This window comes from Acidobacteriota bacterium, assembly GCA_016195325.1.
Classification (GTDB): domain Bacteria; phylum Acidobacteriota; class Polarisedimenticolia; order JACPZX01; family JACPZX01; genus JACPZX01.
Genome location: JACPZX010000062.1, coordinates 1 through 57,671, shown reverse-complemented (window position 1 = coordinate 57,671; position 57,671 = coordinate 1). Strand labels below are relative to the sequence as shown.

At 69.7% G+C, this 57,671-nt stretch carries 44 protein-coding genes, 1 pseudogene and 1 riboswitch (1 of these 46 running past the window's edge); of the genes and pseudogenes, 17 read left to right on the top strand and 28 right to left on the bottom strand.

Features of this window, described 5'->3' with window-relative positions; translation table 11 throughout:
• The 3 genes in view from HY049_11930 to HY049_11920 are tightly spaced (at most 31 nt apart) and all read right to left on the bottom strand, a layout consistent with a single transcriptional unit that may run on beyond the window.
• Window positions 1-467, bottom strand: partial view of an SMP-30/gluconolactonase/LRE family protein gene (locus HY049_11930; protein ID MBI3449609.1) — the 5' portion only. The gene continues 859 nt to the left of window position 1, outside the view; 467 of the gene's 1,326 nt are visible here — the first part of the coding sequence; its start codon is at window positions 465-467; its stop codon lies beyond the left edge, outside the window.
• Window positions 468-490: 23 nt separating this feature from the next.
• Window positions 491-1,816, bottom strand: a complete 1,326-nt coding sequence (locus tag HY049_11925; protein MBI3449608.1) for a bifunctional folylpolyglutamate synthase/dihydrofolate synthase — start codon at window positions 1,814-1,816, stop codon at window positions 491-493.
• 31 nt (window positions 1,817-1,847) lie between these two features.
• Window positions 1,848-2,723: an acetyl-CoA carboxylase carboxyltransferase subunit beta gene (locus tag HY049_11920; protein MBI3449607.1), complete on the bottom strand. Its 876-nt coding sequence runs from the start codon at window positions 2,721-2,723 to the stop codon at window positions 1,848-1,850.
• Between the two features lie 398 nt (window positions 2,724-3,121).
• Between HY049_11920 and HY049_11915 the strand changes: the two genes are divergently transcribed.
• Together HY049_11915 and HY049_11910 are read left to right on the top strand one after the other, a co-directional pair.
• Complete coding sequence (locus HY049_11915; protein ID MBI3449606.1) at window positions 3,122-5,293, top strand: multicopper oxidase domain-containing protein; 2,172 nt, start codon at window positions 3,122-3,124, stop codon at window positions 5,291-5,293.
• A gap of 77 nt (window positions 5,294-5,370) precedes the next feature.
• Complete coding sequence (locus HY049_11910) at window positions 5,371-8,394, top strand: hypothetical protein (GenBank protein ID MBI3449605.1); 3,024 nt, start codon at window positions 5,371-5,373, stop codon at window positions 8,392-8,394.
• 1 nt (window position 8,395) lies between these two features.
• Here the strand turns inward: HY049_11910 and HY049_11905 are convergent, their stop codons facing one another.
• From HY049_11905 to HY049_11885, 5 genes are all read right to left on the bottom strand, one after another.
• On the bottom strand, window positions 8,396-10,186 hold the full coding sequence (locus HY049_11905; protein ID MBI3449604.1) for a DUF885 domain-containing protein: 1,791 nt from the start codon (window positions 10,184-10,186) through the stop codon (window positions 8,396-8,398).
• Window positions 10,187-10,233: 47 nt separating this feature from the next.
• A complete protein-coding gene (locus HY049_11900) occupies window positions 10,234-12,717 on the bottom strand; it encodes a class I SAM-dependent methyltransferase (protein MBI3449603.1) in 2,484 nt (827 codons plus the stop codon).
• Between the two features lie 52 nt (window positions 12,718-12,769).
• Window positions 12,770-13,072 carry a DUF2442 domain-containing protein gene (locus tag HY049_11895; protein ID MBI3449602.1) on the bottom strand — a complete coding sequence of 101 codons (303 nt, stop codon included), beginning with the start codon at window positions 13,070-13,072 and terminating at the stop codon, window positions 12,770-12,772.
• Window positions 13,032-13,271 (bottom strand): DUF4160 domain-containing protein, encoded by a 240-nt coding sequence (locus HY049_11890; GenBank protein MBI3449601.1) that lies wholly within the window; start codon window positions 13,269-13,271, stop codon window positions 13,032-13,034. The genes HY049_11895 and HY049_11890 overlap by 41 nt, the downstream gene beginning before the upstream one ends.
• A gap of 132 nt (window positions 13,272-13,403) precedes the next feature.
• Entirely contained in the window at window positions 13,404-13,568 is a 165-nt protein-coding gene (locus HY049_11885; protein ID MBI3449600.1) for a hypothetical protein, read from the bottom strand.
• Between the two features lie 181 nt (window positions 13,569-13,749).
• On the opposite strand from HY049_11885, the gene HY049_11880 reads away from it, so the two are divergent.
• Genes HY049_11880 through HY049_11870 form a run of 3 tightly spaced genes read left to right on the top strand, consistent with a single transcriptional unit; the run spans window position 13,750 to window position 17,612 of the window.
• Window positions 13,750-14,454 (top strand): response regulator transcription factor, encoded by a 705-nt coding sequence (locus tag HY049_11880; protein ID MBI3449599.1) that lies wholly within the window; start codon window positions 13,750-13,752, stop codon window positions 14,452-14,454.
• Window positions 14,444-15,865 (top strand): HAMP domain-containing histidine kinase, encoded by a 1,422-nt coding sequence (locus HY049_11875; GenBank protein MBI3449598.1) that lies wholly within the window; start codon window positions 14,444-14,446, stop codon window positions 15,863-15,865. Before HY049_11880 ends, HY049_11875 begins: the two co-directional genes overlap by 11 nt.
• Window positions 15,866-15,899: 34 nt before the next feature.
• On the top strand, window positions 15,900-17,612 hold the full coding sequence (locus tag HY049_11870; GenBank protein MBI3449597.1) for a beta-lactamase family protein: 1,713 nt from the start codon (window positions 15,900-15,902) through the stop codon (window positions 17,610-17,612).
• 119 nt (window positions 17,613-17,731) lie between these two features.
• Here the strand turns inward: HY049_11870 and HY049_11865 are convergent, their stop codons facing one another.
• Window positions 17,732-17,992 (bottom strand): hypothetical protein, encoded by a 261-nt coding sequence (locus tag HY049_11865; GenBank protein MBI3449596.1) that lies wholly within the window; start codon window positions 17,990-17,992, stop codon window positions 17,732-17,734.
• Between the two features lie 735 nt (window positions 17,993-18,727).
• On the opposite strand from HY049_11865, the gene HY049_11860 reads away from it, so the two are divergent.
• From HY049_11860 to HY049_11825, 8 genes and pseudogenes are all read left to right on the top strand, one after another.
• Window positions 18,728-19,255 (top strand): sigma-70 family RNA polymerase sigma factor, encoded by a 528-nt coding sequence (locus HY049_11860; protein ID MBI3449595.1) that lies wholly within the window; start codon window positions 18,728-18,730, stop codon window positions 19,253-19,255.
• The gene (locus tag HY049_11855; protein MBI3449594.1) at window positions 19,252-19,905 is read left to right on the top strand and encodes a hypothetical protein; all 654 of its coding nucleotides are present in this window, start codon (window positions 19,252-19,254) and stop codon (window positions 19,903-19,905) included. The genes HY049_11860 and HY049_11855 overlap by 4 nt, the downstream gene beginning before the upstream one ends.
• Window positions 19,906-19,911: 6 nt before the next feature.
• A complete protein-coding gene (locus HY049_11850; GenBank protein ID MBI3449593.1) occupies window positions 19,912-22,725 on the top strand; it encodes a CHAT domain-containing protein in 2,814 nt (937 codons plus the stop codon).
• A 298-nt stretch (window positions 22,726-23,023) separates the two neighbouring features.
• Window positions 23,024-23,198, top strand: a riboswitch (cobalamin riboswitch).
• Between the two features lie 94 nt (window positions 23,199-23,292).
• Window positions 23,293-24,219 carry a hypothetical protein gene (locus HY049_11845; GenBank protein ID MBI3449592.1) on the top strand — a complete coding sequence of 309 codons (927 nt, stop codon included), beginning with the start codon at window positions 23,293-23,295 and terminating at the stop codon, window positions 24,217-24,219.
• Window positions 24,220-24,955: 736 nt separating this feature from the next.
• Window positions 24,956-25,060: pseudogene (locus HY049_11840) on the top strand (OmpA family protein).
• Between the two features lie 362 nt (window positions 25,061-25,422).
• Entirely contained in the window at window positions 25,423-27,474 is a 2,052-nt protein-coding gene (locus HY049_11835; protein MBI3449591.1) for a TonB-dependent receptor, read from the top strand.
• Window positions 27,474-29,012: a hypothetical protein gene (locus HY049_11830; protein MBI3449590.1), complete on the top strand. Its 1,539-nt coding sequence runs from the start codon at window positions 27,474-27,476 to the stop codon at window positions 29,010-29,012. Before HY049_11835 ends, HY049_11830 begins: the two co-directional genes overlap by 1 nt.
• Before the next feature lie 14 nt (window positions 29,013-29,026).
• A complete protein-coding gene (locus HY049_11825; protein MBI3449589.1) occupies window positions 29,027-29,617 on the top strand; it encodes a hypothetical protein in 591 nt (196 codons plus the stop codon).
• Here HY049_11825 and HY049_11820 read toward each other — a convergent pair.
• The 3 genes from HY049_11820 to HY049_11810 form a co-directional block, all read right to left on the bottom strand.
• On the bottom strand, window positions 29,586-30,950 hold the full coding sequence (locus HY049_11820; GenBank protein ID MBI3449588.1) for a thrombospondin type 3 repeat-containing protein: 1,365 nt from the start codon (window positions 30,948-30,950) through the stop codon (window positions 29,586-29,588). The genes HY049_11825 and HY049_11820 overlap by 32 nt on opposite strands.
• Window positions 30,951-31,723: 773 nt before the next feature.
• Window positions 31,724-32,512: an ABC transporter ATP-binding protein gene (locus HY049_11815; protein MBI3449587.1), complete on the bottom strand. Its 789-nt coding sequence runs from the start codon at window positions 32,510-32,512 to the stop codon at window positions 31,724-31,726.
• Complete coding sequence (locus HY049_11810) at window positions 32,509-33,570, bottom strand: iron ABC transporter permease (GenBank protein ID MBI3449586.1); 1,062 nt, start codon at window positions 33,568-33,570, stop codon at window positions 32,509-32,511. The genes HY049_11815 and HY049_11810 overlap by 4 nt, the downstream gene beginning before the upstream one ends.
• Before the next feature lie 129 nt (window positions 33,571-33,699).
• Here HY049_11810 and HY049_11805 point away from each other — a divergent pair, with 129 nt between their 5' ends.
• The 3 genes from HY049_11805 to HY049_11795 are packed head-to-tail and all read left to right on the top strand — an operon-like array spanning window position 33,700 to window position 37,903.
• Complete coding sequence (locus HY049_11805; GenBank protein MBI3449585.1) at window positions 33,700-35,091, top strand: TldD/PmbA family protein; 1,392 nt, start codon at window positions 33,700-33,702, stop codon at window positions 35,089-35,091.
• Window positions 35,088-36,461 (top strand): hypothetical protein, encoded by a 1,374-nt coding sequence (locus HY049_11800; GenBank protein ID MBI3449584.1) that lies wholly within the window; start codon window positions 35,088-35,090, stop codon window positions 36,459-36,461. The genes HY049_11805 and HY049_11800 overlap by 4 nt, the downstream gene beginning before the upstream one ends.
• Window positions 36,458-37,903, top strand: coding sequence for an aspartyl protease family protein (locus tag HY049_11795; protein ID MBI3449583.1), 1,446 nt, complete (start codon window positions 36,458-36,460; stop codon window positions 37,901-37,903). The genes HY049_11800 and HY049_11795 overlap by 4 nt, the downstream gene beginning before the upstream one ends.
• Window positions 37,904-37,927: 24 nt before the next feature.
• On the opposite strand, the gene HY049_11790 is transcribed toward HY049_11795, so the two are convergent.
• From HY049_11790 to HY049_11770, 5 genes are all read right to left on the bottom strand, one after another.
• Window positions 37,928-40,387, bottom strand: a complete 2,460-nt coding sequence (locus tag HY049_11790) for an ABC transporter permease (protein MBI3449582.1) — start codon at window positions 40,385-40,387, stop codon at window positions 37,928-37,930.
• A 106-nt stretch (window positions 40,388-40,493) separates the two neighbouring features.
• Window positions 40,494-41,054 (bottom strand): DUF1003 domain-containing protein, encoded by a 561-nt coding sequence (locus tag HY049_11785; GenBank protein MBI3449581.1) that lies wholly within the window; start codon window positions 41,052-41,054, stop codon window positions 40,494-40,496.
• Window positions 41,055-41,092: 38 nt separating this feature from the next.
• Window positions 41,093-42,118, bottom strand: a complete 1,026-nt coding sequence (locus HY049_11780; GenBank protein MBI3449580.1) for a phosphotransferase — start codon at window positions 42,116-42,118, stop codon at window positions 41,093-41,095.
• The gene (locus HY049_11775; GenBank protein MBI3449579.1) at window positions 42,115-43,179 is read right to left on the bottom strand and encodes an NDP-sugar synthase; all 1,065 of its coding nucleotides are present in this window, start codon (window positions 43,177-43,179) and stop codon (window positions 42,115-42,117) included. The genes HY049_11780 and HY049_11775 overlap by 4 nt, the downstream gene beginning before the upstream one ends.
• Window positions 43,176-43,754 (bottom strand): class IV adenylate cyclase, encoded by a 579-nt coding sequence (locus HY049_11770; GenBank protein MBI3449578.1) that lies wholly within the window; start codon window positions 43,752-43,754, stop codon window positions 43,176-43,178. The genes HY049_11775 and HY049_11770 overlap by 4 nt, the downstream gene beginning before the upstream one ends.
• A 164-nt stretch (window positions 43,755-43,918) precedes the next feature.
• Here HY049_11770 and HY049_11765 point away from each other — a divergent pair, with 164 nt between their 5' ends.
• The gene (locus tag HY049_11765; protein ID MBI3449577.1) at window positions 43,919-44,539 is read left to right on the top strand and encodes an isoprenylcysteine carboxylmethyltransferase family protein; all 621 of its coding nucleotides are present in this window, start codon (window positions 43,919-43,921) and stop codon (window positions 44,537-44,539) included.
• Here the strand turns inward: HY049_11765 and HY049_11760 are convergent.
• From HY049_11760 to mraY, 11 genes are all read right to left on the bottom strand, one after another.
• Window positions 44,536-46,722, bottom strand: a complete 2,187-nt coding sequence (locus tag HY049_11760; GenBank protein MBI3449576.1) for a VWA domain-containing protein — start codon at window positions 46,720-46,722, stop codon at window positions 44,536-44,538. The two genes, HY049_11765 and HY049_11760, sit on opposite strands and share 4 nt — an antisense overlap.
• 574 nt (window positions 46,723-47,296) lie before the next feature.
• Window positions 47,297-47,665: a hypothetical protein gene (locus HY049_11755; GenBank protein MBI3449575.1), complete on the bottom strand. Its 369-nt coding sequence runs from the start codon at window positions 47,663-47,665 to the stop codon at window positions 47,297-47,299.
• 71 nt (window positions 47,666-47,736) lie between these two features.
• Entirely contained in the window at window positions 47,737-48,918 is a 1,182-nt protein-coding gene (gene ftsZ / locus HY049_11750) for a cell division protein FtsZ (GenBank protein MBI3449574.1), read from the bottom strand.
• Between the two features lie 65 nt (window positions 48,919-48,983).
• Window positions 48,984-50,231, bottom strand: coding sequence for a cell division protein FtsA (gene ftsA / locus HY049_11745; GenBank protein MBI3449573.1), 1,248 nt, complete (start codon window positions 50,229-50,231; stop codon window positions 48,984-48,986).
• On the bottom strand, window positions 50,221-51,081 hold the full coding sequence (locus tag HY049_11740) for an FtsQ-type POTRA domain-containing protein (GenBank protein ID MBI3449572.1): 861 nt from the start codon (window positions 51,079-51,081) through the stop codon (window positions 50,221-50,223). Before HY049_11740 ends, ftsA begins: the two co-directional genes overlap by 11 nt.
• 1 nt (window position 51,082) lies before the next feature.
• Window positions 51,083-51,991, bottom strand: coding sequence for a UDP-N-acetylmuramate dehydrogenase (gene murB / locus HY049_11735; GenBank protein ID MBI3449571.1), 909 nt, complete (start codon window positions 51,989-51,991; stop codon window positions 51,083-51,085).
• 15 nt (window positions 51,992-52,006) lie between these two features.
• Window positions 52,007-53,371 (bottom strand): UDP-N-acetylmuramate--L-alanine ligase, encoded by a 1,365-nt coding sequence (locus HY049_11730; protein MBI3449570.1) that lies wholly within the window; start codon window positions 53,369-53,371, stop codon window positions 52,007-52,009.
• Window positions 53,372-53,478: 107 nt separating this feature from the next.
• Window positions 53,479-54,579, bottom strand: coding sequence for an undecaprenyldiphospho-muramoylpentapeptide beta-N-acetylglucosaminyltransferase (gene murG / locus HY049_11725; GenBank protein ID MBI3449569.1), 1,101 nt, complete (start codon window positions 54,577-54,579; stop codon window positions 53,479-53,481).
• A 16-nt stretch (window positions 54,580-54,595) separates the two neighbouring features.
• On the bottom strand, window positions 54,596-55,687 hold the full coding sequence (ftsW, locus tag HY049_11720; protein MBI3449568.1) for a putative lipid II flippase FtsW: 1,092 nt from the start codon (window positions 55,685-55,687) through the stop codon (window positions 54,596-54,598).
• The gene (murD, locus tag HY049_11715; GenBank protein MBI3449567.1) at window positions 55,687-57,126 is read right to left on the bottom strand and encodes a UDP-N-acetylmuramoyl-L-alanine--D-glutamate ligase; all 1,440 of its coding nucleotides are present in this window, start codon (window positions 57,124-57,126) and stop codon (window positions 55,687-55,689) included. The genes ftsW and murD overlap by 1 nt, the downstream gene beginning before the upstream one ends.
• The coding region (mraY, locus tag HY049_11710) for a phospho-N-acetylmuramoyl-pentapeptide-transferase (protein MBI3449566.1) at window positions 57,123-57,671 on the bottom strand (549 nt) is incomplete at its 5' end. The genes murD and mraY, both read right to left, overlap by 4 nt.

The window sequence follows — 57,671 nt, the reverse complement described above, 5'->3', positions numbered from 1 at the left end:
ATCCCCTCCGGGATCTGATCCCTCTCGACCAGCGTGAAGCCGGGCTGGGCCTTGCCGAGCGGTGTCCGAAGCTCGTCGAGCCGGCGCTTGAGCGGCTCGTAGTCCTTCGACGCGCGCAGCGCGACGAACTCGTCGGCGTCCGCGATCCCGAAGTCGAGCCCGCGATCGGCCAGATCGATCAGGTGCTTCGACGCCGACGCGGTGTCGCCCGTCTTCGTCTCGGCCAGCGCGACGTTGAAGATCTGCTTCGGGTTTCCCGGATCGAGCGCCAGGATCTTCAGCGAGACGCTCAGCATCAGCGGGTAGTCCTTCGCCTGGTAGGCGGCCAGCATCTGCTGGCGCAGCTGCTTCACGTCGTCGCCCGCGGCGCGGGCCGGGGCAACGAGGCTGGCGAGGCCGGCCGCCGCGAGCAGCGAACAGGCGAGCCATGCGGTGAGCGCCGCAGATCCGGATCGCCCCCTCGACATCGAGTCCCTCGCTGAATGTGAGCTCATTCCCACGGCTCGATGCCGAGGAGTTCCATCGCCTCGCCGACGAGATAGAGGCTTCCGGCCACGCAGACGATTCCGGAGGCAGGGGTCTCACCCCTCGCCTCCCGGAGCGCCTCTCCTATTGACTCGGCAGCGCTGACGATGGTTGACCGATCGGCGTGGAATTCCGCCGCGATGCGGCGGGCCTCCGGGAGGAGGCCGTGGGGGTCACGGAATCTCGGAGCCCGGCCGCGCGTGAGGACGACGCGGGCGGCCCGGGGGAAGAGCGCCCGCATCATCGGCACGTGCTCCTTGTCCCTGAGGACCCCGAAGACGAGCGTCGTCGCGCGCGGCGACGCGCCCGGGAGCGCCGCGAGCGCCGTCGCGAGCGCCTCGCACGCCGCAGGGTTGTGCGCCCCGTCGAGGACGACGCGCGGCGACCCCTCGACGATCTGGAATCGCCCGGGCCAGCGCGCCTCCGCCAGCCCGCGCCCGATCGCCTCCGCGGGGACGGTGAACCCCATCTCGTCCAGGAGATCGCACGCCGCGACGGCCAGCGCCGCGTTCCCCGCCTGGTGCGGGCCGCGAAGCGCCACCTCGAGCCCGAGGTGCTCCCGCCGCCGCGTGCGGATCGCGAGAGGGCCCCCGGGCTCACCCTCCACGGTCGCGTACGACGCCAGCTCCACGAACCGTCCGCCGGTTTCCTCCGCGCGGCGCCGGAAGGCGTCGAGCGCCTCGGGAGCGCGCTCGCCGGACAACAGGACTCCCCCTTCGAGGAGCACGCCGGCCTTCTCGGCGGCGATCTTCGCGATCGTGTCCCCGAGGTAGGCGGTGTGCTCGAGAGCGACGTTCGTCGCGAGGGCGAGGCGGGGGCGCGCGAGGACCGTCGCGTCGAGCCGCCCACCCATCCCCACCTCGAGCACCGCGAGTTCGATCTTCGCGCGCGCGAAGTGGAGGAAGGCCGCCGCCGTGATTGTCTCGAAGTGCGTCGGGGGGGCCTGGAGCGCGCCGCTCCCGACCAGCCGCTCGATCGTCCCCCGAACGTCCGTCACCACCGCGTCGAAGTCGGCGGCGGCGATCGGCCGTCCGTCCACGACGATCCTCTCCTCGTGCCGGATCAGATGAGGCGACGTGTAGAGCCCGATCCGGTGGCCGGCGCGATGCAGGATCGACGCGAGCATCGCGGCGACCGATCCCTTCCCGTTCGTCCCGGTCACGAGAACGCTGGGAAAAGCCGATTGAGGGTTGCCGAGGGCTTCGAGGAGTCCCGAGACGTTCTTCAGCGCGAGCTTGATGCCGAGCGCTTCGAGCGAGTGGAGGTAGGCGAGAACCTCTTCGTGAGTCATCGCTCCTCGCGCGCTCGCGGCGGGCGGAGCGTCAGGCGGACCTTGCGCCGTCCACCCCGGCGCCCGCCACCATGAAGCGCAGGCACCTCTCGAGCGTGGCCTTGAGGTTGGCGCGATCGACGACCATGTCGATCATCCCCTTCTCGAGCTGGAACTCGGAGCGCTGGAACCCCTCGGGGAGCGTCTCGCGGATCGTCTGCTCGATGACGCGGGGGCCGGCGAAGCCGATGAGCGCCTTCGGCTCGGCGATGTTCAGATCCCCGAGCATCGCGAACGACGCCGTGACGCCGCCGGTCGTCGGGTCGGTGAGAATCGAGATGAAGGGGATCCCTTCGTCGTCGAGCTTCGCGAGGACGGACGAGATCTTCGCCATCTGCATCAGCGAGAGGATCCCCTCCTGCATCCGCGCGCCTCCCGACGCCGACACCACGATGAGCGGCCTGCGATCGGCGAGGGCGCGCTCGCCGGCGCGGGCGATCTTCTCCCCTACGACCGATCCCATGCTCCCGCCCATGAAGCCGTACTCCATCGCCGAGATGACGGACGGGATGCCGCCGATGAGGCCGACGGCGTTGACGATCGCGTCCTTCAGTCCGGTCGACTCCTGGTACGCCTTCAGGCGATCCTTGTACGGCTTCGAGTCCTTCCACGACAACGGGTCGGTGGGCGAGATGTCGCGATCGAACTCCTCGTAGAGGCCGTTGTCGAAGAGGATCTGCAAGCGCTCGCGCGACGAGATCCGGAAGTGGTAGTTGCACTTCGGGCAGACGTTCGCGTTCCTGAGGACTTCCTTCTTGTAGATGATCTCGCGGCAGTTGTCGCACTTGACCCACAGCCCGCCGGGGATCCGGACGCGCTTTTCCTCGACCGGCTGCTTGGGGGTCTTCTCTTTCTTGAACCAGGCCACGGGCATCATCTCCTTCGTGAGTGGGGAAGCCTAACAGACGGGGCGGGCGGGGTCCAAGATCTTCCGTGCCGGCCCCGCGGGACGAAGTGCGTTCCTTCACGACGTCCCGCGCGAGACGGCGCTCTCTCGACGGCCGTTGCGATTCTCCGCACTCCCCTCCGGGCCACGCAAACGCTTGACCCGACGCGATCATCCTCGCTGAAGACCGCCACGCTCGGGAGACGCGGACCGCGGCGGGCGGGCGGAACGCTTCTTGCGATGACGAGGCAAGTACCCGGCCCGCACGAACCCGAGCTTCGCCCCCCGCCCGCAGACGGCGAACCTCCGGGGCTCTTCCAGCCCTCAACCGTCCGACACCGGCCTCGATTGAGGCCCAGCATGCTCAAGGGAGGTCCCGCATGAAGAGACGTCTGTTCCTCTGGCTCGCGCTGGCGGCTTTCGCCGTCCTGCCCGCGGCCACCATTCACTCGTACGGCGAAGAGCAGATTCCGCTCGAGCCCACGGCGGTCCCGCAGTTCGTGGATCCGCTTCCCGGCCTCGCCATCGTGGACGGCACCCAGCCGTACACGCTGACGATGTGCGAGTTCAAGGCGAACGTGCTGCCCACGGGCACCTTCGCCCCCGGCGTGAAGCCGGAGACCTGGGTGTGGGGGTACATCCCCGGCACCACGTGCCCGACCACGGCGCAGGGGACGTACCTCGGTCCGGTGGTCGTCGCGCATCGCGGCGTGCCGACGGAGGCGACGTTCGTCAACAACCTCGGCCACACCTCGACGTCGAATCTCCTGGCTTACAAGAACTCCACCGACCAGACCCTCCACTGGGCGGATCCTCTCAACAAGGAGCAGAACGCCTGCAACGAAGAGCGGCACGAGGGGATGCCCCCGGCCGGTGAGTGCGCCGAGCACTACGACGGCCCGATCCCCGCGGTCGTCCACCTGCACGGCGGCGAGGTCCCGCCCCAGCTGGACGGCGGCCCGGACGCCTGGTTCACGAGTGACGGGAGCTACCAGGGACACGGCTACTACAGCTTCCCCGGGACCGGTGGTCCCGGCTCGAACCTCGCGGTCTACCGCTACCCGAACACGCAAGACGCAGCGCCGCTCTGGTTCCACGACCACACGCTGGGGGCGACGCGGCTCAACGTGTACGCGGGTCTCGCGGGCGGCTACTTGATCATCGACCCCGCCGACACCTCGGTCCCGTCGAACCTCCCGGGGCCCATCCCGCTCATCCTCCAGGATCGGATGTTCGACAAGAACGGCCAGCTCTACTTCCCCTCGGGCGTCCCCTTCACCCCGAACGCCGACCATCCCTTCTGGGTCCCCGAGTTCACGGGCGACACGATGATGGTGAACGGCCACGCGTGGCCGTATCTCGACGTCGAGGCGAAGCGGTATCGCTTCCTCTTCATCAACGGGTCGAACGCCCGCACCTATGACATGTTCCTCACGAACCCCGCCACCAAGGCCGACGGCCCGGCGATCTGGCAGATCGGGACCGACGGCGGATATCTCGACAACCCCGTCAAGATCGACCCCCGGGCCCCCGCCAGCCAGCTCCGCCATCTCGTGATGATGCCGGGCGAGCGCGCCGACGTGATCATCGACTTCGCGGGCGTCGCGCCGGGGACGAGCCTCATCCTCCGCAACGTCGCGAAGACCCCGTACCCCGCGGGCGACACGGTCGACGGCAGGACCCTCGGCCGCATCATGCAGTTCCGCGTGAAGGCGGCGACCGGCACCGACACCAGCTACGACCCGTCGCTCGGCGCGGCCCTCCGCACGCCGATGGTCCGTCTGGTGAATCCGACGTCGGGAACGCTCGCATCCGGCGTCACGGTCCAGAAGACGCGTCAGCTAACCCTCAACGAGGTCATCGAGGCTCCCGTCACCGTCAACGGCTTCGACTTCGAGGGAGGTCCGCAGGAGGTCCTGGTCAACAACACGATGTGGGCCGGGATGGACGAGAGCGGGATGGTCCGCTCCGACTTCACCCCGATCACGCTCGGCGGCATCACGACCGGATACTCGGAGCTTCCGAAGGAAGGAGACACCGAGATCTGGGAGATCGTCAACACGACCGCGGACGCGCACCCGATCCACCTGCACCTCGTCCAGTTCCAGCTCGTCAACCGGCAGGCGTTCGACGTGAAGAAGTACTTCATGGCCTACGCGAACGCCTTCGGCGGCACCATCGTGGACGGCTTCGGCCCGCCGAACGACTACAACGTTCCGAACGCCGACGGCGCCGTGGGCGGTAACCCCGCCGTCGGGCCGTTCCTGAGAGGTCCCGCCAAGTCTCCCGACGCGAACGAGGCCGGCTGGAAGGACACCGTGCGCATGATGCCGGGGCAGGTCACCCGGATCGCCGTGCGGTGGGCACCGCCGTCGCTTCCCGCGACGACCGCCCCGGCGGATGCCTTCTACCCGTTCTCGCCGAACGAGGGACACGGGTACGTCTGGCATTGCCACATCATCGATCACGAGGACAACGAGATGATGCGACCGACGAGCGTCCAGTTGAACGGGCTCGCGACGCGCACCTGCATCATGGGGACCGACTACTGATCCTCTGAGACGCCAAGCGGGGGTCGCTCCATTCGGGCGACCCCCCGTTTTCCCGCCCCGCGCCCGGAGCCCACGCGATGCGACCCGCGCGATGCCGCCCCGCCACCCTCGTCCTTCTCTCCATCGCCGTCGCCATCTGGAGCGCGACGGCCTGGGTGAGCGCCGCTCCCGGGGTGATCCCCTCCCCCCGGGAGTGGCGCCTCTCCCTACTCCGCGAGGGGAGGCCCGGCGACCTCCGCCCCGCCGATGCGTCCCGCGTCACGGTGAGCGACGACGGTTTCGATTTCGACGGACCGGAAGAGCCTTCGCTCCTCTGGTTCGACTTCGCGCTCCCCGAAGAGATCACCCCGAAGGTCGGCGAGGACGGCCGCTCGGTGATCGTCGCCGGTCGCCATCTCGACCTGCGCGCCACCGACGCCGACGGGCGCGACGTGGACGCGCGCTGGGAGCGGATCGAGCCCGCGGAGGCCTCGGGCCCGTCCCTGCGGCTCGTCGTCGAAGGAGCGGATCACGCTCTCCCCCTCCACGTCTCCTGGAGTCTCATGCCCCCGGGGGAGGCCATTCAGTCGACGTCGATCCTCACCGCTCCTTCAAATGACACGTGCGCCGGCGCGGAGGTGGTCCCGGCCTCGGGCCCCTTTCCGTATCTCACATCGATCGTCGACGTGACCGACGCGACGGCCGGCGGCGATCCCGCGCTCCCTTCCTGCCAGGCCGACGTCTCCCGGAGCGTCTGGTTCACCTTCACCCCGGCCACAACGGCGCTCTACGACCTCTCGATCTGCGCCGACGCGCCGACCGCGTCGACGCTCGACGACACGGTCCTCGCCGGCTACGCGGGCACTGGACAGTGCGCCGGCCTCGCCGAGATCGCGGGAGGGTGCAGCGACGACTCGTGCGGCCCGACGGGACGTCAATCCGACCTCACCGACCTCTACCTCGCGGCCGGGACGACGTACAGCATCGTCGCGTGGAGCTACGGCGCTGCGGCCCCGCCCGCGGGGGCCGCAGACATCCAGCTCAGCGTCGTGCAGCGCGCTTTTCCGGGGCCGGCGCCCCCGAATGATCAGTGCGGTGGCGCGGAGATCATCCCGGGAGCGGGGCCGTTCCCGTACCTGACGGCGGTCACCTCCGACATCAGCGGCGCGACGACGGGCGGAGATCCCCCTCCTCCCGCCTGCCAGCCGAACGTCTCGCGGAGCATCTGGTACTCCTTCGCGCCGACGATCACCGGCCGGTACGCCTTCCGGGTCTGCGCCGACGGCCCGACAGGGACCACGGTGGACGACACCGTCGTCGCGGTCTACTCGACCTCGGGCGCGTGCGCGGGGCTCGTGGAGCTCTCCGGAGGGTGCGACGACGATTCGTGCGTCAGCGAGGCGGCGCAGTCGGCGGTTGCCGGGGTCACCCTCGATGCCGGCACGACGTACGACGTCGTCGTCTGGAAGTACGGATCGGCCGCCCCTGCGGCGGGGAACACCGCAGTTCAGCTTCGCGTGAGCCGGATCAACTCCCTTCCCAACGACACGTGCGCGGCGCCTCAAGATCTGCCTCTCGAGGTCCCTCTCGCGGGAACCACGGTCACCGCCACCGACGACGTCCGCCTTCCCCCGGGCTCGGCCTGCTTCGGTGGTGTCGGGCAGATTCCTTCGACGGCGTCAGGCGGTGATGTCGCGTACCGATTCACGGCTCCCGCGGTCGGCAGGTACTCCTTCAGGCTGAGCGGGTACGACGCCTCGAAGAACGCGGTTCTTCACGTCTCATCCGACTGTCCGTCGGGTCCGTCGCCGGCGCTGATTGCGAACTGTCTCGGCGCGGCGAACCGGAGCGCGAGCTCTCCGGAGGAGGTGAGCTGCCTCCTGCTTTCGGCGGGGCAGTCGGTGTACGTGCACGTGGACGAGGATGGCTCTTCGGCTGGAAGTGTTTTCACGATTGAAGTGACGCGCTGCGCTCTCGAGGTCGAGCCGAACGGGGCTCCCGCTTCCGCCGGGACGTTGGCGTGCGGGCTCGAGGGATCGATCTCACCGGCCGGCGACGTCGACTTCTTCACGCTGGGGACCCCGGCGTCCGGGTCGAGGGTCTTCGCGCTGGTGGACGGCGCGACGGGGAACAGCACCGACTTCGATCTGCGCGTCACGACCGGCGCCGACACGCTCGAGTACGACGACTTCAACAACGACGTCCCATTCGGCTCCGTCTCCCCGAACGTCGCCGGATCGCCGCTGACGGGGTCTCCTTCGTTCCTTCGCGTGAGCCACTACAGCGCCTCGGCGCAGGCGGAGCCGTACCGCCTCTACGCGACGGTGCAGCCGCCGTCGGGCGCCACCGCGGAGGTCGAGCCGAACGATTCGATCGCGACCGCCACGCACGGCGCGGGCGGGTACTTCTCGGGGTCGCTTTCCGGCGCGGGGGATGTCGATCTCTTTTCTTTTTCCGCCGCCGCGGGTGAGCTGATCCAGCTCGGACTGGATCTCGATCCTTTGCGGAACAACACGCCGTTCAACGGTTCGCTTGCGCTCCTTGACGCCTCGGGGGGGACGCTCCTCCTCGTGAACGACACTTCCTCCACATCCTCGACCGCTTCCGGTACCGGGAGTCTCTCGGCTCCTGCTCCGTTCTCTCCCGCGGAGGGTCTCGTCTACCGGGCTCGCGTCACGGGCCCCTACTTCGCCAAGGTGGCGTGGTCGTCCGGGGCGGCGGGAGACTACCTGGTCTCGATCGCGCACGGGTGCAGCGCGGTGGCGGACAGCGACGGTGACGGCACGCTAGATTCCGCCGACTGTGCGCCGGCGGATCCGACGACGTGGGCAGTTCCGGGTGAGGCGACGTCGCTCGCCTTCTCTAGCCCGACGTCGCTGACGTGGGCGGCACCGGCGTCAGCCGGCGGAACCGCGGTCACTTATGACGTCGTGCGGAGCACGGCGCGGGCGGGGTTCCAATCCCCCGCGTGCCCGGCCGCGGCGGTCACCGGCACGTCGGCGAGCGACCTCGCGATCCCCGGCACGGCCTTCTACTACCTCGTGCGGACGCGGAATACGTGCGGGGGAACCGCGGGGGCGACGTCGTCCGGGGCGTCTCGCGTCGTCGGCTCCTGTCCCTGACCTACCCCTTCCCCGTCTTCCCCTTCTCCACCGCGATCCACTCGTGGATCTTCGTCGCCAGCACATCCATCGGCACCGCGCCGTCGAGGAGCACCTGCCGGTGGAACGCCTTCACGTCGAAGGCGGGGCCCAAAGCCTTCTCCGCTTCGCCGCGAAGCTTGGTGATCTCGAGCTGGCCGATCTTGTACCCGAGGGCCTGCCCCGGGATCGCGATGTACCGCTCCACCTCGGCGACGACGTCGCTCTCGGCCATCGACGAGTTGTCCAGCATGTAGGCGATCGCCTTCTCGCGCGACCAGCCCTTGGAATGAAGACCGGTGTCGACGACGAGGCGCATCGCGCGGAGCTGCTCGTCGGCGAGGCGACCGTACCACTGGTAGGGATCGGTGAAGAGCCCCAGCTCCTTGCCGATCGACTCCGAGTAGAGGGCCCACCCTTCCGAGTAGGCGACGTAGCCGTTGAAGCGCCGGAACATCGGCAGCGCCTCCGCCTCCTGCGCGACGGCGATCTGGAAGTGGTGCCCGGGGGAGGCCTCGTGGAGGGACAGCGTCTCCATCCCGTACTTCGGCTGCGCCTTCAGGTTGTAGATGTTGACGTAGAAGATCCCGGGGCGTGAGCCGTCGGCCGTGGCGGGCTGGTACTGCGCACCGGCCGCGCTCTGCGCGCGAAAGGCCTCCACGGGACGGACCTCGTAGTCGGCCTTCGGGAGGACGTCGAACTCCTTCGGCAGGAGCGCGTTGATCTTCTTCTGGATGTCGCGGAAGCCGGCCAGGAGGTCATCGGACTTGTCGTAGTAGAACTCGGGACTCTCTTGAAGATGCTTGAAGAAGGCGTGCAGGTCCCCCTGGAAGCCGACCTGAGCCTTCACCTTCTCCATCTCGCCGCGGATGCGCGCCACCTCGTCGAGCCCGATCTGGTGGATCCCGGCGGGGCTCAGGCTCGTCGTCGTCGCGCCGCGGATCCGGAAGGCGTACCAGGCCTGGCCGTCGGGGAGATCCGACCAGGCGACCGTGGCGCGGCACTTCGGGATGTACTCGTCGCGGACGAAGTTCCGCAGGCGCGTGTACGCCGGCACGATCTCGTCCTTGACGAGGGCGCGGTACGCCGCCGTCAACCTCGCGCGATCCCCTTCGGGCACGCCGTCGGGGAACTTCGCGACCGGCCCCCAGAAGAGGCTCTTCTCCGGATCGGCCACGACGTGCGCGTCGAGCTGCGGGACGACCTTCTCGATGAGGACGCGCGGCGGCACGACCCCCTTCGCGACGCCGAGGCGCATGTTGCGGATCATCCCGTCGAAGATCGGGACGGCCGCGTGCGCGCGCTTGAGCCAGTCGTCGTAGTCCTTCGTCGTGTGGAAGGGCTGGATGCTGTTCCCCGATCCCATGACCGCGAAAAAGGTCGGCAGGCTCCCGAACTGGTTGATCGGGATCATCCACCCGGGAAATCTGTCCCCCTCGATGTCGAGCTTCAGGTCGCGGTCGAGGATGTCGTACGAGAGGCGGTCCTGGCCGGTGAGCTTTCCGCGATCGTACGTGTGCAGCTCGTCGAGGTACTTCCGGCTGATCCCCAGGTTCCGGGCGCGGTAGGCCTCGGTGGTGAAGTCGGGAAGCAGATCGTTGTACCGGTTGTCGCCGATCGACGTCGCCTCGATCGGCGCCTCCTTGAGCTGCTCCTCCCACATCCGGGAGAGCATGGCGTTGAACCGCTCGCTGTCCGGGGAGGCGGCGCGCGCGGCGCCGATCGTTGGAATCGTGGCCGCGATCAGGGCGACGCCGAGCAGGAATCGTGTCATTCGGGCACCTCGTGTGTGGGTTTCAGTGGAGCGTCGAACCGCGGATACTACGCCCCCTCGCGAGCAGGGGTTTCAGATCTCCCGGCGGCCTGGAAGGCGAAGAAGGCGATCGCGTACGCGCCGGCGCCGGTCCAGAAGGCGGCCGAGATCCCCCAGGTGAGCGCGATGACGACCGCGAGGACCGAGGCCAGCACCGACGCCGCCCCGTTCACCCCCCACAGCCACGGCGTGAGCGATTCGGAGGTCGACGCGGCGAGCTTCATGCCGAGCGGGAAAGCCGTCCCCATGAAGATGCCGAGAGCGAAGAGGATTCCCGTCGCGAGAAGGATTCGCACCGGCGTCGAGGACGGCTCGAACATCGCCGCGACGCGAGGGGTCACGATCCCGAAGAGCGCCAGCGCCCCGAGCAGCCCGCCGAGGAGCGCGCGCGCCGAGGCGCGCAGGCGATCCCCCCCGATCGACGACGTCAGGAAGCTCCCCACGCCGCTCGAGAGGAGAAGCGCGAAGAGGACCACCGACAGCGCGTACGTCGGGTGCCCCAGGAAGACCACCAGCCGCTGCATCTGCGAGATCTCGATCAGCATGAACCCCATCCCGATGCCGCCGAAGTAGACGAGCAGGGGCCAGTTCCGCCCGAGGGCGACCCGGCGCCGCGTCATCGCGAGCGGCACGCCGATGCCGATGGCCGTCATCCAGAGCACGACCGCGAGAAGCGTCGCCAGCACCGAGACCGCGTTGAGCTGGATCCTGTTCGCCCCCGCCTCCCACGAGGCCCGGAGCTTTGAGTCGAAGACGTCCTTCAATCGCAGCATGTGGAAGAAGAACGGGGCGTCGTCCGTGGGCGGCGCGATGTTGAGCGGGAAGCGATCCACCACCTCGACCAGCCCGTCGGCCGAGGCCATCTTCCCGAAGACCTCGTCGACGGCCGTCCGCGGGCTCAGCACGATCTCGAACTTCAGCGTCGCCGCCAGCTCGTCGAGGCGATCGAGATCCTGCGACTTGAACGGCGTGGGGCTCACCAGGATCGTGCCGACGCCGTCGGGCGCCTCGGGGCTCTTGTCGTACTTCATCGCCCGCAGGATCACCATGTGGTCCCGCGGCCGCGCGACGCCGAGCTCGGAGAGGGCCTCCGTCGCCAGCCCCGTGAGCCGGTACATCTCGCTCGGCCGATCCCTGAAGTACCAGCGCGTGACGGTGAGGATCCCCGCAGGCCGCACGTGGTGCAGGAAGATCTTCCACGCGTCCACGGTGTAGAGCGAGTTCTCGCTCAGGACGAACGCCCCCGCCGCCGTCGCCGCCCACGTGTCGATCAGGGAGATCTGGAGGATGTCGAACTGTCCCGTCTGCCGGGCGATGAACGATCGGGCTTCGTCGTTCACGAACCTCACGTTCGAATACTGATCGAGGTGCCCGGTGAAGTCCCCGAACCGCTCGTTCACCGCCTTGATGATGTTCTCGTTGATCTCCACGCCCACGATCGACTTCTGCCCGAAGGCGAGCGCCGCGAGCACGTCGCGCCCCCCGCCCGTCCCGACGACGAGCACGTCGGCGTCCTTCTTCAGATAGTGCGCGATGTTGACGAGGTCGTACTTGAGGTGCTGCACCTCGCCGAGATCCCCGGTGAACCCCGTGAGCGGCGTCCCCGCCGAGTTGTCGATCGTGAGGCCGATCTCCGCGACGCTCCGCCCGGTGGGGTACGCATGGCTGAGCCCCCAGCCGTTCGCCGTGAACCGCTGCCCGATCCTCCCGGTCACGGTGACACGCGAGAAGGAGTTCCACTTCTCGTAGAGGGGCGGGCTCTCCTGCTTCCCCTTCACCCAGAAGAGGCGCAGCAGGGGTCGTTGCTGCCACACGAGCACCGTGTGCCCCGCGGCGCATCCGAGGAGCGCCACCGCCGCGACGATTGTCGTCCACTTCACGCGCGGCGCTCCCGAGTCCATCGCGAAGCAGGCCGCGCCGGCCGCGGCGATCCCGGCGACGGCGACGACCGCCGTGGGCCCGTCGGTCACCTTCAGGAGGACGACCGTCGCGACGCACCCGATCGCCGCGCCGATGAGATCGGCCGTGTAGAGCCGGCTGACGTCGCGGCTGTAGCGCGTGAGCGCGAGGCAGATGGCGACGCCGCTGAAGAAAAACGGCACGGTCATGACGATGTACGTGGGGGCCATGGCGCTCATCCCGGTCGTCTGGCCGCTGCTGAAGGTCGGGAGCGAGACGTGGAGGAGGAACGCGCCGAGGCTCGTGAGGGCGAACATGAGCGTGGCGACGGCGAGGTGCGCCTTCAGGCGCTGCGGGGTGAAGGTGTTGGGGAGGAGATAGACGGCCATCGCCCCGGCGGTCATCCCGAACATGGCGACGGAGATCGCGACGAAGGCGAAGTGGTAGAACATCGTCACGCTGAAGATGCGCGTGAGGAGAACCTCGAACATCAGGGTCGAGAGCGCGGCCGTGAAGAGCCCGGCGTACGTCCAGCGCGTGGGGGTGAGGGGCTCGAGGGTGGGGCTGGGGGGTTTCGTGCGTGGGCGCGGCATGGTGGTGGGGGACATTATCCGATGGCGGGGGGGGTCGGGGCGAGCGCGGGCGTCAGCGGCGCCGAGCAGTCCGTTTGACGGTGCTCCGAGGGCGCGCCTTGCTCACCAGCGGAAATCTCTCGGGATGCTCGATCGATTCAACGGCGAGGTCCACGTCCAGTTCAGGCCAATACAGGTGGTTCTCACCGGGCAGTCGAACGTTCAGGAGTTGATCGACGGGAGCCTTCTTGAACCAGGGAAACTGGCGGAAAGATATGAATAGCTCCCGGCCTTGCAGGAGGAGCCAGAAACCCGATCGGGAGATGTTCGTGACTTCAACGACCGAAGTGCGCTTTCCAAGCAGAGCGGATCTCATCTTCATGCTCCCGGATGAGTTGAATCGCGAGCGAAAGGGCGCGGCGCGTCAGTCCCCCGTTGTGCGCCAGTTCCACGACCGGTTCGAGCCAAAACTTCGCTTCTCCACCGGGGCCTGCGACGTGCACGTGCGGCCGCCGCTCCTCTCGGGAGAAGAAGTAGAACCGTAACCCCTTCGCCCGAAGAACTGTCGGACTCATGCGGAAAGCCTACCACTCCTCCCGGTTCGGGACGCTCTGAAGCACCACTCGCTACAGCCCATATCGCGATCTACCGGAAGAGCCTCTCGAAAGTCTCTGGATCCTGGGCCTTGAGCCGATCTGCGAGCTCGTTCACGCCGTGATGGATTCTGTGGGGTTGGTCTTCACCTCAGCCGAGACGATTTCGATGGGGAACTTGATCAAGTTGGATGCAAGGGGCTTGTAGACTCCCAGGACATCTGGAGTTCCCCACTTCGCGCGAAACGACGCGCCACCAAGCGCGACTACGTCGGTCACCTCATCGAGCTCGCAGCCTGGATTTCCTTCACCGTTAACTTGGCCATCGAGAGAGCCTCCTGCGAAGTATCGAACACCTGGGGTGCAAGATATTCCGTCCAACGTGTAGACCCTAGCCCGAAACCCAATAACCAGCAATCCTTCCTTTCCCCCTGGCCGTTCCCGCGCCTAATATCCCTCCATGTCCCCACGCCCCCGCATCCTCGTGGTCGAGGACGACCCCAAGACGACGGCCACGATCAAGCTCTACCTCGACCACGCCAACTACGAGGTCCTCACCGCCGACACCGGGAGGAAGGCCCTCGAATCGGCCCGGAAGGACCGGCCCGACCTCCTGATCCTCGACCTGAACCTCCCCGAGCTGGACGGCATCGAGGTCTGCCGGACCCTCCGAAGGGAGTCCGCGGTGCCGATCATCATGCTGACGGCGCGGACCACACTCGACGACAAGCTCCAGGGTCTCGACGGCGGAGCGGACGACTACCTCCCCAAGCCCTTCAGCCCCAGGGAGCTCATGGCCCGCATCAAGGCCGTGCTGAGGCGCGCGGCCCCCGAGGCCGACCACGGCCCTACGATGATCCGGATGAAAGACCTCGCCATCGACTTCCAGTCCCACGAGGTGACGGTGAAGGGGAAACCCGTGCCCCTCACACCCAACGAGTTCAAGATCCTCGCCGCGCTCGCAAGGGCTCCCGGCAGAGTCTTCACGCGATCGCAGCTCGCCGCGCGGGCCTTCGGCGTCGAGTACGGCGCGTCCGATCGCACCCTCGACGCGCACATCATGAACCTCCGGAGAAAGATCGAGCCCGATCGCACGTCCCCCACCCGCATTATCACGGTCTTCGGCGTCGGCTACCGGTTCGCGGGGAGGGACGATGCTCCGTAGCCTCAGGACGCGCATCCTCCTGATGACGGCGGCCGTCGTCGGGATCGCCGTCGTGGCCGTCGGCCTCCTGTCGCGGAGCGCGAGCCTCTCGGAGTTCGGGCGCTACGTCGCCGCGGGAGAGGCCTCCCAGGGAGAGAGGATTCGTGCCGCGCTCGAGGCGCACTGGACGGCGCACGCGAGCTGGGAGGGGGTCGCGACCCTCCTCAAGGATCTGACCGGCACGACGGGGCGTCCCCTGGTGCTCCTCGGGACGGACGGCGCGGTGATCGCCGTCGCTCCGGAGAGGCTCGCGACCGGCGAGGTGACAGTCGATCGCGACGGCGCACTCGAGATCAGGACGCGGACGGGAGGCGATCGGCTCGAAGAGCAGGTGCTGGTCGTGAAGGGGTCGCAGATCGAGCTGCGCGATCCCGAGGGGAATCCGATCGGGCGACTCTACGTGCTTCCCCCCGGCGAGCCGAGCGCGGGCGGGCGCGACCGGGGCTTCGCGCAGTCGATGAACCGATCGGTGCCGCTCGCCGTCGGCGCCGCCGGCCTCGTCGCGATCTTCATCGCGGCGGCGGTGTCGCGGCGGATCCTGAGGCCCATCGAAGCGCTCACCGAAGCCGCCCGGCGCGTCGAGAGGGGGGAGCTGGGCCATTCGGTCGAGGTCGCGTCGACGGACGAGATCGGCGATCTCGCCCGCGCCTTCAACGCGATGTCGGCCAGCGTCGCGCGGTCGGAGAAGCTGCGCCGCGCGATGGTCGCCGACGTCGCGCACGAGTTGCGGACGCCCCTCACCAACATCCGCGGGCAGCTCGAGGCGATCCAGGACGAGCTCGTGACCGCGGACCGGGCGGCCATCGACTCGCTTCACGAGGAGGCGATGCTCCTCAAGCGCGTCGTCGACGACCTCCAGGAGATGGCGCTCGCCGAGGCGGGTGAGCTGAGGCTCGCGATCGGCGATCTCGACGCCACCTCCGAGATCGCGAAGGCGGTCGCGGCGGTGCAGGCGCCGGCGCGGGCGGCGGGGGTCACCGTGGCCGCGGGGACGGCGGAGGGAGAGCTGCGGCTCGCGGCCGATCCCGAGAGGCTCGGGCAGATTCTGAGGAACCTCCTCTCGAACGCCATCGCCCACACGCCGGCCGGCGGCCAAGTCGTGGTCGGCGCCCGGCGCGCCGGGGGCGTCTGCGAGATCTCCGTGCGGGACACCGGGGAAGGGATCGCGGCGGAGCATCTCCCCTTCGTCTTCGAGCGCTTCTACCGCGCCGATCCCTCGCGGGCGCGCGCAACGGGTGGCGCGGGCCTCGGCCTCGCCATCGTGAAGCAGCTCGCGGAGGCGCACGGCGGCTCCGTCCGCGTCGAGAGCGTTACCGGCAAGGGGTCGACCTTCACCGTCACGCTGCCGATCGCGGGGCCCACGCCTTCATAGCTTCTTCACAACCCTCCCCTACGCTCCCGCCACCATGAAAAACACAACCGCCGCTTCGCTCCTCTTCGCCCTGGCTTCCATCGTTCACGGACATCTTGGCGCCCGCCTCGACACCTACATGACGCGCCTGGCCGGCGTCGGATTCTCGGGAACGATCCTCGTCGCGAAGGACGGCGACGTCGTCCTCAGCAAGGGGTACGGCCTCGCCGACCGGAAACGCGGGATCCCCGACACCGAGGAGACGGTGATCAGCATCGGGTCGATCACGAAGCAGTTCACCGCGGCGGCGATCCTGAGGCTGGAGATGCAGGGGAAGCTCAAGGTCACCGATCCGATCTCGAAGTACCTGCCCGGCGTGCCGCCGGACAAGAGCGCCATCACGATCCACCACCTCCTGACGCACACCGCCGGCGTCGACTCGGACTACGGCGACTCCGACTACGAGCCCGTCTCGCGTGACGAGATCATGAAGCGGATCTGGGCGAAGCCCCTCCGCTCCGAGCCCGGCAAGGTCCACTTCTACGCGAACGCGGGGTACTCGCTCCTTGCCGCCATCATCGAGATTGTCACCGGCGGCTCGTACGAGCTGTACCTGCACGACAATCTCTTCATCCCCGCGGGGATGACGAAGACGGGGTACCTCCTGCCGAAGTGGGACAAGGACGCGGTCGCCATCGGCTACCGGCGCGGCGAGGAGTGGGGGACGATCCTGGCGCGCCCCTTCGCGGCCGACGGGCCGTACTGGAACCTGCGCGGGAACGGCGGGATCCACTCCACGGTCGGCGACATGTACCGCTGGCACCTCGCGCTCCTGGGGGAAACGATCCTCTCGAAGGAAGAGAAGGAGAAGCTCTTCACCCCGTACGTTCCGGAGGAAGGTGGGGGCTCTTTCTACGGCTACGGCTGGTCGATCGAGACGACGCCTCGCGGCACGAAGCTCGTGGCGCACAACGGCGGCAACGGCGTCTTCGCCGCCGACTTCCGCCGCTACCTCGACGAGAACACGATGTACTACATCGCGTCGAACGGAGACATCCCCGCGATCCCCGTCAGCGAGCGGATCGCACGGCAGATCTTCGGCGGCGACGTGCCTCCTCCCCCCGAGGTGAAGACGCTGACGCGCGCGGCGCTCGAGCGGTGCGCCGGGACGTACGCGCTCGCATCGGGGGCGAAGATCACGGTGAGCGCGGGCGCCGACAACTCCCTCAAGATCGCCTCCGATGAGCCCGAGGCGAGGGGGCTCCTCGCGGGGAACGCGTCGGAGTCCGATCCGATCGTCCGGAAGCTCATCGAGCGGACGGCCGCCGTCGTGAAGGCGAGCCGCGAGGGGGACTACAAGGTCGTCTCCGACGCCTTCGGCGGGCAGGTGCCGGTCGAGAGGGTGAAGGCGATGGAGTCGCAGATGTGGGCGCGGAACGAATCGCGCCTCGGCTCCTACCAGGGGTTCGACGTCCTCGGCGCGGCCGCCGACGGCGGCGAGATCCGGCCCATCGTCGTGAGGATCCGCTTCGAGAGAGGCCCCATGTTCATCCAGTACATGTGGGACGGCCCCGAGCTTGCCGGCATCCGCATCGTCGATCAGCTCCCGAGCGCGGCCTTCTTCCCCGTCTCCCAGACCGAGTTCGTGTCGTTCGCCCTCGACTCCCCCGCCTCCGTCCGCGTCACGTTCCCCGCCCCGCCCTCCGCGCAGGCCGACACGCTCGTGATTCGCACGGCGACGGGAGACGTGCGGGCAGCGAGACGGTGATTCCCGACCGAACCACATTGTGTGTCCCGCGCGATCGTGTCTACATGTTTCAACAAGTGTCGACACGATCGGTTCGTACCGCACGTCGTGCGAGGGTGGCGGCACGGGTGATTTGGTGATCAGGGCACCGGAGTCTGGCTCGAACCTCCCGGATTCGCCGGAACTGCAGGCAAGGGTACCTCAACCGCATCGCTATCCTTCCAGTCCTTTGGCCACACCCCCATGTTGAACCAGTTGCCGTCTTCAAATACCCAGTAGACAATGCCCTGACGCGACTTGTCCTGCCACCGAAACCAACCGACCTTGTCGTGACTTGTCAGATCGAGGACTATCTTCGCGGTCGCACCTGCGATCGACACCTTGCGGATTCTCCAGCTCACGACGACTCCCCACCTCTGTATCTCCTCGCAAGTGTACCCCCAGTCTTCGACGTTGGGGAATCGTTCGTGCCCATCGTGAGCCGCCAGCCGATCCCGAACGCGCCGCGCCGCTGGACCTCCTGATCGACTGTGAGTCCAGGCGCAAGTCTCCAGATCTTCGACGAGTACATGAGCTTGAGGCCCCACGACATGCCGGGGAGCCGCCACGTTTGCCCAATCGGGACCGAGAGTTCCAGATCGCCTGAGTACGCCGAGATGCTGTCGCCCCCCGGCCCCCCGACCAGGGTCGCATTCGTCGGCGCGCCCGGCGCCTCGTTCAGACTGACGGCTTGAGCGGCGGAGATGGAGGCGATGAGAACGCAAGTCGAGGCAAGGAGGAAGACACATTTCGAGACACCGGCCGCAGTGCGCATGGATGAGGTTCCTCCGACAAGTGGGCTCCTGGTCGGGCGAGACAGGAGCTCGACGCGTATCAGTTTTCCTTATACTCCTGACAATGGGATTCTGTCAATCGAGATTCTTGGAAACCGTGAATGGCGGTTAACGGCTGATGTACGCGGCGCGTGTCTGGGACTTGATGCCTCTGTCGGTCTCCCCTTGACCTCGCGCGCCGATTGGCAGCACTCTGACAGCGCTGCACGCGGTCGCTCTGTCCAGGACGAGGAGATCCCTTTCATCCCGTGGTGGCTCGATCAGCCTCTTGATAGTCCGGAGCGCCTCGGCGATCCTCTCCGCGTGACATCGCCGGCTGACGAGGAACTCTTCGCCGATCTGCGCCGGCGGCTCGCCCGCTCCGTCCGCCGCGTATGCCCCGTCTGGCTCGCCTCGCACGCCGAGGACATCGTCCAGACGGCCATGATCCGGATTCTCGACGCCTCGCGGAAGCGGGGTGAGGGGAATCCCGATCTCTCTTCGTTGTACCTCGAGAAGGCCGTCTTCTCGGCGACGGTGGACGAGATCCGCCGGCGCCGTCGGCGACGGGAGCAGGCGATGGATGAAGCCTCCCTGCCGGAGACGGGAGATTCTTCCCCGCCTGATCCGCAGGCGGCGGCGGAGTCCCGCGAGATCGCGGAAGGAATCCACGACTGTCTCGGCCGGCTCCCCGCTGCCAGGATGACCCCGGTGACGCTGAGCCTGCAGGGACACTCGGTTCCCGAGATCGCGCGACTTCTGAGATCGACGGCCAAGGTCGCGGAGAACCAGGTCTATCGGGGCCTCGCCGCGCTGCGGCGCTGCCTCGCCGAGAAGGGACTGGCCAGATGAGCGACATCGAGATCGATCTGGAGGAGCTGCGGCGGAGGTTCGCCTCGCTGTCGGTGAACGCCGTCCCGGGGAACTCCTGCCCGCCGGCCGAAGCGATCTGGGAGGCCCTGCGGGGCGAGGCTCGACCGGCGGAGATCGAATCCGTGGTGGCGCACACCGCCGGTTGCTCCGCCTGCGCGGAGGCCTGGCGTCTCGGCCACGAGTTCGCAGGCGCCGCGAGCGCCGCCGCGCGGAAGCCTCTTCCGCGACGGCCCCGCCCGTGGACCGCGCTGGCGCTGGCGGCGGCCCTCGTGGTCGTGGCGGGGCTCGCCATCGAAAGGGCCCTTCGCGCTCCCGAGGCGATCGTGACGCGCGCGGGCGAGGAATCCGGGATCCGGTCATTTATTCCGGAGACGGCCGTTCTTCACCGGCAGAGCTGCCGGCTCCGGTGGTCTCAGGCGGGCCCGGGAGCCCGCTACCTCGTCCGGGTCGGCGCCGAGGACCTCACGACAATCGCCACGTCGGCCAGCCTCGACGAGCCCGAGTACATCGTCCCCGAAAAGAGCCTCGGGAAGCTGGCTCCGGGCGCGACGGTCGTCTGGCGCGTCGAGGCATCGCTTCCCGACGGACGCAAGCTGGCCTCGCCGGCGTTCAAGAACCGGGTGGAGTGAACCGCCGTGCGCCGTCCGCGAGCCCTGATACTCCACGCCGTCACCTGGGTCTTTCTCGCGGGGTCATGGGCTTCGGGAGTCTTCGCGGCGGAGGTGCCTCCCATCCCGTCGTTCGAGGCATGCGATCGAGCGCTGCGCGACGGGCCCCGGTCGTACCTGTGCCATCGGTACGCCGCACGGCGGACGCGAAGCTGGAGCGAGAGGATCCGGCGCCTCGAAGGGCATCTGGCGGTGTCGCCGGAGGACAACCGCTCGCGACTCGCGCTCGGCGTGCTCCTCGGCGACCTCAACGATCCACGAACGGAGCCGATGCTGCGCCGCGCGGCGGACGGGCTGGCCCGGGATCGCGAGTTCGAGGTCGAGGGATTCGCTCGGCTCGAGATCCTCTCTCTGACCGGCCGTTGGGGTCGGCTGGAAGAAGCCGACGCCGAGCTCGCGCGGGCCGAGGAGGACGCCAGGCTCTCCGGAAGCGCGCTGCTCACGAACTACGCGGGGTACCATCGAGGATGGCTCGCCTCGCTGCGCAGCGATCGGGATGCGGCCCTGTCCGCCTTCCGGAAGCTCGAGTCGGTCGTCGTTCCCGAGGGGGACGCCGGTCTGCAGCAGATGCTGCTCAACGCGCTGGGCGCGGAAGAATGGCAGCGGGGCAGGATCGAGGAGGCCATCCGGTACTACCGGCGCGCCGCCGCGCTCGCGCATGCCGCCGGCGACTTCTACGGGGAAGCGAGCATCCTGGCGAACATCCATCTCGCGAAGCAGAGACAGGCGCCAGAGGACGACGACCCGGATTTCGCCGAGGCGCTGCGGCTAGCGGGCGAGAGCGGAAACCGCAAGACCTCCGGCCAGCTCCTCTTCTTCGCCGCGCAGGACGCTCGCATCACCCCCGAACGGAAACTCGAGCTCCTCGATCAGGCCATCGAGGAAATCCAGCCGACCGGGGATCTCATCCAGCTCGGATTCGTCCTGAGGTACAAGGCCCACGTGATCGCGTACGCCTATCCGTCCAGGAGGGCCGAGGCCGAGCGGATCCTCGATCAGTCGCTTACGCTCGCGCGCCAGACGGGACAGCCCGATCAGGAGGCCCGGGTCGGAATCCAGCGAGCGACGATCCTGACGGACGCCGGCGAGAGGGCGCGGGCGGCGAACGAATGGCTGACCGTTCTCGACACGATCGAGAAGGTTCGAGATCAGCAGATGGACGAGGGGACCCGCGCCGGCTTCCAGTCGACCTGGGCGTTTCTGTACTACCGGGTCGCGGCGTACTTTCTGCGACAGCCCGGGCCGGGGGCGGCCCCGGAGGATGTGGATGCCGCGCTCCGCGTCATCGAGAGGATGCGCGCGAGGGTCCTCCTCGAGACGCTCGACCTTTCCGGCGCACCGACCGGCGGCGCGTCCTCCACGCTCCAGGAGCGAAGGGCCTCCGCTCTCGGGGAGATCGCGAAGACCCAGCGAAGGCTCCTCGGTCCCACGCTCGCCGGTGACGAGAGGGCACGGGCCCTCTCGGATCTCGAGAGGCTCGAGGCCACCGAGTTCGCGCTGAGGCAGGATCTCTCGCGGGCCGATCCCGGGTTCGGGTCGCTCCGCGCCCCGGTCATCCCCACGGTGGCGCGCATCCAGGAAGCCCTTCAGGAGAACGAGGCGCTCGTCTCGTTCCAGTCGAACGTCGATGCGAGTCGGCGGGGTTGGGCGCTGGCGATCACCCGGGACTCCACGCGAACCTGGGAGATCCCCGACCGCGCCGGGATGACGGGGGAGATCTCGCTCTTTCTCGGCCTCCTCGCGCGGCGCGACGGCTCGGAGGGCGCGGGCGCGGCGAGCCTCTACAGGGACCTCTTCGCGGAGGGTCTGAAGGGGCTTCCCGAGGGGATCACCCGCCTCATCGTCGTCCCCGACGGCCCTCTTCACAAGCTCCCGATCGACGCGCTCCGGACTGAGGCCTCGGCCGCGCCGCTCGCCGCGCGCTTCGAGATCTCGATCGCTCCCTCGTGTTCGACGTGGCTGAAGTGGAGCGGCGGCCCGGCGGTGGCGGCAGCGAGCCCGCTCCTCGCCGTCGCCGATCCCGCCCTCGAAGCCGGGCCTTCGGCTCCGGCGACCTACCGGGCGGCGACGGTCGCGAGCGGTCTCAGGCTGGGGCCGCTTCCGCGCGCTCGGGACGAAGCCCGCTCCCTCGCCGGAAGCCTCGGAGGTGGCAGCCGCATCGCCCTCGGAGCCGAGGCGACGGAGCGGTTCATGAAGACGGTCGACCTCGGGGGCTTCAGGATGCTCCACATCGCGGCGCACGCCGTCGTGGACGAGGCGCACCCCGAGCGCAGCGCCGTCCTTCTCGCCCCCGGGGCCGACGACGAGGATGGGTTGCTTCAAATCCGCGAGATCGTGGGCCTCGATCTGAAAGGACGGCTGATCTTCCTCTCCTCGTGCGACAGCGCGTCAGGCACCGTCGTGGAGGGGGAGGGGGTCATGGGTCTGGCCCGGGCCTTCTTCCAGGCCGGCGCCGTGGGCGTCGTCGGGAGCCTGTGGCCGATCCGCGACGACGAAGCGGCGCTCATGGTCGACGCCATGGCGACCCACATGGGACGCGGAGCGAGCATCGCGTCGGCGCTCGCCTCCGCGCGACGCGATCGTCTCAAGGCCGGCGCACCCGCCGCCGACTGGGCGGCGCTCGTCGTCCTGGGCGACGGGGACTTCGTCCCCCTCCCGGGCGGGCGGAGATCGATCCAGCCCGTCCTCCTCCTCGCCGTGATCGCGGCCGGGATCGCCGCCGTCGCGGGGGCGCTGCTTTTCTGGCGCGGTCGGGCGCGGCGCTCACCCCGTCCCGCCTGAACCGGCCGCGATCCTGGTGAGGGGATCGCGACCCTCCGTCGGGTTCAACGACGGCAGCCACTATCTCGCGAAGTTCACGTTCAGACGACGCCTGCTTATCCGCACGGGGACGGGAGACGTGCGCGCCTCGAGGCGCTGATACCCGACCGAAGCGCACTCTGTGTCCGGCGCGATCGTGTCTACAGGTTTCAACAAGTGTCGACAGGGTTCGCCGGTGCCGCATCCCTGGTCTCGGTTTCCACTATCCCCTTGACCACTCGCCATGGTCGGCGTACTCTCACCGCGCTGCAAGATGTCGTTCTTTCCAACGGGACCGGGTGTCAGGGAAGAGGGTGCGAAGCCCTCGCTGTCCAGCAACTGTAAGCGGCGACGAAATCCGCAAGGCAACCCACTGGGGATGAAAACCCCGGGAAGGGGCGGAGAGTAGGCCCGAGCCGCGAGCCAGGAAACCTGCCCGAGCCCATTTTCGTCAACCGCCTTCTCGGGAAAAGGCTGGACGATCGCCGGGTGAGCTCCCATCCCCCGGCGCCTCCACACCCCGAGAGGTCAGTCGCCAAGGAGGGACTCATGTCCCAGCGAAGACTGACTCTCGTTGCTTCCGCACTTTCAGCGATTCTTGTTCTCGGCACCCTCGCGCCGACCAACGCCCACGCGGGCGCCGTCGTCCTCGATCTGCGCACCGATCCGAACCTGGACGTCCAGGGAGCCGGCCCGGCGACGTTCGCCTTCGACGCCTCGACCGCCGCGAAGTTCCCGTCGGACGCCAGCGGCTCTCTCGTCGAGCGCTTCGACTCGACGCACCCCTCGACGCGCGCCGTCGCCGCGCTCGGCGCCTCGTACACCGAGGCCGACGACTTCGTCTTCGGGGCGATCCTCTCGATCCGCGCGGCCGGCTTCGAGACCGATCCGTTCGGTTTCCACCCGATCACCTTCTCGCTCATCAACTCGCAGACCACCGGCTTCAACCGCACCGGGAACGTCGCAGACTTCCGGAGCGACACCTTTGACACGATCGACGTCGCCTACTTCCCGCAGGTCTCCCCCTTCTTCGGCGGGCCATTCCTGTCCCCGGCCGTCTACGGCTCGGCGGTCTCGGACGACGCCTTCGCGGACTTTACCTTCAGCAGCACGCAGTTCGAGCTGCTCCCCGGGGCGACGTACCTCGTGACGGCGGAGCACAGCGCCGCCGATCGGAGTCTGGTCGTGACCGTCTACGGCCTCGGGGCGGGGGGGCTTCCGGTGGCGATTCCGGGAGGGAGGACCGTCGTCGACCTCTCGATTCTGACCGGGTTCAGCGTCGATTCGGTCGCGATCACCGCGTACGAGGACGGCTTCAACGTCTTCACGCAGTCGGGGCGGTCCGTCCGCGCCGACGTCGACTACGACCTTCTCTTCTTCGCGCCGGGATCGCTGGGCGGGGCGGCTTCGCTCCCCGCGCTCGCGGGGATCCTGAGGCGATCGGGAGAGGGAGCGCGTGGCCTCTCGGCTCACTGAGCGCGTCCTTGTCGTCCTCGTGACGATGGTGTCGGTGGCGACCCCGGCCGCCGCCGACACCGTGGACTGCTTCGCCGATCGGGTCGTCTCGTTCACGAGCGGGTTCGCGGATCCGAACACCGGCTTCCGTTACGCTGAGCTGCCGGGGATCGTCCTCGGCCCGCCGGGGGACTCATTGCCGACGCAGGGGTCGACGTCGGTGGTGTCGCTCGGCCACGGGGGGTCGATCACCCTCGCGTTCACCGACAACGCGATCGTCGACGGCCCGGGCCCCGATTTCATCGTCTTCGAGAACGCCTTCTTCGTCGGGGCGACGCCGACGACGCCGACCTCCACCTGCAACGTCTTCGCCGAGCCGGGGACGGTCGAGGTGTCGTCGAACGGCTTCACGTGGGTCGCCTTCCCGTACAACGCCTCGGCTCTCTCGCTGGTCGGCTCGCAGCAGACGCCGTGCTCCGCGCTCCCGATGCTTCAGGGGCTCGCGGGGATCACGCCGACCTTCACCGGGAACTGGACGATCCCCGACGATCCGGCGACGTGGGATCCGAACGGCACCGGCGGCGTCTCGGGAGCGGGGGGGGACGCCTTCGATCTCGCGACGGTGGGCCTCACTCAGGTGCGATTCATCCGGATAACGGATCTCAATCTCGGGACGGGGCTCGCGGGGACGGCGGAGGGGTTCGACCTCGACGCGGTGGTGGCGCTCCACGCCATCCCTCTCGGGCAGGGAGGCCCCGACACCGATGGCGACGGCCTCTCCGACGCCGACGAGTCGAACGTCTACGGGAGCGATCCCTTCCGCGCCGACACCGACGGGGACGGGGTGGCCGACGGCGTCGAGGCGGCGACCTGCCGCTCCCCTCTCACGGCCGCGATCGCGCCGTCGTTCGTCTACGACGCCGGGCTCGGCTTCCCCTCGACGGCCACCGACTCGCTTCGGTGGAACTTTCTCTCCTCGGCGGCGACGTACGACCTGATCCGCGGCGGCGTCGGGAGCGTCCTGAAGTCGAGCAATCCCCTCAACCTCGGCGCCGTCATGTGCGTCGAGGACAACTCGTTCAACCTGACGTCGGCGGATCACCCCGACACCGCCATCCCGCCGCTCGGCGCGGCCTTCTACTACCTCCTGCGCCCCAAGAACGGCGACTACGGCGCGACCTCGAACGGCCGCGGGCGGATTCCCGCGTCGGGAGACTGCGTGCCATGAGGGCGCTCGTCGCCGCGCTCCTGATCGCCGCGTGCGCCGGCGTGATCCGGGCGGACACGGCGGATCCCAACACGCCGGCGGCCGACGCGAACCGGCCCGTGGACGGGGGGACCGAGAAGGTCGAGGTCGTCGGCAAGAGGGGGACGGCCGGCGAGGCGCCGACATCGTTCGTCACGACGATCCGCCCCGAGGATTTCGCGGGGCGCGTCGTCACGCTCGCGGATCTCCTCGGCGAGACGCCGGGGGTGAGGGTCCGCCGCTACGGCGGCGTCACCGGCTTCGCGACGGCGATGATCCGCGGCTCGGCGTCGAACCAGACGATCGTCTGCGTGGACGGTGTGCCGCTCAACTCCCCGTTCGGAGGCGCCGTCAACCTCGCCGACATCCCGCTCGCGGGGCTCGACGCGATCGAGATCCACCGGGGGTTCGCCCCCGCGTCGCTTGGCGCCTCGTCGATCGGGGGGGTCGTGAACGTGCGCACGCGCGCCCCCGAGGACGCCGATCGAGTCACCGCAGCCGTCTCGACGGGATCGTTCGGCACCCGCACGCTGTCGTCCCTCGCCGATTGGGGGACGGGGCCGATGAGGTGGGCCGCGTCGGCGGAGTCGGAGACGACGAAGGGAAACTTCCACTTCCTCGACAACCACGGCACCGAGGCGACGACGGGTGACGATCGGGTGCGCGTCCGCGCGAACAACGAGGCGTGGTCGACGGCACTCCGCCTCCGCGGGGATGTCCCGCTCGCCGGCTCGAGGACTCTCGCCGTCTCGACCGAGTGGCTCCGGCGCCGGCAGGGTGTCCCGGGGATCGACGCCTTCCAGTCCGAGCACGGCACCTTCTCCCTCCAGCGCGGCCTTGTCAGGGTCGGGAGCGACGCTCCCGAGCCCGCCGCGGGCGGGTGGAGCCTCGGCGGATCGATGGACCACGCGTACACGTCGGAGTCGTTCGCGGACCCGATCGCCGGGGCCAACCCGACGCCGCGGGACCAGACGACGCGCGTGGAGGGGACCGGCGCCACGGTGACGCTCATCGGCCGGCCTTCGGCCTCGCAGCGCATCTCGGTCCTGGTGGAGCCGCGGGCGCAGAGCGCGTCGTCGATCGACCGGCTCAACCCGGCCGGCGAGGCGATCGCCGCCCGCCGCGCGTCGGCGAGCGCCGTCGTCGAGGACGAGATCCACCTCGCGGCCGGGCGCATCCTGGTCGCGCCGTCGCTTCGCTACGATCTCATCTCGGATCGAAGCCATGGCGGCGCTCCGGGGGCCCCGGCGGCGCCGGCCGGTGATCTCTCGTCCACCTCCGGGAGGCTCGGCGGGATGCTCATCCTCTCGCCTCGATGGTCGGTCCGGGGGAACCTCGGCCGCTTCTACCGCGCCCCCGACCTGATCGAGAGGTACGGGAACGAGGGGACGATCGCCGGCAACCCCGCCCTCCTCCCCGAGCGCGGGATCAACGGGGACATCGGCGTCACCTTCGAGGGAGGGAGCGCGGGAGCTCTCGACCGCGTGCGGCTGGAGCTGACGGCGTTCCGCACCGACGCCGACAACCTGATCCAGCTCAACCCGCTCACCTCGCGCGTGCTCAAGGCCTTCAACACGGGCCAGGCCCGGATCACCGGGATCGAGACCTCGGCCTCGCTGCGGCTGTGGAAGCGGCTCGTCGCGTCGGCGAACTACACGCACCAGAGGCCGATCGATCACGGCGACACGCCGACCGCGGGGGGCGATCTTCCGGGACGGCCGCGCGACGAGGCGAACGCGACGGAGTCGCTGACCGTCGGGCGCGCGACGCTCTTCCACCGCTTCGCGTACGTCGGGGCGAACGCCATCGGGCCGGTCGCCGCGATTACGGGAAACCTCCCCGGCCCCAGCGCCTCCCTCACGAAGCTTCCGTCCCGCTACCTCCACGACGCGGGGGTGAGGGTCCGCGCGAGCTCCCGGACGGAAATCGCCCTCGAGGTGGACAACCTCCTCGATCGCCGGGTCGTGGACGTGGCGCGCTACCCGCTGCCCGGTCGCAGCCTCTTCCTCAAGATCGCGACGAGCTTCTGATGCCCTCGCGCATTCCCTTCCGTCGCCTCGCCGTCGCGCTCGCGCTGGCCCTCGCGTGCGCCGCGTGCGGTCACGATTTCGTCTTCAACGGCGGACCGCCGCACGAGCCCGCGACGATCGCCGCCACGTACGACATCAGCGCCTCCTACCCGACGCTCTTCTTCCCGGAGTTCTCCGCGACGGGCGTCAACCTGGACCTCACGCTCGAGATCGACCCGAACTCTCTCGGGAATCCCTCGGGGATCTTCGCGGGAACCGTCACGGTGCAGGGGGCGACCGTCGCCGGCCTCGCGAAGCACGTCGACCCGAGCGGCCCGATCGGCGTGACCGGGAGGATCGCGGGAGGGGAGATCGCGATCGACCCGTTCGGGCCCGTCACCGTCGGGAACACCATCCTCTTCCCCGCGCTCACGGGGGCGATCGAGCCGGGGGGCCACAGGCTCGACGGCGTCGCCGAGCTGGGGAATCTCCCCGAATCCGGAAGCTGGTTCGGCATCAAGCAGCGCCGGTATCTCATCGCCGCGACGGACTTCTCGACGCAGGGGACCGTCTCAATCGTCACCGTCCGCTACGACGTGCAGTTCAAGGTGAGCCGCGACGTCGAGCTTGTAAGCGGCGACGCCGTCGCGGCGGCCTCCGCGGGAGGGGCTTTCGTCGTCAACCGCCTGTCGTTCGACAACGTCCAGGTCCTCGATCCGGCGAAGGGGTTCACGACCGCGCGCCAGTTCTCGACCGGGAGCGGCAGCAACCCGCACGACGCCCTCCTCGCGGCCCCCGGGAAGCTCTACATCCCCCGCTACGAGACGGCCTTCAACGACATCCTCATCGCCGACCCGGCGACGGGGGCGGAGGTTGGGACGATCCCGCTCGTCGCGATCGCCACGAACGCGAGCCGGAGCGCGCGCCCGGATCGCCTCGTCCGGGCGAACGGGATGGTCCTCGCGACGCTCCAGAACATCGACTCGACCTTCTTCGAGTACGGCCCCGGCCTCCTCGCCTTCATCGACCCGGCGGACGGCACGGTGGTCCGATCGATCACGCTGGCCGGGCAGAACCCGATCGGGCCGCCGTCCATCCGCCCGGACACCGGGGAGGTGTACCTGGCCGACGCGGGGATCTTCCAGGGGCTGTTGCCGCAGACGCTGAGCGGCGGCGTGGAGGTGATCGATCCCATCTCGCTGACGACGCGCGGAATCCTCGTGGACGACGACGATCTCGGGGGAAACGTCTCGGGGGTGGCGGTGACGTCCGGGACGGTGGGGTATGCCGTGGTCGTGACCTCGGCGAGCCGCAACGACGTCGTCGCCTTCGACCCGAACAGCGGTGCCATCGGCTCGACCATCCTCTCGACGGCCGCGCTCATCCCGGAGATCCGCTACGATGGGGACGGCTTCCTTCTCGTGGCCGAGCACGACCTCTCGAACCCGCGCCTGAGGGTCTTCGACGCCGCCACGGGAACCGAGATCACGAGGATCGCGCTGTCGCTGCCTCCTTCGTCGATGGCGATCCTGACGCGAAGCCTGACCGTCACCCCCTGAGGCGGAGGATTGAGATGCGGACGACGACATACCTGGGAAGGCTCGCGCGGCGCGCCGGCGCGCTCGGGATTCTGGCGTCAGCCCTCTGGCTGCCCGCCTCGGCCGGAACGATCACGTTCACGCTGGATCCGCCGGCGCTCGAGAGCCTCCTGCGCGCGGTCACCCCGTACGAGGTCGTCGTCGGCAAGCACGGTCTCTCAGAGACGCTCACCCTCTCGAACCCGCGCGAGGTGCGTTTCGTCAACGGGGGCGTCCAGCTCAAGCTCGACTACAGGGGCACTCCCCTGCCGATCGAGGACGTCCTCGAGGTGTCGCTCTCACTGACGTGGAACGACATCAAGAAATCGTACGAGGCGAGGATCGCGAGCCTCCCCCTGAAGCTCCCCGCCTTCGGCACGATCGATCTCGCCGACCACCTGCGGCCGTTCTCGATCCCGTCCGTCTTCTCGGAGGTCGCGGGTGAGGGATCGGCCCAGATGGGGATCGAGGGGAAGATCCTCTCGCTCAAGGTCCTCGACACCATGATCCAGGCGAGCGCCGACGTCACGTTCAGGAAGGCGCCGCCGGTTGCTCCTACTTCACCTGGACCACGGACGTCTCGCTGAGCTCGGCGAGCCCCGTTCCCTTGTTCTTGCCGAAGACCCTGAAGTAGAGGTTCGGGTTCGCCCCCGCGCACGCCTTGGCCCACTTCTTCGCGGGCATCGTCCATGAGAGCCCCTTGAGCAGCGTCGAACCGCTCGTCACCTGGGCCGTCGGGAGGAACGTCGAGCTCCACGAGACGAAGACCTTGAACCTGTTGTAGACCTCGGGCGACCAGGAGATCGTGGGCGGCGGATCGAGGCACGTGAGCTGGCCCGCCAGCGGGAAGGTGATGGTGATGTCGCACGCGTCACCCCCCTCGTTGTCGCCGTCGCTGTTCTGCTGGCCGGGGTTCGAGTTCAGCGGGCAGTTGTCGCACGCATCGCCCACGCCATCCCCGTCCCCGTCGGTGTCGCCCGGGTTGTAGACGGTGGGGCAGCTGTCACAGGCGTCGCCGACTCCGTCCCCGTCAGCGTCCTGCTGCCCGGGGTTCGAGACCGCCGGGCAGTTGTCACAGGCGTCGCCGAGTCCGTCGCCGTCCACGTCCGTCTGGCTCGGGTTGTAGTTGAAGGGACAGATGTCGCACTGATCGGCGTGCCCGTCGCCGTCGTGATCGGACTGGCAGGGATTGAAGACCCCGCAGTTGTCGCAGGCGTCGCCGACCCTGTCGTTGTCCGAGTCGACCTGGTTCGGATCGACCACGAACGGACAGTCGTCGCACAGATCCGCGATCCCGTCCCCGTCGGTGTCCGGGACGGTCGGCGGCGACGTGGAGCACTGGTTCGTGATCTGGAGATCGAACGAGTGGGGGGGCGCGCCGATGCCGTTGTTGTCGGTGGCCGTGAAGACCACGATCTCGCCGCCGACGTTGGCCGCCGTGGGCTTCCAGAGGCACTCGCCGGTGACCGTATGAGCCGGCGGCCCGTAGGTGCACTGCATCCCCTGCGGAAGGCTCGCGTCACCCAGCTCCACGATGTCGTTCACGTCCTGGTCGCTCGCCTGGAGATCGAAGCAGAGATAGTTGCCGACGTCGACCGATCGCGTCCCGCCGGACGGCGGCGTCGGCGGCACATCGAAGTGGGGCGCGAAGGGCGGCGGGTTGATCACCTGCACGAAGAAATCCACGGCGGTCTTGCCGCCCTTCAGCGCGCCATTGGGATCGAGGTCTTCGATGACGATCTGCGTCGAGTAGTTGCCGAACCTCTCGTTCGGATCGGACGACAGCGTCGCGCCCGTCGTGTTCCAGGTGACGAGCCCGGTGTTCGGATCGACCGACAGGGCATTGGGCGCGTTCGGCGGCCCGGGATGGACGAACGAGAAGCTGCCGGCCTCGGTCGGAGTCGCGAGGCGCCACCGCATCGGATCCCCGTCCGGATCGGTCGCGAGGACGAAGAACTGGCAGACCGTGTTCAACTCGCAGCCGACGATTGGCGTGATCAGGGTCTTCGGCGGCTCGTTCGGCCTGTTCGGATCCAGATCGACGAGCGACTCGACCCGGTAGCTCAAGCCGGAATTGTTGATGTGCTCGGGGAGCAGCGTCCGGCAGCAGGAATCGACCGCGGCGACCCAGGGGGTGCCGTTGTCGTTCTCCGCCGAGTAGGTGTAGTCCAGAACCTTGTCGGGGGCGTTCGGATCCTCGATCTCCGCCTTCGCGATGACCCAGTTCTGCTTGAGGTTCATCGCGATGACCTCCCAGCGCAGGAGGTTGTTCGGATCGAGCGGAACGTTGGCGTCGCCCGTGTCGAGGGTCGTAAAGCCGATGATCTCCTTGAAGACGTCCCCGACGATCACGCGATTGTCCGACCCGCTCCCCACGTATCCATCGCGCCGAAACGCGGCGGTGAGCGTGAACTCGACCGTGAGGGGAGAGATCGCGGGGAGCTTCTTCCATGTGAGCGTCCCGAACCGGAAGTGCGTGGCGAAGGCCGGAGAGGCCGCCGCCGAGAGGCCGAGAAGCACGCCGAAGAGGACGATCAGGTGGATCGATTTGCGCATCGAGTCTCCTGTCGACCCGCTCGAGGGATCCCCCGGCGGACCAGCATATAAAGATGATGGGGGAGCCCGAGCCACCCCCTGACCGGCGGCAGTCTAGCTCTGAAACAATGTGAACATCAACAACTTAGAAAGGAATGCTACGGGAGAGCGAACGGGCGTCCGGTGGCGTCATCCTTCACGACCCGAAGCGGGGTATCGAAGAGGTCGGAGAGGATCTCCGCGCGGAAGACCTCAGCGGCTCCCCCGTCGGCGATGACCCGGCCCGCCTTCAGCAGGACGAGCCGGCGGCAGAAGCGCGCGGCGAGGTTGATGTCGTGCGACGTGATCGCGACCGTCAGCCCCTCGCGGGCGTTGAGATCTGAGAGCAACGCGTAGATCTCGAGGCGGTGGCGGATGTCGAGAAAGGCCGTCGGCTCGTCGAGTAGAAGAAGACCCGGCTCCTGGGCGAGGGCGCGCGCGACGAAGACGAGCTGGCGCTCGCCGCCGCTGAGCTGGCCGATGAGCCGGCCGGCGAACGGAGCCGTTCCAGTCCTCTCCATCGCGCGCCGCGCCGCGTCGAGATCCTCCCGGCTCTCGACGCCGAGGAGGCCGAGGCGGGCCGCCCGAGCCATGAGGACCACCTCGATCGCGGTGAAGTCGAAGGTGAGGCGCGATTCCTGCGGGACCACCGCGATGCGCCGCGATCGCTCGCCCGCCTCGAGCGCCGCCATTTCCACGTCGCCGCCGGGACCGCCGGTCAGCCGGACGCCCCCCGTGCGCGGCGCGAGGACGCCGGAGAGGATCCGGAGGAGCGTGGTCTTCCCCGAACCGTTCGGGCCGATGAGGCCCACCATCTCCCCGGCGCGGACCGAGAGGGACAGGTCGTGGAACAGATTCCCGTCGCCGTAGCCGAAGCCGATCGAGCGCGCCTCGAGGCCCTCGCTCACGACGCCCCACCCTCCTCGCCGCGGACGGCGAAGAGCCAGAGGAAGCACGGGCCGCCCGCGATCGCCGTGATGACGCCGACGGGGATCTGCGTCGGCGCGAGGAGGACGCGCGCGAGCGTGTCGGCGACGATCAGGATCAGCGCGCCGAGCAGCGCCGACGCGGGGACGAGGAGCCGGTTGTCCGGCCCGAACCACAGGCGCGCGAGGTGCGGGACCATCAGGCCGACGAAGCCGATCAGCCCCGAGACCGAGACGGCCGCCGCGGTGACGAGGCACGCCGCGAGGATGGCGAGGAGGCGCACGCGCGCGACGGGCGAGCCGAGCTGCGCCGCCGTCTCCTCGCCGGCCGACAGGAGATTGAGGTGCGGCCCCAGCAGCGTGAGGCCGATCACCCCGGCGGACACGCAGACGTAGATGGCCGCCAGGAGGCTGCCGGACGGAGGCGAGAGGCTTCCGACCAGCCAGTACATCACCCCCTGGTACCGCCCGACATCCGCCACGGTGACGACGAAGAGGATCAGCGCGATGCAGGTTGCGTTGAGGACAGCCCCCATCAAGAGCATCGTCGCCGCGTTCTTCCGGCCCCGCGCCCGCGACAGCGCGAGAAGGCCGAACACGGCCGCGACCGCCCCGGCGAAGGCGAAGAAGGGGCGAAGCGCGGGCCCGAGGTCGCTGGTCGCAGGAGCGATCGTGCTCCAGAGGATGGCGCCGAGGCCCGCCCCGCCGGAGAGGCCGAGGATGTAGGGATCGGCGAGCGGGTTCCGGAGCACCGACTGGAGAGCCCCTCCCGCCGAGGCGAGCGCCGCGCCGACGATCGCCGCGAGGAGGACGCGCGGCAGCCGCACGTCGGCGAAGATGGCCCGCGCCTCGGAAGGTCCGCGCCCGAGGAGAACGGCGGGGAGATCCGAGAGCCCGACGTGGCTGCTCCCGATCGTCGTCGCGAGGGCCCCCGCCGCGCAGGCCGCGGCCGCGAGCGAGAGGGTGACTCGAAGCGCCCGCGCCGCCGTGTGCCGGCGGGACGCGTCGAGGGAGGGAGGGACCGATCGATCGGGCGTCACCCGTCGATGCTAGGGACGCGACCCCGGGGAGTCAAACCGCGCGCCCGCTTCTTGAATCGCTTCGCGAGCGGGGGCTAAGATGCCCGCCTGCCGCATCCGTCCATCCAACACCTCACGGAGGAGCGCCCGATGGTCTCTCGCACGCGAGGGCGCGCCGCCTCAACCGACGACGTCGTCCCGGATTTCTTCCGGGTGGAGCTCCTGTTCCACGAGAGACGCTCGACGGTCCACCTCTCGCGGCGCGACGGCCTCGCGCGCCCCGCGCTCCTGCTCGAGGAGACCGGGTGCCGCGCGAGCGGGATCGCCGGATCGAGGCCGTTCACCGCCGTCCTCGACGATCCGTCCCCCGGGATGCTGAGGCGCGCGGCCGGTGATCTCGCCGACGCCCTTGCCGAGCCCGCCTCGATCGCGGAGATGAGCGTTCGGGAGCGGACATCCCTCTGGATCGATCCGATCCGCGCCATCTTCGACGCGTGGACCGAAGAGCTTGCCGCGGGATCCGCGCGCGCGGGCGCCGAGGTGATCGGCGCGAAACTCGACGCGACCATCTCCCTCGCCCGCGTCGTGGTCGCCCGGCCGCGCGACGCCGCGCCGTTCTTCGCGGCCCGCGATCTCCGCGCGACCGTCGAGGGGCGCTGCTCCGTGACACTCCGCCGCAGGGAGCGCATCGTGACCGTGGAGGCCTCCCGGTGGGCCGACGGCTTCGCCGATTCTGCGGTCGCCGCCACCGCCGCGTGGCGGGACGCCGCCGCCGAGTGCGTCGCGCGCGGCGTTCCGCGGCTCGAGGCCGTCCCGCCTCCCGCGTTCGAAGGCCCCGCCGTCTTCGGCCCCGAGGCCACGGGAGTCCTGCTGCACGAGATCTGCGGGCATCTTCTCGAGGCGGATCTCGTGACCGCGGGCGTCTCCCCGTTCGCGCGACTGGCCGGGGAGAAGATCGCCTGCGACGAGCTGACGCTTCTCGACGACCCGACTCTCGCCGGCGGTCGCGTGCGCTTCCTGATGGACGACGAAGGGCGCCAGGCCCGAGCCACGGTGCTCATCGAGGCGGGGGTGCTCCGCGGCTTCCTGTCGGACGACGCGACGGCGGCGGCCACGGGAGGAGAGTCGACGTCGGGCTCGAGGCGCGAGTCGTACCGCTTCACGTCGCTCCCCCGGATGACGAACCTCGTCCTCGCCGAAGGCCCGCGCGATCCGGAGGAGCTCGTCGCGCCCATCGCCCGCGGCCTTCTCGTGGATCGTCTCGGTCGCGGGCAGGTGGACCCGCGCCGCGGCGAGTTTCGTCTCGAGGTCGAGTCGGGGCGCCTCATCGAGGGAGGCCGGGCGGGGCGCCTCGTGACGCGCGCCTTCCTCGTCGGCGGGTGCCGCGAGCTGCTCCGATCGATCGACGGCGTGGCGAACGACGTGAGGATCGACGTCGGCGCGGGGTCGTGCATCAAGGACGACCAGATCGTTCCGGTCGGGCAGGCGGCGCCGTCGCTCCGGGTCTCGAAGCTGAAGGTCCTGCCGGGAGTCGCCTCGTGATCGATCGGACGAAGGACGCCGCGGCCCGCCTCGCCGCGGAGGCCCTCGACGAGGCGGAGCGGGCCGGGGCGGCCGCCGCCGACGTGTACGTGAAGGAGTCGATCTCGCGCGAGACGTCGCTGCCGTCGGGAGCGCTCGGCCGATCGGCCGAGCGCGGGATCGCGCTGCGCTGGTTCGGAGCCGATGGGCGATCCGCCCTCGCCGCCGCGACGCTGCGCGTCGGAGACGACGAGCCGTCGGTGGGCGCCTCCCCGTCGGCGCTCGCCCGCCGCGCCGCCGACACCGCGGCGGGCTCGGCGCCGGGCGCGCGGACGCTCCCCTCCCCATGGGTCGCCGACGGCCGCGGCCTCGGCCTCTTCGACCCCGACCTCGACGGATCTCCGGAAAGCCTCCTCGCCGTCGCCGAGCAGATGCGGAATCACGCGCTCGAGGCGGCGGCCGGGTGCGAGGCGGAGATCCGGCTCGTCGCGACGATCTCGACGGTGCTCCTCGTGAACAGCTCGGGCTTCTCGGGGTCCTTCCGGCAGTCGATGGCGAGGCTCGACCTCACGATGAGCGCGGGGCCCGACCGGCGCCACGTGTCGGCCCGCGTCGTCCGCGCCGCGAGGAGCCTGCGGGGGCTCGCCGCCGACTCTGCGATCGTGGAGGCGATCGGGCTGATGGAGGAGGCGGAATCGCCGAAGCTCCCGCCGGCCGGAATTCACGAGGTCGTCCTCGGCCCGCGGGCCGCGGCGGAGATCGTCGCCGCCGTCGCCCCCTGGGTCACGCAGGGCGTTGCGGCCGGCGCCGAGGGGTCCCGCCGCGCCGCGCCGTCCCGCGGGGAAAGGATCGGCGGGCAGGCGCTGACGATGCTGGACGACGGCAGAATCCCCGGGGGGGTCGCCTCCGCTCCGTTCGACGGCGAGGGATGCCGGACGCAGCGCACGGTCGTGATCGAGCGCGGCGTCGTGCGCGAGCTCCTGCGCGATCTGACGGGGGGTGAAGGGGGCGAGGGGTCGACGGGCAACGGTGTGCGCGCCTCGTTTCGTGAGTCCCCGGAGCTGAAGACCTCCAATTTCTTCATCAAGCCGGGGGCGGGCTCGCCTGCGGAGCTCATCGCCTCGCTGAAGCAGGGGATCCGCATCACGACGCTCGGGCGGCTCCCGCGGCTCTCCGGCCCCGAGTCGGCGTTCGCCGTCCCCTTCACCGGCAGGTGGATCGAAGGAGGGCGCCTCGGCGCGCCCCTGGCGGGCGGGTACCTCGCGGGGACGGCTCGGGAGATCCTCGGCGAGATCGAGGCCGCGGGGACCGACCTCACGTTCTTTCAGCGCGGCGGCTCGTTCGGAGCGCCCTCGCTCCTCCTGAGACGGGCGCCGATCCGATCGTCATGACGGGCGGGCGCGCCGGATCGCACCGCGGCGCGAGCGCCGTCATCGCCCTCGCGCTCGCCGGCGCCATCCTCGCCGCCGCCGCGGCCGATCCCGATCCGAACGCCCCCGCGGGCGCCCCGGCCCCTCCCCCCCCCGATCCCGTCGCCGTCGCGCAGAAGCTCCTCGACGCCGACAGGTGGCAGGAGGCCCTCGACGCCGCCAGGGGAATCGTCGCCGCGCATCCCGAATCCGCCGCCGCCGGCACGCTGTTGGCCGACGCGCTCTATCGACGCGGAGATTTCGAGGAGGCGGAGGCGGCGTACCGCGCGGCCGCGGCTGCAGACCCCAACTTCGCCCCCGCCCAGTTCGGCATCGGAAGAATCCTCCGCACGGTCGGGCACTACGGCGACGCGGCCGAGTCCTTTCACCGGGCGGCGGCGCTCGACCCGAACAACCCGCGCTACGTCCGCACCCTGTCGAATCACCTCGCGAAGCGGGAGGACGTCATCAGGCTCCTCACGCACTACCTCGACATGCCTCCCGTCGAAGGCGAGGGGGTGATCAACAACGTGCGCGCGTGGATCGAGCTCTTGAAGGAACTTCGCGATGAGCCCCTGGGGGAGATCGTGACGTCCGACCCCACCGATCTCCCTCTGAACGTGCTGCGCGGCCAGGCTTACCTGAAGGCCGACGTGAACACCGCGGCGGGGCAGCGGTTCGCCTTCGACACCGGCGCGACGGGGCTCACCATCTCGCCGCGGCTCGCGAAGCTCGCGAAGGTGAAGACGATTCGCCCCTTCACGGTGACCGGGATGGGGGGAAAGGGAGTCGTCGACGGCGACCTGGTGCTGATCAAGAGCCTGAAGCTCGGAGGGGTGTCGATCCGCAACGTCTCCGCGACGATCGCGGAGCCCAGGGGAGACGAGGAAGGGCTCTTCGGCCCGCCGATCCTCGGGAGCTTCCTGATCCGGGTCGACCTCGATCCGGGGACGCTCGGCCTGAGGCTCAACGACGGGAAGCCCGACGCGCCGAAGCCTGCCGGCAGCGCGCCGGCGCCGCTCGCGATCCCCTTCCGTAACGTCGGCGGTCAGATCTTCGTGAAGGCCTCCCTCAACGGAACGCCGCTCAACGCGATGGTCGACACCGGAGCGTCGTCGTCCCTCGCCACGATGTCGGCCGCGCCGCGCGTGCCGGGACTCGAGCTCCTCCCCGGCGACTGGGTCCAGGGGAGATCGGTCGGGCTCGCGGGGAGCCTCGCCCGCAAGGCCCTGCGCGAGGCGACCCTCTCGTTCGGCGGAGTCGACTTCAAGGCCGACCGGATGCCGTGCGTCGATCTCGCCCGATTCAGCCGCGCCCTCGAGTCCGAGGTCTACCTCGTGATCGGCTTTCCCGAGCTCGCCCGGTTCGTGACGGAGATCGACTACCGCACCAACACGCTGACGCTCACGCCGAAGGCGAAGTGACCTCCGTCCGTCGCCGGGCCTCGGTCACTCGCATCGAAGCGCCGAGGTGGGCTGGATCGCGGCGGCGCGGCGCGCGGGCAGGTAACAGGCCGCCGCGGCCGTCAGCGGGAAGATCGTCGCGACGGCGAGATACGTCAGCGTGTCGGTCGGGCTGATGCCGTAGAGGATCGCGCCGATGGCGCGCGTCGCGGCGAAGGCGCCGGCGAGCCCGAGGGCGACCCCCACGAGGGTGACCTTCAGCCCCTGCGAGATCACCAGCCTCAGGATGTCGGCCGGGCGCGCTCCGAGCGCCATCCGAATGCCGATCTCACGCGTCCGGCGGCTCGCGAGATAGGCGATGAGCCCGTACAGACCCACGACGGCGATCGAGCTCCCGAGAAGGCCGAAGAGCATGAAGATCCAGGCTCCCGCGCGGGGGAGGAGGAGCGATACGCTCGTCGCCTCCTCCAGAGTCTGGAGGCTCATCACGGGCATCTTCTCGTCGATCGCGCGCGCCACGTCGCGGACGGCCGCCTCGAGGGGCGCGGGATCCCCCGGAGCCGCGGCGATGAGCGTCTCGTCGCCGAACGACGCGGCGCCGTACCCCTGGTAGAGGCAGGAGCGCGGCGACTCGCCGAGCGTCCGGTACTTCGCGTCGCGAACGACTCCGATCACCTCCCAGCGCTCCGCTTCCCGGCCGACGACGATGCCGCGGCCGATGGGATCCTCCCCGGGCCAGAAAGCGCGGGCAAGGGACTCGTTGACGATTGCAGTGCGCGTGGCCGCGGTGACGTCGCTCTCCATGAAGCTCCTTCCCCGCACGACACGGATCTCCATCGTCTCGAAATACCCGGGGCCCGCGGTGGCGACGTCGACCTCGTTCTCCTCCCCGTCCGCCGGGGCCGGAGCGCCTTCCGGACGCGCGTCGGTCGTGCGGACCTGGAAGCTCAGCGGCAGATGCGACGTCACCGCGGCCGATGTGACTCCGGGAAGGGCGCGCACCCGCGCGAGGAGCTGGTCGTAGTAGGCGCGGCTGCGCTCGGACGAGTAGCCGCGAAGCGTCGGGGAAAAGCCCGCGCTCACCACGCCTCGCGTCCTGAACCCCGGATCGATCCGGTGGGCGTTCAGAAGGCTGCGGAGCGAGAGGCCGGCGCCTATCAGGAGCACCAGGGAGAAGGCGACCTGCGCGACGACGAGAGCCGACTGGAGCCGCCGCCGCGGGCGCGCCCCGCCGCCTCCCGACTCCCCTTTCAAACCTTCGACGAGCCCGGGGCGCGAGGATTCGAGCGCCGGGGCCAGACCGAAGGCCAGTGTGGTGACGAGCGCGAGGCCGAGGGTGTAGGCCAGCACCCTCCCGTCGAGCGGCGCGCCGAGCGTCAGCGTGATCGGGAAGGGCAGCTCGAGCGAGCGCATCGCCGCGAGCAGCGCCGAATGAGACCAGGCTCCGAGGAGCAGCCCTCCCGCGGCCCCACCGATCGCGAGCAGCAGACTCTCGACGAGGAGCTGGCGGACGATGCGCCCCCTGGGCGCGCCGAGGGCGAGCCGGACGGCGAACTCTCGCCGCCGCGCGGCCGCCCGCGCGAGAAGCATGTTGGCCACGTTGGCGCTCGCGATGAGGAGAACGAGCCCAACCCCGGCGAGGAGGACGAACGACACCGGGTAGAGGACCGACTCCATTCCCGGGACGATCGTGACGCTGTTCGCGGGCAGCAGATCCACTTCGCGCGTCCGGTTCGTGTCGGGGTACTCGCGCTGCAGCCGCTTGCCGACCGTCGCGGCCTCCGCCCGCGCCCCGGCGAGGGTGCTCGCGGGCTTCAGCCTCGCCATCGCCATCATCCAGCGGGAGCCACGTCCCTCGAGATCGCTCAGGCGCCGCCCGGTCGTCCAGCGCATCGGGATCCAGACGTCCGGAGAGATCATCCGGTAGAGTCCCGTGAACTCCCGCGGGGCGATGCCGATGACGGTGAAGAGCGAGCCGTTCAGGCGCAGCGTGCGGCCCAGGATTCCGGGATCTCCCGCGAAGCGGCGCTGCCAGGCGGCGTGGCTCAGGACCACGACGGGCGCCGCCCCGGCTCCTTCCTCATCCGCCGCCGTGAAGGTCCGGCCCAGCGCGGCCCGCACGCCGAGGGTGGTGAAGTAGTCCCCTGTCGCCGTCTCGCTCATCACGACGGTGTTGCTGCCGCCGGTCTCGAGGGCGAGGGGCTCGAGGGCGTACCCGAACATTCCGGTGAGGCTCTTCGTCCCGTCCCGGATGTCGCGGTAATCCGGAAACGCGAGGGGGGTGTGCGTCGCGATCCCCTCGTGCGCCCGGTTGTAGACGCCGACGAGCTCGCCGGGCCTCTCGACGGGGAGCGGCTCGAACAGCAGCCCGTTGACGACGCTGAAGAGGGCGGTGTTGACGCCGATGCCGAGGGCCAGCGTCGTCATGGCGACGAAGGCGAAGCCGGGGCTCTTGCGCAGGACGCTCGCCCCGTGGACGAAGTCTCTGACGAGGTCGAGGAACATGGCGGCACCCCCGGGGACGGGCGACGCGCGGGAACGCCCGGCGGGCGGCCTCGCGTCGGGGGCTATAACGCCGCAGAGGCCGGATCGTTTCGCCGTACCCCGAATTTCAGGTGGCGCGCTCTCCGCCGCGACCCACCTCGACGAGCTTCTCCAGGTACTCGATCTGCCGGTGCTGCATCGCGACGAGCTGCACCCACTGCGCGTCGCGGAACTCGTCGAGCTTCTTGTGAATCTGCCCGATCTCGATCTCGGCCTTCAGGTTGATCTCGTAATCGTGCTCGGCCCGGACCCGGTCCTTCTCGTTCTGCCGGTTCTGGCTCATCATGATCACGGGGGCCTGCAGCGCGGCGAGTGTCGACAGGATCAGGTTGAGCAGGATGTACGGGAACGGGTCGAAGGCGCCGTCCTTGAGCACCTGGCTGTTGATCAGCATCCAGGCGGCCATGATCGCGCCGAAGGTGAAGATGAAGGTCCACGAGCCGCCGAAGGCCGCGACGACGTCGGCGACGCGATTGCCCAGAGAGAGCTTCTCCTCGTACTCGGTCTCGATGTCGCGGGTGACCGTCCGCCTGTCGGCGAGGGCCTTGCGGACCCGCTCCTCGATCTCCGTCACCTTCGATCGCGGGCGCGCGGGGACGACGCGCGCCTCGATTCGCTGCTGAGCCATGGCGACCTCCATGAATCCCGCGAGGGACGATGCCGGCGTCAACTTAGCAGAAGAGGTCCTTCGAAGAGCTCGAGAATCCCGCGCTCGCCCCGGCGCTCGAGGTTGGTGCGGATCGACTCGAGAGTGGGGGGAATGCTCGGGAGGTAGCCGCGATTCCCCTTGACGACCGCCTGGTAGGCGAAGGTGCCGATGGCCTTGATGTTCCGCTGGAGGCACGTCCGCTCGAACTCCTCCTCGAAGGAGCCCGGGCGGGCCTCGCCGGGTTGCGAGCGCCCCGTGACCTCGAGGAAGAAGTCGAGCATCTCCTCGATCAGCTCCTCGGGGAGGCGCACGTAGGAATCGCGGAGGAGCGACGCGAGGTCGTATGTGTACGGTCCCATCCGCGCGTCCTGGAAGTCGACCATGTAGAGGCGATCCCCCCTCACCATCAGGTTCCGGGAGTGGTAGTCGCGGTGGCACAGCACGCGGTCGTATCCCGCCACCGTCTCGGCCAGCGATTCGAGCCACGCGTCGAGGTCGGCGGCCGCGGCGGGCATGAGGGGTGAGCCGAGAAGCCCCGTGACGTAGTGCTCGGCGAAGAAGCGGAGCTCGAAGAGGAGCCTGTCGCGGTCGAGCGCCGTCCGCGCGGCGGGCAGGTCGGGCGAGAGAGCGCGCGTCCCCTCGCTCTGGAGGTGCGCGAGGATCTGGACCGCCTGGCGGTAGAGGAAGTGCCGTCGATCGGGAGACGCCGTCATGAGGTGCGCCATGAGCGTCGCGTCGCCCAGATCCTGGAGCAGGAGGATCCCTTCTCCCGGGTACGAGCCGACGATCTCCGGGACATCCGCCCCGATCTCCTTGAGGAAGCGCCCGTGGACGAAGTACGGAAGGTCGTCGAGCCGGAACGGCTCGGGATGCACCATCGCGACGAGGGGGCTCATCGTCGCCAGCCGGATTCTGAAGAAGGCGCGATCCGACGCGTCGCCTGCGAGAGGCTCGCACGAGACGGCGTCGCCGAACCGACGCCGGGCGAAGGCCAGAAGCCTCCGCGTCATCGCCGGCCGGGGCCCTCCGTTCCCTTCGCTCATGGAAGGGGAACCTCCGTGCGACCGGACGGGCCGGCGGGATCGAGCATCACCAGCCTCGCGATCACGGTCGCCCGCTCGGGGATGTCGACCCCCTCCCACACGATGGAATCGGCGACGCGCGCTCCGGCGCCGACGCGCGCCCCGGACGCGACGAGCGAGCGCGACACGCGCGCGCCCGGCCCGACACGCGCCCCGGGTCCGAGGACGCTCTCCTCGACGCGCGCGTCGCCCGCGACCTCGACGTCATGCGCGGCGAAGGAGGGAGGCTCGCCCGCGAGCCGCGCACCGCACTCCGCGGGAAGCGCGTCGAGGAACGCGGCCTCCCGCAGCAGGCGAAGGTGCGCCCGGCGGTAGAGCGAAGGGCTGCCCGCCTCGACCCACCACCCCTCGTGGCGAAAAGCCCCGAGGCGGCCTCCCGCCCGCAGGTGCGGGAGGTAGGCGTCGCGCACGATCTCGGAGGGGCCCGACGCGGGGAGGCGCCCGATCGCGGCGGGGGTGACGATGTGCACCCCGATGAAGGTCGAGGGCTCCCCGTCCGAGCCGGCGTCCCCGATGCCGCAGACGGCGCCGCGGGGATCGAGGCGGACGGTCGAGTAGACCTCGTCCAGCTCGCGCGGCTTCACCGCGAGGGTCGCGATCCCGTGCCCCTCGGCGCACGCCCAAACGTGCGCGGCGGTGAGGGCGGGGAGAGAGACGGCGGCGAGCGAGTCCGCGTTGACGACGAGCAGGGGCGCCTCGCGATCGAAGTGACCGAGCGCCGCCCGGATCCCTCCTCCCGTGCCGAGGAGGAGCGGCTCGAAGGAGGTCTCCACCTCGAGCCCGGAAGGCGTCCCGCCGTCGAGGAGGGCGATGAGCGACTCGGGGCGCGCGTGCAGGTTGACCACCGCCTTCGTCACGCCATGGCGCGCGAGGAAGTCGAGGGCGTGCAGGAGGAGCGGCCGGTTCATCAGGGGGAGCGCGGGCTTCGCGCGATCGACGGTCAGGGGACGCATCCTGAGCCCCTGGCCGGCCGCGAGGACCATCGCCTGGCTCGGGATCCCCGCGCCGCCTCCCCGCGTCATGGCGCGCTTCCCGCGACGGCGGCGAAGGTCATGTCGGTCAGCGGTCGGCCTCGCGCGCCAAGCCATTCCCTGAAAACGGTGCGGTAGTCGTCCACGATGAAGTCGCGCTCCGACGCCCCGAGGCGCGCGGCGAGACCCGGGATCGCGGCGGCCGGCGCCTCGATCTCGACGAAGCAGCCCATCGGCGTCTCGTCCAGGTCAATCGTCGCGCCGTCGAGCGTGAAGACCGTCCTGTACTTCTCGTAGCGGTAGGTGACGACGTATCCGGCGCGCTCGAGGATCGCCGCCAGAACGGCGGGCGCCGACACGGTCGTCTCCAGCTCCCGCCTCACCTTCGCCGTCGCCTCGGAGGCGACCTTCTCCTTGTACGTCAGCGCCCCCTGCCCGTCGCTCGTCGCGCGCACCCTCAGGAGCCGGCTCGACGCGGCGAGGTCGCCGGACGGGGTGTCGAAGACGAGGTTCTCCTCGAAATGCCTGGGCCGCGCCTCGACGGCTCCGGCCGCGAGGAGGGCGCGCCGCGCAGTGCCGACGTCCGGAAACGATAGTTTGATCTCGACTTCGAGCGCATCGCTCATCGGCGCCGTCACCCCGGAAACAGGCCCGCATCGCGGGCCGGGCGCATTGTAGCCGCAGCGAGGCGGATGCGGCCCGCGGCGTTTGATCGAGCGGGCGCCGCTGGAGTACGCTCTGCGCCCCGTTTCGTCGATCGAACGCGCGACATCGTCCGAGAGGTCCGCCCATGGCCTGGCTCAAGAAACCCACCTGGCGTCTCGCCATCGTCTACTCGCTCCTCGCCGCACTGATCTACACCGCGCGGCGCCCGTCGCCGCTGTCGATGACGCTGGGCCTTCTGCCCATCGTCGCGGGACTGGCCCTGAGGGTCTGGGCGTGCGGCCACCTCGTCAAGAACAAGCGCCTCACGACGACCGGCCCGTACGCCTACGTGAAAAACCCCCTCTACGTAGGGACGATTCTGATCACGACCGGATTCTGCGTGCTCGCGCAGCCGCTCCTCGTCCCGATCGTCTTCATCGGGTTCTACGCGTACTACATGCCTCGCAAGAGGAAGATCGAGGGGGATCGGCTCCGCAAGATCTACGGCGAGGCCTACGAGCGCTTCGAGAAGGCCGTCCCGGATCTCCTGCCGCAGCTCACGCCGTACCGGAGCGGCGACACCACGAGATTCGACGGCAAGCTCGTATTCGACAACAGCGAGCACGGGACGGTGATGTCCGTGGCCCTCGGCATCGCCCTGATCTTCGTCTCCGTCTGGCTGCGGGAATCGGGAAGCCTTCCCGCTCCATGGTGGGCTCCGACCGACTACCTCCCCCTGATACCCAGACACCTTCCCGGCCTCTAGCCGCCCGCAATCGCCGCGCGAGCCGACTCGAGGCGCGCGCGCCACTCGGCTCCCTCGGCCCCGCCGGACCCCTGGGGCGCGAGAAGCGCGTCGACGGCGATGAGCGCCTCGTGGCCGCCGAGCGCGACCAGCCGCCTCAGGGACTCCTCGCGCGGCACGGGCCCCCCGTTGCGGAACGAGAAGCCGTAGAGCGCCGCTGCCGACTCGCGCGCCGCGCTCCGGGCGGGCTCGGGTGCGGTCAGAAAGATCTCCACCGTGTCCACCGACGCCTTCGTCGGGTAGCCTGCCAGGGCCCGAAGGACATCCGGGATTCGGGGCGACCCCGGGGCCGCAGTGGCGATTTCGAGGAGCGCCGGGAGCGCGATCCGGTCGGCGAGCCTCGCGAGCGAGATGGCGGAGGCCTCACGGGCCTCCGGACATCGATCGTCGAGGGCGCGCGAAAGGATATCGGCCGTGACGCGCTCCCCGCGGTTGAGGGCGGCCATCCAGCCGAGGCCGTCCGCTGCGGCCGCCCGCAGCTCGCAGTCCTTCTCGCGCATGCCGGCCGAGAGAACCTCCATCGCGGCGGGATCTCCGATGTCGCCGAGGGCGCGCAGCGCCGAGGCGCGGGCCGGCCCTCCGTGCTGCGCGAGATCGGTGAGGGACGGCAGCGCCGCCGCCCCGTAGCGCACGGCCGCCTCGAAGGCGGCCGCGCGCACGTCGGCGTCGCTGTCGTGGATGAGCTTGAGGACTTTTCCCAGCGCGTCGGGCTCGCGACGCGATCCGAGCGCCGCCGCGGCCGCCGCCCGGACCTCCGGGAAGTCCGAGCGGAGCGCCTTGATCAGATCGGCGACAACCTCGGGCCCCCCCCCCGAGAGCCCCATCTCCCGGGCGGCTCGCGCCCGCTGCTGGCGGTTTCCGTCGCGGAGATCCCGCTTCAGCTCCTCGTTCGCGTCGAGGCGCGCGTACGTGCCGAGCGACGTCCGGATCTCCAGCCCCGGGTGATCCCCTGTGAGGGTGACCTTGATGGGTCGCTTCCTGTCCGCGTCGCGCGGCCTCGCCACGTCGTACTCGAGGACGTACGCCGAGAGCAAGCGCTCCCCCAGCCGCTTCATCAGGGCGCGGAGATCCTGCGACGGGTACATGTACCAGCCGCCGGTCTGGAGCGCGAGATCCTGCACGGCGAGGTACCCGCGCCCCGACGGGCCCGGAAGGATGAGAAGGATCGTCACCCCGGAGCGGATCGCCATCCTCGCCGCCTCGTTCAGCACCGGAAACATGGCCGCGGTGATCGGCTGGCTCGAGCCGCCGAAGTCGGTGTCCAGGCCGTCGGTCATCAGGATGAGGGCCTTGCGTCCCGGGAGATCCCGCATGTCTCGCACCGTCTCGAAGACGGCGCGGAAGAGGCTCGTGCTCCCCCCCGACGGGATCACCCCCGCGAGCGAGGCCGAGAGCGAGGCGGCATCATGGGTGAAGTCCTGGAGCACCGTGGTCTCGTCCGAAAAGACCGAGACGCGGACCTGATCGATCGGCCTGACGGCCGACAGGAGGTCGACGCACGCGGCCCCCCACTGCTTCATGTGGAACTGCATGCTTCCGCTGCGATCGACGAGAATGGCGAGCGAAAGCGGTATGTCGGAGCTGGCGGAGACGCTTCCGAGCGAGGTGACCTTGACCGGGGCATCCCCCTCGCGGACCGAGAAGTCCGAGGCGAGGAGCCCTTTCACCGGCGAGCCCGAGGCGTCGGCGACGGAGACGAGAATCTGGAGTCTTTCAATCGCCGTTCCCTCGACGAGCTCGTGGTGCTCCATCGAGAGCCCTCGCGTCGTCACGAGGTCCTCCGCGCTCGTCCCGTCGGCAAAGCGCGCCACGACACGAAAGAGATGGGACGAAAGGCTCTTCCCCGCGTCCCACGCCGCCGTGTAGGGAGGGAGAGGGTCCGAGGCGAGGAGGAGACCGTCGGCGAAAAAATCGACGTGCACGACGCTGACGCCGGTCGGCGGGATCACCGCGGCCTTCATCACGAGGGTGCCGTAGACGACCTCGGAGGCCGCGGGAGCGACGATTCGGACGGAGGCGCGCGGGGGAGGCGCGGCCTCCCGCGACGGCTCCGCCTGAGAAGCCTCGGCCCACGAAGCGATTGACGCGGCGACCGCAACGGCGGCGATCGACGCCTGGACGATTCGAGCCTGGCTTCGCTCCACTCCGGTTCCTCTCGCGGTCGACCGCGACGGCGCTCGCCGTCGTCGGGAAGCGTAGCCTTGGACCCGCGGGATGTCCCGCTCGTCCCGGCTTATGCTTTTACAGCAAAAAAAGTAATTCTTTCCCCTTGACCCCCTGTTATCTTTGTTGTATATGTCGGTTACCGTCTTCGATGAGGCGGGTCTGCCGGAGCAGCGATGGCCTCCGTGCTCCGGAGGGAACCGACCCGCAGCGTCGAAAGCCGGTTTGCCTCCAGGACCCCAAGCCTGGGGGGCCTCACCCCGCGTGCGCCAGTGGGTGTCTGCCCGACCCGTAGTAAGCTGGCGTCGCGCCTCGACCCATGCCCCGGCTGGGCCCGCAACCAGCCTCACCCCCGCGGGCTCAGCCGGGGCGATTTTTTTCATCGCCCCGGCACGGCTCGTCGCCGGATCCCCTCGTCCTCCTCCTGCCCTGCATGACGGCCGGCGCCGGCGCGCGCGCAGACGTCTCCCTGGATGCCGGCACGAGACGAACGCGCGTGGATCGGTCAGGTGGAGCGCAGGGAGGATGTGCGCGAGGCGGGTGGTTCCCGCAGGTTCAGACGCGCGCGGCGCGGGTCGGCCGGAGAAGCTGGTAAAGAAGGTAGCCCCCCCCGGCGATGACGAGAAGGGGGAGGAGGGGGAGCAGGACGGCTCCGAAGAACGCGATCGCGAGGACGGCGAAGATGAGCGCCCCGAGAAGGCCTGTCGCCATCAGGGCCATCGCCCCGACCGTGCCGCCCACGACGAGGCCGGCGAGGCGAAATGGCAGGAGCACCAGCCCCAGCGCCAGCTTCAGGATCAGGAAGACGATCGCCAGCACGAGCAGGACCGGAACGGCGATCAGGCCGACGACTCCCAGGACGAGGAGAGCGAGGATTCCGAGCATCACGAGCCTCCTGAGGCTGAACCCGCACGGCGCGCGCATCGGCTTCTACGACCCGCCGCGCGCGCGGGTTGCGTGCCGCGCGAAACTTCTCTGGCGAACCCGGTGAAATCCTAGTCCATCTGCCTCCTGAGGAAGGTGGGGACGTCGAGATCGTCCCTCAGATTGGTGAAATTCGGCCCATAACCTCCCTCATCCGTTCCAATCGGAACCGTCCGACCCGGGCCCTTGCGGAGAAACGGGGTCTCGGGACGTGCGTTCTTTCGCCCGGCGACGGGATCGGACGAAGGGCGCCCGGCCGCCGGTCGCGCAACGGCCTTCGCGTCGTCCTTGCGGACCTCGCGGAAACCAGTCGCGATGACCGTGACCTTGACGGTCTCCCCCATCGCCTCGTCGATGACGGTCCCGAAGATGATGTTCGCATCCTCGTGCGCCGCCTGGTGCACGAGGTTCGAGGCCTCGGCCACCTCGAACAGCGTCATCCCCGGACCGCCGGTGATGTTGATGAGCACCCCGCGCGCCCCCTCGATGGTCGCGTCCTCGAGAAGAGGCGATGAGATCGCCTTCTGCGCGGCCTCCGTGGCGCGCCCTTCGCCGGTGGCGATGCCAGTCCCCATCAGCGCCATTCCCATGCCGCTCATGATCGTCTTCACGTCGGCGAAGTCGAGGTTGATCTCGCCGGGGATGGTGATGAGGTCGGAGATCCCCTGCACCGCCTGGCGCAGGATGTCGTCGGCGATGAGGAACGCGCCCTGGAGCGTGGTCTGCCGATCGACGGTCGAGAGGAGGCGCTCGTTCGGAATGCAGATGACCGTGTCGAGGCACTCGCGCAGCTCGCCGAGGCCCAGCTCGGCCTGCTCGCGGCGCTTTCGCCCCTCGAACGCGAAGGGCTTCGTCACGACGCCGACGACGAGGGCGCCGAGCTCGCTCGCGAGCGACGCGACGACGGGGGTCGCCCCCGTCCCGGTGCCGCCGCCGAGGCCGGTGGTGATGAAGACCATGTCGGCTCCCTGCAGCACCTCGATGAGCTTCTCCGTGTCCTCGAGGGCGGCCTGCCGGCCCACGTCGGGGTTCGAGCCCGCGCCGAGACCCTTCGTGAGCTTCGACCCGATCTGGAGCTTCAACGGAGCGTGAGACGACTTGAGCGCCTGGCAGTCGGTGTTGACGACGACGAACTCGACCCCCGTCATCCGCGAGGCGATCATCCGGTTGACGGCGTTGCTTCCGCCGCCGCCGCAGCCGATCACCTTGATACGCGCTCCGACCATCGGATCGTCGTCGAAGGCGAGCTTCATCCGCGCGTCGCCGGCGCCATGGCCACCATCCATCGTGATCATCGATCCCCCTTGTTCCCGGAGCTCTACCTGCCGGCCCCGAAGATATCCGTGAAGAAACCCTTGACCCGCTGCGAGACCCTGCCCGTGAGGAACGCGGGCACGCGCATCGACTCGCGCGGCGCCCTGTGGGCCACCCCGTAGAGCAGTATTCCGACCGCGGTCGCGCACGCCGGCGACGACACGAGGTCGACCAGCCCGCCGACACCCGCGGGCCCGCCGCGGCGCACGGGCAGATCGAAGATCTGCTCGGCGATCTCCATGAGTCCCTCGAGCTGGGAGCCGCCGCCCGTGAGCACGATGCCGGTGGAGAGAGCCCCCTCGTACCCGCTCCGGGAGATCTCCTCCATCGCGAGGTTGAAGAGCTCCTCGCTCCGCGGCTGGAGGATCTCGCAGAGGATCTGTCTCGAGAGGCGGCGCGGCTTCCTCCCCCCGACGCTCGGCACGCTGATCGTCTCGTCGTCGTCGACCATCCGGGCGAGGGCGCAACCATACTGCACCTTGATCTGCTCGGCCTCCTGGATCGGCGTTCTCAGGCCGACGGCGATGTCGCTCGTGAAGTGCTCGCCGCCGGTCCGCACGACGGCCGTGTGCCTCACCGCCCCGCGCTCGAAGACGGCGACGTGCGTGGCCCCCCCGCCGATGTCCACGAGGCCCACGCCGAGCTCCTTCTCCTCGGATTTCAGGACCGACTCGGCGACCGCGAGCTGGTCGAGAACGATCTCGGACACCTCGATGCCCGCCCGGTTCACGCAGTTGGTGATGTTGTGCACCGCGGTCAGCGAGCCGGTCACCACGTGCACATTCGCCTCGAGCCGCGAGCCAGTCATGCCGATCGGATCGCCGATCCCCTCCTGGTCGTCGACCATGAACTCCTGCGGGATCACGTGGAAGATCGCGCGATCCGGGGGGAGTGAGATCGACCGCGCCGACTCGAGCACGCGGTGCACGTCGATGGTCCCCACCTCGCGATCGCGACCCGCGACGGTGACGACCCCCCGGCTGTTGAAACCCCGGATGTGCCCGCCCGCGATTCCCACGTGCGCCTTCTCGATCGTCACCCCGGCCATGGTCTCGGCTTCGTCGACGGCGGCCTTCAGGCTCTCGACCGCCGAGTCGAGGTTCGTGATGGACCCCCGCCTCAGCCCCCGGGCGGCCGAGCGGCCGACGCCGAGGACATCGATGGTTCCGTTGTCGCGCACCTCGCCGACGACGCAGCAGATCTTCGTCGATCCCAGATCGATCGCGGCGAGGTACCTCTCGTTACGCGCCACTCGTCTTCTCTCCCGTACGGTCCGGCATCACCGCGATCTCGCCGCGGAACCGAAGATCGATGTACTCCGCCCCGATACCGGCGGCCGAAAGCCTCAGTCTCACGTCGCCGAGCGAGCCCAGGTTCTTCGCCGGATCCTCCGGGCTCAGGTAGATCGGCGTCACGAAGTCACGGAGCGTGGCGGTGACCCGATCGGCGCGCGAGACGTCGAGCGTCGAAAGCCCCGCCGAGAACTCCGGAGCTCTCGACTCGAGCGCCTGGAGGGCGCGAATCCCCGCCGTCACCCGGGCGCGCGACACCCGCCCTTCCGCGCCGACCACCCCCGTGAGGATCGCGTGGTTCACGCCGGCGTACCTCGGCCCGTACCGTCCGATGTCGAACCCTTCCGCGTCCGTCATGTGGATGCCGTCCGCGGCCTGGACCAGCGCGAGGGTCTTCCGCGGCTCGACGAGCACCAGGATCGTCGACGGAAGGCGGCGCCGCACCGACGATCCCCTGACCCACGGGTTCCCCGCCGCCGCGCGCTGAACCTCCGCGATGTCGATCGTCAGCACGTTCTTCCCGAGGAGAGGCTGCAGCTTCGCCTCGACCTCGCGGTCGATCGTCTCCCCCGCCCCCTCCACGACGATCTGCCGGAGCGGAAACCGGTCGGGATCGACGAGGAGCAGCCACGCCGTCCGGAACCCGAACGCGGCGAGGCCGGCCCCGGCGAGCCACGCCGCGCACCAGATCGACGCGACGAGCGCGGTGCGCCGCTGGCGGCGCCGCCTCACCCTGCGGTTCCCCCCCGGCCTCAGGTAGCGGGGCTCCTCGGGAGCCGCCGGACCCTGGTTTCCCGGGGGCGTCAGCACGTCACAACCACCTGATGACTTCCTCCTGGAGCACGATCCCCGTGCGCCGCGCCACTTCCTCCTGGATCCGCCCGATGAGCACGAACAGGTCCTCGCTCGTCGCGTCGCCGCGGTTCACGACGAAGTTCGCGTGCACCTCGCTCACCGAAGCGCCTCCCACCGAGAGACCCTTGAGCCCCGCGGCGTCGATCACCCTTCCGGCCGAATCTCCCGGAGGATTCCGGAAGATGCACCCCGCGCTCCGCTCGCCCGGAGGCTGCGAGCCGGTGCGGCGCGCCTGGAATTCCCGGAGCCTCGCCTCGATCGCGGGCACGTCGTCCCGCAACAACGAGAAGACCGTCTCCACCACCGCCCCTTCGGACCGGAAGGGGCTCGTGCGGTAGTCGAAGTCTCCGGGTCCGACGTGGCGGCGCCGGCGCGTTCCATCCGGCGCGAGCCACTCGACCTCGACGACGTGGTCCGACATCTGCCCGCCGTACGAGCCCGCGTTCATCACGATCGCGCCGCCCATCGTCCCCGGGATTCCCTCCGCCCACTCGAGCCCGGCGAGTCCCCGCGCGGCGCACGCCCGAACGAAGCGCTTGATGTTGAACCCCCCGCCCGCGCGGGCGATCGCCCCCTCGAAGGCCGGCTCCTGCCGGATCGTCCGCGTCAGGATGACCGGGTCCTCGAACGGCCCCGGCCCGCCGACGACGTTCGCCCCGCCCCCCAGGACACGGAACGGAATCCCGAAGCCGTGCAGCTCGCCGAGGAGAGACGCGAGCGACGCGACCGTCCTCGGCCGGAGCAGCGTGCGGATCTCGCCCCCCACCCCGAGGCTCGTCAGGTCCGCGAGCCGTCTCCCCGTCTCGAGGCTCACACCGCATTCGGCGGCGATCGTCGCGATCGAGCGGGCGCGTTCGACGTCCAATCCCGTCCTCCATCTCTAATTGTCCCGGCCGCGGCCGCGGACGGTGCGCTTCTTCCGCTCGCCGCCGCGAGGGAGGAGAACGCGCTCGCAGATCCTCCCGACGTCCCCGGCGCCGAGCGTCACGACGATGTCGCCGGGGCGCATCGCTTTCCGCACCGCTTCCTCGGCCTCGTCGAGGTCCGCGACCAGCGTGACGTCGCGGTGGCCGTGGCTGCGGATCCCCTCGTACAGGAGCGCCGAGCTGATCCCGTCGATCGGATCCTCGCCGGCCGGATAGATCGGCGTCACGATGACGACGTCGGCCTCGTAGAACGATCGCGTGAACTCCTCGGCGAGGGCGCGCACTCGCGTGAAGCGATGAGGCTGGAAGACGGCGACGATCCGGCGCTTCCATCCCTCTTTCGCGGCGCGCAGCGTGGCGCGGATCTCCGTCGGATGGTGGCCGTAGTCGTCCACCACGAGGATGTCGCCGGGAAGCGTCCCCTTGAGCTGGAAGCGGCGATCGGCGCCGTGGAACGTGGCCAGGCGCGCCGCGGCGTCCTCGAACGCGACGTCGAACTCGAGCGCGACGGCGAGCGCCGCGAGCGAGTTGTGGACGCTATGCCGGCCGGGAACCCGGAGCCGCACCTCGCCGAGCCGCGCACCCTTCATCGACGCCTCGTAGCGCGTCTCGAAGCCGTTCATCTCGATGGCGGACGCTGTCAGATCGGCCTGCGCGCTCGCCCCGTACGTGAGGAGCTTCTTCGTCAGCCTCGGCATCAGCCCCTGAATCTCGGGATTGTCGAGGCAGACGACGCCGAGACCGTAGAACGGAACCTTGTTGAGGAAGTCGGCGAAGGCGTCCCGCAGCGCCTCGAGCGATCCGTAGTGATCGAGGTGCTCCGCGTCGATGTTCGTCACGACGGCGATCGTCGGATGGAGGTGAAGGAACGAGCCGTCGCTCTCGTCCGCCTCCGCCACCATGAGATCGCCGGAGCCGAGGCGCGCGCTCCCCCCGAGGCTCCCGAGCCGCCCGCCGATGACGATCGTCGGATCGAACCCCGATTCCGCGAGAAGGTGCGCGACCATCGACGTGGTGGTCGTCTTGCCGTGGCTTCCGGCGACGCACACGCCGTACTTCATCCGCATCAGCTCCGCGAGCATCTCGGCTCTCGGGATCACCGGGATGGCGAGACGGTGCGCCTCGGTCACCTCCACGTTATCGGCCTTCACCGCCGAGGAGACCACGACGACGTCGGCGCCGTGCACGTTCTCCGCGAGGTGGCCGGAAGAGATGCGGCCGCCGAGCCGCACGAGCTTTTCGGTCACGGGGCCGGCCTTGAGATCCGAGCCGCTGACGGCGAAGCCCATGTTCAGGAGGACCTCGGCGATCCCGCTCATCCCCGAGCCGCCGATGCCGACGAAGTGGAGGCGCGACGCCTTCCGGAAGGCGCGCGTCCCCCGCGAGGGCGACGCCGCGACGGGCTTCAGATTCCGGGCCGGGCTCGTCACGCCTTCGCCTCCGCCGCCGTCGCCCTCGACGAGGCGAGCCCTTCGATCAGCGCGGCGATCCGATCGGCGGCGTCGGGGCGGCCGAGGGCCCTGGCCGCCGCCGCCATCGCGTCGAGGCGAGCCTCGTCGCCCAGGAGAAGAGAGAGGGTCGTCGCCAGCCGCTCGCCCGTCAGATCGCGCTGCGCGATGACGACGGAGGCTCCCGCCTCCTCGAGGGCGCGCGCGTTGTGCGTCTGGTGATCGTGCGCCGCGGTCGGGAGGGGGACGAGGATCGACCCGCGGCCGGCCGCCGTGATCTCGGCCACGCCGCCCCCCGATCGGGCGAGGATCAGATCCGCCCCGGCCATCGCCCCCGCCATGTCGTCGACGAACGGGCGCACGTCGGCCTCGATTCCGGCGCGCTCGTAGGCGGCGCGCATCGCGTCGACCCCCGCGGCGCCGGTCTGGTGCAGGACCCGGAGCGCCCCCCGGAGCCGGCCGAGCTTCGGCGCGGCGTCGGCCATCGCCGCGTTGACCGCCGACGAGCCCTGGCTCCCTCCGTATACGAGGAGGTGCCGGGTCGCGCGCCCCTTCGGGCGCGGAGGCACGTGCGCGAACTCGGGGCGGATCGGGTTGCCGGTCACGATGCCGCGGCCGCGCAGGAAGCGCCGCGCGCCGTCGAAGGCGATCGCCACCTCGCTCGCGAACGGAGCGAGCCAGCGGTTCGTCATCCCGGGGGCGAGGTTCTGGTCCTGGATGAGGGTCGGGATGCGCCGCAGGATCGCGGCCGCGAGAATCGGGCCGGAGGCGTACCCGCCGACCCCCACCACGACTTCGGGCCGCTCGGCCCCGGTGATCCGGAGCGCCGCGCCGAGGGCGCGGGGAAGCATCGCGAGGCCGCGAGCCGTGGCGCCGACGCTCTTCCCCCGAAGCCCCGCGACGGGGATCGTGATCAGGCGGAACCCGGCCTCGGGCACGAGCTTCGTCTCGAGGCCCCGCGCCGTCCCCACCATCACGACCTCGCACCCAGGGGCGCGCGCGGTGAGCGAGCGCGCGATGGCGATCGCCGGAAAGATGTGCCCTCCCGTCCCGCCGCCCGCGATGAGAACACGTCGCATCCGAATCCCATCTCCTTCAGCTTCCGTACTGCGAGGCGTTGAGGAGCACGCCCGCGGACAGGAGGCTCACGACCATCGACGAGCCTCCGTACGAGATGAAAGGCAGCGGCAGACCCTTCGCCGGAAGGATCCCGAGGCAGACGCCCATGTTGATGAAGGCCTGTCCCACGAGCATCACGGTCACCCCGCACGCGAGGAGCGCGAGGTGCGTGTCGGGGGCGCGCGACGCGACGTAGAGGCCGCGCGCCATGAGGACGAGGAACGCGGCGAGAACCGTGACCGTGCCCACGAGCCCGAGCTCCTCTCCGATGTTCGAGAAGACGAAATCGGTGTGCGGGTAGGGAAGGAAGAAGAGCTTCTGACCTCCTTCGCCGAGCCCGCGGCCCGTCACCCCGCCGGACGCCACCGCGATGCGCGACTGCCGGACCTGGTAACCGGCGCCGCCAGGATCGCCGTCGGGGTTGAGAAACGTCTCGATGCGCCCGCGCTGGTAGTCGTTGAAGACGACCGACACCGTGATCGCCGCCATGACGAGGAGCGCCGGGACGAGGAGGTAGCGCGCCTTCATCCCCGCCGCGAAGAGGAGCGCCCCGGTGACCATCGCGATCGCGAGGGCGGTGCCGAGATCCGGCTGCACCGCGACGAGCGCGACGACGACGCCCGCCGCGACGAGCCCGCCGAGGATCGGGCCGCGCGGCTCCGCGATCTCGGCCTGCCGGCGCGCGACGATCTCCGCGAGGAAGAGAAGGACGGCCAGCTTCGCCAGCTCGGACGGCTGGAACGAGGCGCCGGGGAGGCGCAGCCAACGGTGCGTGCCGTTCGTCGGCGCGCCGAGGAGCGCGAGGACGAGCAGGACGAGCGTCACCGCGAGCAGGCCGCGGGTCAGCCACGGGCTCTGCAGCCTCCGGTAGTCGATCTTCATCAGGAGGACCATGCCGGCGAGCCCCGCCACGAGCGCGATCGACTGCTGGCGCAGGAAATGGTACGGGGTGCCGAACTGCCTCTGCGAGATCACCGCGGAGGCGCTGTAGATCATGAGGAGGCCGCCCGCCGAGAGGAGCACGACGAGGGTGAAGATGATCGGGTCGAACGACCGCTTGGCCGCCATCAGCCCCTCCCGCCCCCGGTGTCGATCTCGCCGATGACGCGGACGAAGTCGTCGCCCCGCGCCGCGTACCCCGTGTACGCGTCGAACGACGCGCACGCGGGGGCGAGGAGGACCACGTCCCCCGGCTGCGCCGCCTCGACGGCGGCGCGCGCGGCCGCGGCGAGCGCCCCTCCTTCGATGATCGGGATGGCGCCCTTCAGGCGCGCCGCAATCCTCGGCCCCGCCTCGCCGAAGGTGACGACGGCCCGCACCCTCTCGCGCAGGTGAGGGATCAGGGAGGGAAAGTCGCCCCCCTTGTCGCGCCCGCCGAGGAGAAGCACGATGGGCGTCTCGAACGATTGGATCGCGCGGATCGTCGAGCCGACGTTGGTCGCCTTGGAATCGTCGTAGACGACCGCCCCCCGCACGCGCCGGACGAATCGCAGCCGGTGCGGCAGCGCCTGGAAGGCGATCACCGCGCGGCGGATCGCCTCGGGCGGAGCGGAGAGGGCCCGGGCGATCGCCGCCGCCGCCGCGACGTTCTCGAGGTTGTGGCGCCCCGGCAACGGGACCTCGCGCGACTCCATCAGCGGGACGGCCCGCCCCGAGTCGACGTGCACGAGCTCGCCTCCCCTGAGGACGACCCCTTCGGCGACGTTCCCGGCGATGGAGAAGGGGATGAGGCGCGCGCGAAGGCCCGTGCGGAGCGACCACGTCTCCGGGTCGTCCGCGTTCAGCACGGCGGTGTCCTCCGCCGTCTGGTTCATGAAGACGCGCGCCTTCGCGGCGTAGTAATCCGCGGGGCCGGGGTAGCGATCCTGGTGATCGGGGCTCAGGTTCGTGACCGCCGCCACCTTCGGGTGGAACGTCTCGATTCCCTCGAGCTGGAAGGACGATACCTCGGCGACGTAGACGACGTCGGGACCGTCCCCCCCCGTCGGCTGCGGTCGTCCGAGATCCTTCACGTACACGTCGCCGGCCGGAGGGCCGACGAGCGAGATGAGCGGGAGGCCGATGTTGCCGCACGGCCGCGCGCGCCTTCCGGCCTCGTCGAGCATGGCCGCGGCGAGCGCCGTGACGGTGCTCTTGCCGTTGCTCCCGGTGATCGCGACGAGGGTCCCCTGGAGATGGCGGCTCGCGAGCTCGACCTCTCCCACGACTCCCGCGCCGTGCTCGACCGCGGCGCGCAGCGCGTCGAGGGCGGGCGGCACACCGGGGCTCACGACCACGAGGGAGCACCCCGCGAAAACGTCGCGCGGATGGCCTCCGCACTCGACGATCGCCCCGTCCGCGCGCAGCTCCGCCGGCAGCGCGCCGAGATCGTTCTCGGCGCGCGCCTCGCTGACGACCACTTTCGCCCCGCGCGCAAGAAGGAAGCGCGCCGTGGCGGCGCCCGACATTCCGAGCCCCATCACGCCCACCTTCCGCCCCCGCAGCTCCATGACGCCATGCCCCCTCACCTCAGCTTCAGCGTCGAAAGGCTGACGAGCGCGAAGATGATCGCGAGAATCCAGAACCTGATGACGACCTTCGGCTCCGCCCACCCGGCCTTCTCGAAGTGATGGTGGATGGGCGCCATCCGGAAGACGCGCCGGCCGGTCGTCTTGAAGGAGGCGACCTGGATGATCACGGAGATCGCCTCCATCACGAAGAGCCCGCCGACGAGCACGAGCAGGATCTCCTGCTTGATGAGGACGGCGACGGTGCCGATGCCCCCGCCGAGCGCCATCGAGCCGACGTCCCCCATGAAGACCTGCGCGGGGTTGCAGTTGTACCAGAGGAAGCCCAGCGAGGCGCCGACGAGGGACGCGCAGAACACCGTGAGCTCGCCCGCCCCCTTCACGTTCGGGATGCCGAGGTAGTCGGCGACCACCGCATGCCCGACGACGTAAGCGAGGATGGCGAACGTCGCCGAGGCGATGAGGACCGATCCGATCGCCAGGCCGTCCAGCCCGTCGGTGAGGTTCACCGCGTTCGACGACCCGACCAGCACCAGCAGCACGAG

What these genes read in the sequence shown, in the direction of transcription:
- HY049_11925 (MBI3449608.1), bottom strand. Translation starts at nt 1,816, where the DNA reads ATGACTCACGAAGAGGTTCTCGCCTACCTCCACTCGCTCGAAGCGCTC.
- HY049_11915 (MBI3449606.1), top strand. Translation starts at nt 3,122, where the DNA reads ATGAAGAGACGTCTGTTCCTCTGGCTCGCGCTGGCGGCTTTCGCCGTC.
- HY049_11910 (MBI3449605.1), top strand. Translation starts at nt 5,371, where the DNA reads ATGCGACCCGCGCGATGCCGCCCCGCCACCCTCGTCCTTCTCTCCATC.
- HY049_11905 (MBI3449604.1), bottom strand. Translation starts at nt 10,186, where the DNA reads ATGACACGATTCCTGCTCGGCGTCGCCCTGATCGCGGCCACGATTCCA.
- HY049_11900 (MBI3449603.1), bottom strand. Translation starts at nt 12,717, where the DNA reads ATGCCGCGCCCACGCACGAAACCCCCCAGCCCCACCCTCGAGCCCCTC.
- HY049_11895 (MBI3449602.1), bottom strand. Translation starts at nt 13,072, where the DNA reads ATGAGATCCGCTCTGCTTGGAAAGCGCACTTCGGTCGTTGAAGTCACG.
- HY049_11890 (MBI3449601.1), bottom strand. Translation starts at nt 13,271, where the DNA reads ATGAGTCCGACAGTTCTTCGGGCGAAGGGGTTACGGTTCTACTTCTTC.
- HY049_11880 (MBI3449599.1), top strand. Translation starts at nt 13,750, where the DNA reads ATGTCCCCACGCCCCCGCATCCTCGTGGTCGAGGACGACCCCAAGACG.
- HY049_11875 (MBI3449598.1), top strand. Translation starts at nt 14,444, where the DNA reads ATGCTCCGTAGCCTCAGGACGCGCATCCTCCTGATGACGGCGGCCGTC.
- HY049_11870 (MBI3449597.1), top strand. Translation starts at nt 15,900, where the DNA reads ATGAAAAACACAACCGCCGCTTCGCTCCTCTTCGCCCTGGCTTCCATC.
- HY049_11855 (MBI3449594.1), top strand. Translation starts at nt 19,252, where the DNA reads ATGAGCGACATCGAGATCGATCTGGAGGAGCTGCGGCGGAGGTTCGCC.
- HY049_11845 (MBI3449592.1), top strand. Translation starts at nt 23,293, where the DNA reads ATGTCCCAGCGAAGACTGACTCTCGTTGCTTCCGCACTTTCAGCGATT.
- HY049_11835 (MBI3449591.1), top strand. Translation starts at nt 25,423, where the DNA reads ATGAGGGCGCTCGTCGCCGCGCTCCTGATCGCCGCGTGCGCCGGCGTG.
- HY049_11830 (MBI3449590.1), top strand. Translation starts at nt 27,474, where the DNA reads ATGCCCTCGCGCATTCCCTTCCGTCGCCTCGCCGTCGCGCTCGCGCTG.
- HY049_11825 (MBI3449589.1), top strand. Translation starts at nt 29,027, where the DNA reads ATGCGGACGACGACATACCTGGGAAGGCTCGCGCGGCGCGCCGGCGCG.
- HY049_11820 (MBI3449588.1), bottom strand. Translation starts at nt 30,950, where the DNA reads ATGCGGTGGCGCCTCGCGACTCCGACCGAGGCCGGCAGCTTCTCGTTC.
- HY049_11805 (MBI3449585.1), top strand. Translation starts at nt 33,700, where the DNA reads ATGGTCTCTCGCACGCGAGGGCGCGCCGCCTCAACCGACGACGTCGTC.
- HY049_11795 (MBI3449583.1), top strand. Translation starts at nt 36,458, where the DNA reads ATGACGGGCGGGCGCGCCGGATCGCACCGCGGCGCGAGCGCCGTCATC.
- HY049_11790 (MBI3449582.1), bottom strand. Translation starts at nt 40,387, where the DNA reads ATGTTCCTCGACCTCGTCAGAGACTTCGTCCACGGGGCGAGCGTCCTG.
- HY049_11785 (MBI3449581.1), bottom strand. Translation starts at nt 41,054, where the DNA reads ATGGCTCAGCAGCGAATCGAGGCGCGCGTCGTCCCCGCGCGCCCGCGA.
- HY049_11780 (MBI3449580.1), bottom strand. Translation starts at nt 42,118, where the DNA reads ATGAGCGAAGGGAACGGAGGGCCCCGGCCGGCGATGACGCGGAGGCTT.
- HY049_11775 (MBI3449579.1), bottom strand. Translation starts at nt 43,179, where the DNA reads ATGACGCGGGGAGGCGGCGCGGGGATCCCGAGCCAGGCGATGGTCCTC.
- HY049_11770 (MBI3449578.1), bottom strand. Translation starts at nt 43,754, where the DNA reads ATGAGCGATGCGCTCGAAGTCGAGATCAAACTATCGTTTCCGGACGTC.
- HY049_11765 (MBI3449577.1), top strand. Translation starts at nt 43,919, where the DNA reads ATGGCCTGGCTCAAGAAACCCACCTGGCGTCTCGCCATCGTCTACTCG.
- HY049_11755 (MBI3449575.1), bottom strand. Translation starts at nt 47,665, where the DNA reads ATGCGCGCGCCGTGCGGGTTCAGCCTCAGGAGGCTCGTGATGCTCGGA.
- ftsZ (MBI3449574.1), bottom strand. Translation starts at nt 48,918, where the DNA reads ATGAAGCTCGCCTTCGACGACGATCCGATGGTCGGAGCGCGTATCAAG.
- HY049_11730 (MBI3449570.1), bottom strand. Translation starts at nt 53,371, where the DNA reads ATGAGCGGGATCGCCGAGGTCCTCCTGAACATGGGCTTCGCCGTCAGC.
- murG (MBI3449569.1), bottom strand. Translation starts at nt 54,579, where the DNA reads ATGCGACGTGTTCTCATCGCGGGCGGCGGGACGGGAGGGCACATCTTT.
- ftsW (MBI3449568.1), bottom strand. Translation starts at nt 55,687, where the DNA reads ATGGCGGCCAAGCGGTCGTTCGACCCGATCATCTTCACCCTCGTCGTG.